Origin of the sequence: Vibrio sinaloensis, from assembly GCF_000808535.1 — a bacterium.
Classification (GTDB): Bacteria; Pseudomonadota; Gammaproteobacteria; order Enterobacterales; family Vibrionaceae; genus Vibrio; species Vibrio sinaloensis_D.
Genome location: NZ_JWLV01000034.1, coordinates 346,029 through 387,755, shown reverse-complemented (window position 1 = coordinate 387,755; position 41,727 = coordinate 346,029). Strand labels below are relative to the sequence as shown.

The 41,727-nt window shown below is 45.3% G+C and carries 46 protein-coding genes and 1 tRNA gene (1 of these 47 cut by a window edge); 34 read left to right on the top strand and 13 right to left on the bottom strand.

The genetic code is table 11. The features are described from left to right. Positions 1-45 precede the first annotated feature (45 nt). Genes RJ47_RS16390 through RJ47_RS16380 form a run of 3 tightly spaced genes read right to left on the bottom strand, consistent with a single transcriptional unit; the run spans position 46 to position 2,406 of the window. Positions 46-642: a YdcF family protein gene (locus tag RJ47_RS16390; RefSeq protein ID WP_052237968.1), complete on the bottom strand. Its 597-nt coding sequence runs from the start codon at positions 640-642 to the stop codon at positions 46-48. Between the two features lie 55 nt (positions 643-697). After that, a complete protein-coding gene (locus RJ47_RS16385; protein ID WP_039485227.1) occupies positions 698-1,519 on the bottom strand; it encodes an NAD-dependent epimerase/dehydratase family protein in 822 nt (273 codons plus the stop codon). Further along, entirely contained in the window at positions 1,516-2,406 is an 891-nt protein-coding gene (locus tag RJ47_RS16380) for a LysR family transcriptional regulator (RefSeq protein WP_039478481.1), read from the bottom strand. The genes RJ47_RS16385 and RJ47_RS16380 overlap by 4 nt, the downstream gene beginning before the upstream one ends. 91 nt (positions 2,407-2,497) lie before the next feature. Between RJ47_RS16380 and RJ47_RS16375 the strand changes: the two genes are divergently transcribed. Then, the gene (locus RJ47_RS16375) at positions 2,498-2,917 is read left to right on the top strand and encodes a PACE efflux transporter (RefSeq protein ID WP_038138838.1); all 420 of its coding nucleotides are present in this window, start codon (positions 2,498-2,500) and stop codon (positions 2,915-2,917) included. Between the two features lie 57 nt (positions 2,918-2,974). Continuing rightward, the gene (locus tag RJ47_RS16370) at positions 2,975-3,715 is read left to right on the top strand and encodes a substrate-binding periplasmic protein (protein ID WP_038189560.1); all 741 of its coding nucleotides are present in this window, start codon (positions 2,975-2,977) and stop codon (positions 3,713-3,715) included. A 4-nt stretch (positions 3,716-3,719) separates the two neighbouring features. Here the strand turns inward: RJ47_RS16370 and RJ47_RS16365 are convergent, their stop codons facing one another. Continuing rightward, on the bottom strand, positions 3,720-3,956 hold the full coding sequence (locus RJ47_RS16365) for a TIGR02647 family protein (protein WP_005470448.1): 237 nt from the start codon (positions 3,954-3,956) through the stop codon (positions 3,720-3,722). Positions 3,957-4,452: 496 nt separating this feature from the next. Here RJ47_RS16365 and focA point away from each other — a divergent pair, with 496 nt between their 5' ends. Further along, positions 4,453-5,295: a formate transporter FocA gene (gene focA, locus RJ47_RS16360; RefSeq protein ID WP_005470547.1), complete on the top strand. Its 843-nt coding sequence runs from the start codon at positions 4,453-4,455 to the stop codon at positions 5,293-5,295. Between the two features lie 48 nt (positions 5,296-5,343). Here focA and RJ47_RS21600 read toward each other — a convergent pair whose 3' ends face one another. Together RJ47_RS21600 and RJ47_RS16355 are read right to left on the bottom strand one after the other, a co-directional pair. Next, entirely contained in the window at positions 5,344-5,469 is a 126-nt protein-coding gene (locus RJ47_RS21600) for a hypothetical protein (protein WP_005470556.1), read from the bottom strand. 215 nt (positions 5,470-5,684) lie between these two features. Beyond that, positions 5,685-6,479, bottom strand: a complete 795-nt coding sequence (locus tag RJ47_RS16355) for an ABC transporter permease (protein WP_038212990.1) — start codon at positions 6,477-6,479, stop codon at positions 5,685-5,687. Between the two features lie 471 nt (positions 6,480-6,950). Here RJ47_RS16355 and torE point away from each other — a divergent pair, with 471 nt between their 5' ends. Genes torE through torA form a run of 3 tightly spaced genes read left to right on the top strand, consistent with a single transcriptional unit; the run spans position 6,951 to position 10,852 of the window. Then, positions 6,951-7,130 carry a trimethylamine N-oxide reductase system protein TorE gene (gene torE, locus RJ47_RS16350; RefSeq protein WP_005470508.1) on the top strand — a complete coding sequence of 60 codons (180 nt, stop codon included), beginning with the start codon at positions 6,951-6,953 and terminating at the stop codon, positions 7,128-7,130. A 49-nt stretch (positions 7,131-7,179) separates the two neighbouring features. Next, complete coding sequence (gene torC / locus RJ47_RS16345; RefSeq protein WP_039478488.1) at positions 7,180-8,364, top strand: pentaheme c-type cytochrome TorC; 1,185 nt, start codon at positions 7,180-7,182, stop codon at positions 8,362-8,364. 25 nt (positions 8,365-8,389) lie between these two features. Beyond that, a complete protein-coding gene (torA, locus tag RJ47_RS16340) occupies positions 8,390-10,852 on the top strand; it encodes a trimethylamine-N-oxide reductase TorA (RefSeq protein ID WP_039485223.1) in 2,463 nt (820 codons plus the stop codon). Between the two features lie 27 nt (positions 10,853-10,879). Here the strand turns inward: torA and RJ47_RS16335 are convergent, their stop codons facing one another. Further along, positions 10,880-11,608, bottom strand: a complete 729-nt coding sequence (locus RJ47_RS16335; RefSeq protein ID WP_052132388.1) for a substrate-binding periplasmic protein — start codon at positions 11,606-11,608, stop codon at positions 10,880-10,882. 418 nt (positions 11,609-12,026) lie between these two features. Between RJ47_RS16335 and RJ47_RS16330 the strand changes: the two genes are divergently transcribed. The 21 genes from RJ47_RS16330 (at position 12,027) to RJ47_RS16230 (ending at position 31,024) form a co-directional block, all read left to right on the top strand. Then, positions 12,027-13,022, top strand: coding sequence for a porin (locus RJ47_RS16330; protein WP_038138824.1), 996 nt, complete (start codon positions 12,027-12,029; stop codon positions 13,020-13,022). Positions 13,023-13,316: 294 nt separating this feature from the next. Further along, a complete protein-coding gene (locus RJ47_RS16325; RefSeq protein ID WP_039485221.1) occupies positions 13,317-15,056 on the top strand; it encodes a glycoside hydrolase family 36 protein in 1,740 nt (579 codons plus the stop codon). Between the two features lie 53 nt (positions 15,057-15,109). Then, complete coding sequence (ruvC, locus tag RJ47_RS16320; protein ID WP_005470321.1) at positions 15,110-15,631, top strand: crossover junction endodeoxyribonuclease RuvC; 522 nt, start codon at positions 15,110-15,112, stop codon at positions 15,629-15,631. Positions 15,632-15,730: 99 nt separating this feature from the next. Then, positions 15,731-16,345, top strand: a complete 615-nt coding sequence (gene ruvA, locus RJ47_RS16315; RefSeq protein ID WP_038213016.1) for a Holliday junction branch migration protein RuvA — start codon at positions 15,731-15,733, stop codon at positions 16,343-16,345. Between the two features lie 17 nt (positions 16,346-16,362). Then, positions 16,363-17,367 (top strand): Holliday junction branch migration DNA helicase RuvB, encoded by a 1,005-nt coding sequence (gene ruvB, locus RJ47_RS16310; protein WP_005470368.1) that lies wholly within the window; start codon positions 16,363-16,365, stop codon positions 17,365-17,367. Between the two features lie 459 nt (positions 17,368-17,826). Continuing rightward, positions 17,827-19,413: a cytochrome ubiquinol oxidase subunit I gene (gene cydA / locus RJ47_RS16305; protein WP_038189546.1), complete on the top strand. Its 1,587-nt coding sequence runs from the start codon at positions 17,827-17,829 to the stop codon at positions 19,411-19,413. 19 nt (positions 19,414-19,432) lie between these two features. Continuing rightward, positions 19,433-20,569, top strand: a complete 1,137-nt coding sequence (gene cydB, locus RJ47_RS16300; protein ID WP_038138816.1) for a cytochrome d ubiquinol oxidase subunit II — start codon at positions 19,433-19,435, stop codon at positions 20,567-20,569. A 12-nt stretch (positions 20,570-20,581) separates the two neighbouring features. After that, positions 20,582-20,689: a cytochrome bd-I oxidase subunit CydX gene (gene cydX / locus RJ47_RS20905; RefSeq protein WP_000270284.1), complete on the top strand. Its 108-nt coding sequence runs from the start codon at positions 20,582-20,584 to the stop codon at positions 20,687-20,689. Then, positions 20,682-20,984 carry a cyd operon protein YbgE gene (gene ybgE / locus RJ47_RS16290; protein ID WP_039485218.1) on the top strand — a complete coding sequence of 101 codons (303 nt, stop codon included), beginning with the start codon at positions 20,682-20,684 and terminating at the stop codon, positions 20,982-20,984. The genes cydX and ybgE overlap by 8 nt, the downstream gene beginning before the upstream one ends. A gap of 165 nt (positions 20,985-21,149) precedes the next feature. Continuing rightward, positions 21,150-21,569: a tol-pal system-associated acyl-CoA thioesterase gene (gene ybgC, locus RJ47_RS16285; RefSeq protein ID WP_038138812.1), complete on the top strand. Its 420-nt coding sequence runs from the start codon at positions 21,150-21,152 to the stop codon at positions 21,567-21,569. Then, entirely contained in the window at positions 21,559-22,257 is a 699-nt protein-coding gene (gene tolQ, locus RJ47_RS16280; RefSeq protein ID WP_005470411.1) for a protein TolQ, read from the top strand. The genes ybgC and tolQ overlap by 11 nt, the downstream gene beginning before the upstream one ends. A 5-nt stretch (positions 22,258-22,262) precedes the next feature. Beyond that, the gene (locus RJ47_RS16275; RefSeq protein ID WP_005470524.1) at positions 22,263-22,706 is read left to right on the top strand and encodes an ExbD/TolR family protein; all 444 of its coding nucleotides are present in this window, start codon (positions 22,263-22,265) and stop codon (positions 22,704-22,706) included. Between the two features lie 13 nt (positions 22,707-22,719). Continuing rightward, a complete protein-coding gene (gene tolA, locus RJ47_RS16270) occupies positions 22,720-23,787 on the top strand; it encodes a cell envelope integrity protein TolA (RefSeq protein ID WP_039485216.1) in 1,068 nt (355 codons plus the stop codon). Between the two features lie 30 nt (positions 23,788-23,817). Then, positions 23,818-25,158: a Tol-Pal system beta propeller repeat protein TolB gene (gene tolB, locus RJ47_RS16265; RefSeq protein WP_419723883.1), complete on the top strand. Its 1,341-nt coding sequence runs from the start codon at positions 23,818-23,820 to the stop codon at positions 25,156-25,158. 34 nt (positions 25,159-25,192) lie between these two features. Continuing rightward, the gene (gene pal, locus RJ47_RS16260; protein WP_005470537.1) at positions 25,193-25,720 is read left to right on the top strand and encodes a peptidoglycan-associated lipoprotein Pal; all 528 of its coding nucleotides are present in this window, start codon (positions 25,193-25,195) and stop codon (positions 25,718-25,720) included. Positions 25,721-25,736: 16 nt separating this feature from the next. Then, positions 25,737-26,519 (top strand): tol-pal system protein YbgF, encoded by a 783-nt coding sequence (gene ybgF / locus RJ47_RS16255; protein ID WP_038138802.1) that lies wholly within the window; start codon positions 25,737-25,739, stop codon positions 26,517-26,519. 142 nt (positions 26,520-26,661) lie between these two features. Further along, positions 26,662-27,723 (top strand): quinolinate synthase NadA, encoded by a 1,062-nt coding sequence (gene nadA / locus RJ47_RS16250; protein WP_038138800.1) that lies wholly within the window; start codon positions 26,662-26,664, stop codon positions 27,721-27,723. Positions 27,724-27,829: 106 nt separating this feature from the next. Beyond that, positions 27,830-28,873 carry an ion channel gene (locus RJ47_RS16245; RefSeq protein ID WP_039485213.1) on the top strand — a complete coding sequence of 348 codons (1,044 nt, stop codon included), beginning with the start codon at positions 27,830-27,832 and terminating at the stop codon, positions 28,871-28,873. Continuing rightward, the gene (locus tag RJ47_RS16240; RefSeq protein WP_038138794.1) at positions 28,873-29,289 is read left to right on the top strand and encodes a DUF350 domain-containing protein; all 417 of its coding nucleotides are present in this window, start codon (positions 28,873-28,875) and stop codon (positions 29,287-29,289) included. Before RJ47_RS16245 ends, RJ47_RS16240 begins: the two co-directional genes overlap by 1 nt. Positions 29,290-29,297: 8 nt before the next feature. Beyond that, positions 29,298-29,858, top strand: coding sequence for a DUF1190 domain-containing protein (locus tag RJ47_RS16235; RefSeq protein WP_038189532.1), 561 nt, complete (start codon positions 29,298-29,300; stop codon positions 29,856-29,858). A 2-nt stretch (positions 29,859-29,860) separates the two neighbouring features. Beyond that, on the top strand, positions 29,861-31,024 hold the full coding sequence (locus tag RJ47_RS16230; RefSeq protein ID WP_038189529.1) for a glutathionylspermidine synthase family protein: 1,164 nt from the start codon (positions 29,861-29,863) through the stop codon (positions 31,022-31,024). 52 nt (positions 31,025-31,076) lie between these two features. Here the strand turns inward: RJ47_RS16230 and RJ47_RS16225 are convergent, their stop codons facing one another. The 3 genes from RJ47_RS16225 to RJ47_RS16215 form a co-directional block, all read right to left on the bottom strand. Beyond that, positions 31,077-31,541: a copper chaperone PCu(A)C gene (locus RJ47_RS16225; protein WP_038189526.1), complete on the bottom strand. Its 465-nt coding sequence runs from the start codon at positions 31,539-31,541 to the stop codon at positions 31,077-31,079. Positions 31,542-31,669: 128 nt separating this feature from the next. After that, positions 31,670-32,122, bottom strand: coding sequence for a hypothetical protein (locus tag RJ47_RS16220; protein WP_038189612.1), 453 nt, complete (start codon positions 32,120-32,122; stop codon positions 31,670-31,672). A gap of 179 nt (positions 32,123-32,301) precedes the next feature. Then, entirely contained in the window at positions 32,302-32,871 is a 570-nt protein-coding gene (locus RJ47_RS16215; protein ID WP_038189609.1) for a UPF0149 family protein, read from the bottom strand. 126 nt (positions 32,872-32,997) lie between these two features. On the opposite strand from RJ47_RS16215, the gene RJ47_RS16210 reads away from it, so the two are divergent. The 5 genes from RJ47_RS16210 to RJ47_RS16190 all read left to right on the top strand — a co-directional run bounded on the left by RJ47_RS16210 (position 32,998) and on the right by RJ47_RS16190 (position 38,164). Beyond that, positions 32,998-35,430 (top strand): hybrid sensor histidine kinase/response regulator, encoded by a 2,433-nt coding sequence (locus RJ47_RS16210; protein WP_039485210.1) that lies wholly within the window; start codon positions 32,998-33,000, stop codon positions 35,428-35,430. Between the two features lie 222 nt (positions 35,431-35,652). Then, positions 35,653-36,102 (top strand): L-alanine exporter AlaE, encoded by a 450-nt coding sequence (locus tag RJ47_RS16205; protein ID WP_039485208.1) that lies wholly within the window; start codon positions 35,653-35,655, stop codon positions 36,100-36,102. Positions 36,103-36,247: 145 nt separating this feature from the next. Continuing rightward, positions 36,248-36,335 (top strand) — tRNA-Ser (locus tag RJ47_RS16200). A gap of 312 nt (positions 36,336-36,647) precedes the next feature. After that, positions 36,648-37,880, top strand: coding sequence for a tyrosine-type recombinase/integrase (locus RJ47_RS16195; protein WP_039485206.1), 1,233 nt, complete (start codon positions 36,648-36,650; stop codon positions 37,878-37,880). A gap of 92 nt (positions 37,881-37,972) precedes the next feature. Next, the gene (locus RJ47_RS16190) at positions 37,973-38,164 is read left to right on the top strand and encodes a helix-turn-helix transcriptional regulator (protein ID WP_039485205.1); all 192 of its coding nucleotides are present in this window, start codon (positions 37,973-37,975) and stop codon (positions 38,162-38,164) included. A gap of 38 nt (positions 38,165-38,202) precedes the next feature. Here the strand turns inward: RJ47_RS16190 and RJ47_RS16185 are convergent, their stop codons facing one another. Next, complete coding sequence (locus tag RJ47_RS16185; protein ID WP_039485197.1) at positions 38,203-39,159, bottom strand: hypothetical protein; 957 nt, start codon at positions 39,157-39,159, stop codon at positions 38,203-38,205. 394 nt (positions 39,160-39,553) lie between these two features. Between RJ47_RS16185 and RJ47_RS16180 the strand changes: the two genes are divergently transcribed. Continuing rightward, complete coding sequence (locus tag RJ47_RS16180) at positions 39,554-40,192, top strand: inovirus Gp2 family protein (RefSeq protein WP_039485196.1); 639 nt, start codon at positions 39,554-39,556, stop codon at positions 40,190-40,192. A 39-nt stretch (positions 40,193-40,231) separates the two neighbouring features. Here the strand turns inward: RJ47_RS16180 and RJ47_RS16175 are convergent, their stop codons facing one another. Next, positions 40,232-40,480: a hypothetical protein gene (locus RJ47_RS16175; RefSeq protein WP_039485195.1), complete on the bottom strand. Its 249-nt coding sequence runs from the start codon at positions 40,478-40,480 to the stop codon at positions 40,232-40,234. A 29-nt stretch (positions 40,481-40,509) separates the two neighbouring features. Here RJ47_RS16175 and RJ47_RS16170 point away from each other — a divergent pair, with 29 nt between their 5' ends. After that, entirely contained in the window at positions 40,510-41,028 is a 519-nt protein-coding gene (locus RJ47_RS16170; RefSeq protein ID WP_072036332.1) for a ribonuclease HI, read from the top strand. Between the two features lie 256 nt (positions 41,029-41,284). Here RJ47_RS16170 and RJ47_RS16165 read toward each other — a convergent pair whose 3' ends face one another. Further along, positions 41,285-41,727 carry the 3' portion of a DUF2787 domain-containing protein gene (locus RJ47_RS16165; RefSeq protein ID WP_039485191.1) on the bottom strand. Its footprint extends 1 nt past the window's final position, so only the last 443 of its 444 coding nucleotides appear in the window; its start codon straddles the right edge of the window (only 2 of its three bases are visible, at positions 41,726-41,727); the stop codon is at positions 41,285-41,287.

Here is a 41,727-nt window from a genome sequence, read left to right as displayed (position 1 = left end):
TTAACTGATCGGCATTAGAGTATTTACTCTGGCTTTTTCATTTCTCTAATCATTGTCGTGAAACACGGCTCTTAAGGCTTTGAATGACATTTCAATGCTGTCAGGGATTTCTTGCTCAATTTGATAGCCCATCGCAGGGTAACGCTTGATTCGGTCGAAGTCCCCCAACATTGCTCGCACAGTGGTATCGAGGTCGATATCGTCGTTAAAGTAGTCACTAAACTCAATACGGGGTGAGGTGACACAAAAACGCTCTAAAACACCGGGCCATTGCTTTATAAATGTCGCATACGTTCTTCTTTCCATATAAGGCTTTTGGACAAGTATGAAGGAAGAAAAGCGGTGACCAAGTTGGTTTAACAACGAGGCAGTATAAAGGACATTCTCTCCGGTGTTGGTCGCTTTGTTTTCGACAATAATGGCATTGCTCGGAACGCCCATATCTTTTGCAATGTCTGCGAAGGTCTCCGCTTCAGATTTATCGAAGACGCCGTCGGTAAGCCGTCCAACACCTCCAGAGAAAATCAACGTCTTCGCCCATCCATCAAGATAAAGCTGTGCTGCGTATTCCGCGACACGCAAGTCATTGCTGCCGAGCACGAAGATACAGTCAGAGACTTGCAGTTTGTGTCCGAGCTGCATATACGACCACAGTTGTTCTATATGTTGATATAGCTTCAAAGGACGTCCTTATGGTTCAAACCAACTCAAGAGTGTGTTGATGGTGGAAGCGGTAGCCAAGTTCCAGTAGTGAATCAGCCAAAATCAGTTTATCGGCGATAGAAACGATAGGTGGTAAAGGGTCGGTTGCACCAACGTTATCTAGAGCAGCTTGATAAAACTCAGCCTTGCTCACCGTGTTAGGGGTTGTTGCGTTGACCACGACATTTTTATCTAGCGTTGAGACAAAGCTGACCGCCCCAATCGCGTCTGTTAGGTGGAGCATGTTTGCAGGAGCGAGATCGCTGACCTGCTTTAGCCTTGGAGCGAAACGAGAAGGATGTCGATCAGGGCCAACGAGACCACTGCACCGCACGATGGCAAATTTCAGTCCTGAGTCTTTGACATACTGCTCGGCGAGTAACATGATTTTGGCTTTCTCGCTGAACGAATCGTGCTGTTCACTGAGTGTTAACGATGCGTGTTCTTCAGACATAGATTCTGCCGTACTTGGATAAACCGTCGTTGAACTCACCATGACAACTTTGCCCACGTTTGCTGTTTGACAGGCATGAACAAGCTTGCGCCAATGTTCTGCATACTGCTGACCACCTCCAGCGCGAAAGCCCGGAGGGAAACAACCAATCACAATGTCGGGCGCTTGGTTTTGCAGGTGTGAGACAAAGGCGTCTTCAGCCTCATTTAGATCGCAGTGAAAAGCGTTAAGCGCTTCTTCTTGTAGCGTTTTTACACCTTCGACGGTTGTTTTGCTGACGTAAACTTTATGTCCAATCGTCTCGAGGTAGTGTGCCAGAGGTCGGCCAAGCCAGCCCCCTCCAATGACAGTAATCGTTTTCACATTTCACTCCCTGTAATTAAATCGCGTATTTCACTGCGTAGCATCTTGTGAATAGGTAAAGCGCTGCAGCTAGGGTGCTGGATAACATCGACGTTCGCATGCCAAGTCAGTCTCTCGAACTCTACGGGAACACGAACCACGTCCCCCGTATCCAATAAGGGTTTGACCATGTGAGTAGGTAGTACTCCCCAACCAAACCCTCGATTAATCAGGTCCATAAGGATGTAGTAGTTGTCAGCATACCAAACATTTGGGCTGTAAGCTTTTTGAAAACTGCTCGTTTTCGCGGTTTTAGAACGTATCAGCAGCTGACGGTGTAAGGTTAAGTTTTCAAGGTTTGGTGAGGTCGCTTTGGCCAGCTCATGTTGGCTCGAGACGTAAACATCAAACTCAATACTCCCCACCGATTCAAAATCGATACCGACGGGAAGATCCAGCTCCGAAAACAAGATCCCAGTCGTCGCTCGTTTTGATACCACTAGTTCGATCACATCAACGCTAGAGGCGGCTAAGAACTCAAAGCTCACTCCTGGATAACGATCCAGAAGGCGATGGATCGCTCCATAGAGCTGTGAAGTCGGAATGCCTTCATCAATTGCGATAGATAGATTAGTTTGCTCTTGATTGAATATCTGCTCAGCACTTTGTTTTAGCCTGTCGTGCTGCTGCAACGTTGCTCTAGCGTGAGGTAGCAACTGCTGTCCCTCGTTGGTTAACACAGGGTATCGACCCGTTCGATCAAAGAGATCGAAACCACTGTCTATTTCGAGGTTGATGATGTGTTGACTGATGGCAGACTGCACTTTGTTTAATGAGCGAGCCGCAGCGGAAAACGAGCCGCTCTCGACCGTGGCAACAAACGCTTGGAGTTGTTCAATGCTAAACATATCTTTAATACTGATAGTACCTAACTATATTCCATCATAATTACTCATGATAATAGTCGCAAATGATTGCAAACTTATTGTGAGAGATACAATGAAATCCAAAGAAAGAGTTTTTCACGCTGTGCTGTTTGAAATGGTCGCTTTAGCGATACTGGTTCCAGCGTCTGCGGTTGTTACAGGAAAGGGAGCGAGCGATCTTGCCATGGTGGGGATTGGTTTAAGCTTATTTACCGTTGTTTGGAATTACCAATACAACATCTTATTTGATCGCTGTTTTGGTGGTGATAGAGAGCAGCGATCGTTGAAGCTTCGCATCGGACATACCGCGGGATTTGAAGGTGGTTTGATATTTATCACGGTACCGAGTATTGCTTGGTTCCTCGATATCTCCATCATTGATGCTTTATTGTTAGAGGCTGGGTTTTTGGTGTTCTTTTTCATTTATGCAACAGGGTTTAATTGGTTCTACGATCGATATCAACCATACCGCTTTATCAATGTAAGTCGCTAGATTATTGACGCTCTGAGCCTATCCTTATAGTAAGGAATCGGTTTGAGGGAGAAGAGAATGAAGTGGTGGCTAGTTCTATTCTTTATGTGTAGTAGTGCTCAAGCGCAAAAAGTCTATATGACATCGCTTGATTGGCCGCCGTATTCTGGAGAGACACTTGTTGAGAATGGACTCTCAGTCGCCATCGCACGTGAAGCGTTTGCGGTGATGGGGTATGAACTCGTTGTAGAGTTTAAACCTTGGGTCAGGACGGTAACCACGGCATCAAAGAGGGAAAAGTATATTGGTTATTTTCCTGAATATGCGTTTGAAACTGAGGATTTTGTTTTCTCTGATTCTATTGGCTCTGGACCATTAGGCTTTGTGCAAAATAGGGAGAGGCCAATATTGTGGTCAGAGTTGATTGATTTATCTGATTACCGGATTGGTGTTGTCCAAGGCTATATCAACACGCAAGCCTTCGATGCCTTAGTGGAAAAAGGAGAGCTCAGTGTTGAAGCGGCAGAGAATGACATTCTCAACATTTACAAAGTTGCCAAAGGCAGAGTCGAATTAGCGGTGATCGATGCCAATGTACTGCGTTACCTCATTGAGATCGATCCTCGGAGAGAAGTGCTTCAGAGTCGAGTAGAAATGAACCGCCAACTATTAGAAGTGAAGCATCTGTATTTAGCGTTTAAAAACACCCCTGAAGGGCACAGTTGGCGTCGTATATTCAATCAAGGTTTAAGGCAAATCGACATAGAAAGCATCGAAGCTCGCCTATTGAACACAACTTCCCCTAAACGCTTGCAATGAGTTTTTATTGGCTCGAGAGTACGCGCAAAATCTTGTCAGCATGTTCAGCGACTTCGATTCCCTCGTCGGTTAGATATCCACCATCAGGTAATGTACATAGGCCTTTAGCATATAGGCGAGCGACAGCGGCTTGCATTTCCTCTGATGCATCGTGGTGAACTTTGATGCCTGTTGCCGCACTGCTTAAATCGAATTGAAGCAATAAGTTAAGTTCAGCGATATGGTCTTGTGTGTACTTCATAATTAATACCTTTACGAATCAATACGGTTACCTTAGTTCTGGTGCTATGCAGCGGCAATTCAATTAACAGAGAAGTGTTATCTACGGCATAAAAATCGATTTTATTTGAACAAATTCGCTCAGCATTTGAGCCACAACAAAGCTTAACAGGTAACCGTTGCAGTTGTTCGTTGTGGGGCGATAGGCATGAAAAATGAAATCTAATAATGCGAAAAGTGTATAAAACAAAGGTTCCATATAAGAAATTAGACTAAAGTCTATGGCAGGAAGGTGGGTAGGCGTTTTTCATTTTGTAACTTATTGAAATTTGGGTTTTTTATATCTATCGCTTTGGCCTGTTTTATCTATTTTTAGTCTAAGAACAATGTCTCAATGATTAAACTTTTTATAAGATAAATGACTATCTATCTTTTGATGAGATTTAACGCTTGAAATTGAGCACATTTCGAGTAATTATCCGCGCCCACTATTCCACATGTTTCAAGATGTTAATCTGATGAACCTTAACCAATTTGATTCACTGCTACCGCCTCAAGTAGCTGAACGTGCGGCTGAGATCGGCGTTGATAAAGCGACTAAAGATCCGATGAAGTCGTTTCTTCTTGCGATATCTGCGGGTATCCACATTGGTATCGCTTTCGTTTTTTATACCATTGTCACCACTGGCGCTGGCGATATTCCTTGGGGGATATCACGTTTACTTGGTGGGTTAGCATTTAGCTTAGGATTGATTCTGGTGGTGGTCACTGGCGGAGAGCTCTTTACTAGCTCGGTCCTAACGTTAGTGGCTCGCGCGAGCGGTAAGATCACATGGCGATGCTTGTTTAAAAACTGGGCAGTGGTCTATGGAGGCAACCTGGTTGGTGCATTGTTGCTAGTGGCGTGCATGCTTCTTACCAAGCAGTACATGTTTGACCATGGTCAAGTTGGCTTAAACGCGATGAGCATTTCTCAACATAAGTTACACCATACGTTTATCTCGGCTGTCGCGCTAGGCATTATGTGTAACGTTTTGGTGTGTATTGCCGTGTGGATGACGTTCAGCGGTCGGACTCTAACCGATAAAATAGCGGTGATGATTTTGCCTGTCGCGATGTTTGTCTCTGCGGGTTTTGAACACTGTATCGCAAACATGTTCCAAGTGCCGATGGCCATCGGGATCAAAAACTTCGCGCCTGCAGAGTTTTGGCAGATGACCGGCGCGAATATTGCTGACTACGCTGACTTGAATTTAATTGACTTTATTCTTAACAACCTGATCCCTGTGACGTTAGGTAATATCATCGGTGGTGGACTGTTTGTCGGGATGTGGTACTGGCTCATCTATCTGCGAGATTAACCCCTTCCTTTTTCCGAAGCACAGTACAGTGCTTCGGAACACTTATCATCACTCCACCAGACCAAACTCCTCGGCGTTCACTATGTGTTCAGGCTCATCCCAGAGCCAATTGTGCATTTCTTCATCACGATGACCTTGATTAAAGGTTTGATCCTTTGTGCTATCAAATTTCATGGCTGCCCCTCCTTGTTTGATTAGAAATCAATCTAAGTTGGCGGTATGACGAAATTATTACGCGTTCTGAATTAATTTATATGTGTGTGTTTGCAAAGGGTTTTATTGTTTAAGAACGCTTGAAGGGTGATAGCTACTCAGATTGAAAGAGGTATCACCACTGTTATCCACAGATTCTGTGGATAAGATCATTTGGTTCAAGATAGAAGGTGATCTTATTTGTTTGAGAGTGGCTTTATCATGACGAGGCCGTGGGGATGAATGCCTCGGCGCACAGTCAAATTTAAGCAAATCGTGATTGATACGGACATCATGACGAAAATCGCAATCATGATCATAATCTGATACTTAATGGCGACAATAGGGTTCGCCCCGCCAAGTATTTGACCTGTCATCATCCCCGGTAGTGTGACTAATCCGCTCGTCGTCATCGAGGCAAGGGTAGGGGCGAGCGATTTTCGAATCGCTTCTCTCAAAAATGGCAACGTCGCAAACCTCACGCTCGCGCCAAGTGCAATTGCCGCTTCATATTCTGACTTTCGTTCTTCAAGTGCGGAGAAAAAATTCTGTAAAGCGACGATGTTGCCCCCTAGCGAATTGCCAAGCAACATACCCGCGAGTGGAATGACGTATTGGGCATTGTACAGTGGGGTAGGTCGAACAATCGCTAGGCAAATGAGAAGCAAAACGGGCGCTAAACCAACGACTAACCCTCCTACCACAGGGAGAAAAAGTCGTTGTTTTGGAAGCCTTGCCTTATCCAGTATCGAGCTTGACCCTATCATGATCATCACAGCAAGCCACAACAAGTTGACAGTCATACTGTCGAGCTGGAACAAAAACTCTAAATAGACGCCAACTAAAGTGAGCTGTATTCCCATCCTTAACACACCGATGGCCGTGTCTTTTGCTATACCTAATTGGTAGTAGTAATTGATTGCTAATGGAACCAATAGCGTTGCACCAAACAAGATCAATAGTGGCCACGGTATGTCGACGACAGCGTTCATGATGAGCTCCATTTTCTCCGCAGTAATAGTCGCTTTGTTTACATATTACCTTGATTTGAAGAGAGGTTATACGGCGAGCATTAGAAATGCAGTGGGTGGAAAATAGAACATTTTTTTAACAAACCGCGGTGTACACAAGTAACAAAGCGGCAGAGTTTTGGTGAAAAATGCGTGCTTCATACACTGTTTAATTAAGCGGATTTTACTCAATTGTTGTAAAGTTGTTTCTATTTTAACAGAGTGTTTACTGTTAATATTTTTTCATATTTCAATGCAATCTAACACATCAAATGTTAATTAAACACATCTCTGGATGAGCTCAAAAAAGTATTGAATAACAAGGTTGAGAGACGATCTATAGATTGAACCTTACTAAGAGTATGGTCTAACATTTCTTATTAGAGATTGTAAAAAAATTAAGCTTGCTTTGAAAAGCTACCCAATAACACTAGATACAAAATAGGCAAATGTATGAGTGATGTTAATAAAATTGAGAGTGGTGAAAAACGCTCACTGGAGTGGAAATCATTCCTCTTCATCGCAGTCGTTCTCTTCCCTGTGTTGAGTGTGGCATTTGTTGGTGGTTACGGATTCCTTGTATGGGCACTACAAGTTTTCTTCTTTGGACCTCCAGGTGCACACGGCCTGTAAGCCGTGAGCTCATTTCCACATTTTTGAACAGATTTTAAGAGAGCAAACTATGAAATCATTTATCATCAAGCTGTGGCGCACCATGACACGCCCGGCAGTTCATATCAGCTTAGGTGTGCTGACTATGGGCGGCTTTATTGCTGGTGTTATTTTCTGGGGTGGCTTTAACACCGCACTGGAAGCGACCAACACAGAAGAGTTCTGTATTAGCTGTCACACCATGCGTGACAATGTATACGTGGAACTGCAAGAAACGGTTCACTGGAAAAACCACTCTGGTGTACGTGCTACGTGTCCTGACTGTCACGTTCCTCATAACTGGACAGATAAGATTGCACGTAAGATGCAGGCTTCTAAAGAAGTATTCGCTCAAGTATTTGGTAACTACGATGAACCAGGTGCGTTTGAAGAGCGCCGTATCGAACTTGCAAAACACGAATGGGATCGTTTCTCTGCAAACAAATCTCTAGAGTGTAAAAACTGTCACAACTACGAATCGATGGATTTCGAGCAAATGTCTCCTACTGCTCGCATCCAAATGAAGCAGGCAGCAGAGAAAGATCAAAGCTGTGTTGATTGTCACAAAGGTATCGCGCACAAACTTCCAGCTGGCATGGACAGCATTGGCGGTATCGTTGGTGACCTTGAAGGTCTAGCTTCGAACACTAACTACGACGTTGGTCAAACGCTAGTGAGCGTGCGTCACCTTCCTATTTACTTCGATGCTGAAGGTACTACTGAAGCTGGTCTACTAAACCCGGCATCTTCAGTGAAAGTGATTGCTGACAAAGGTGACTACGCGGAAATCGAAATTGACGGCTGGCGTAAAGCGAAAGGCTTTGGTCGTGTAATCCAAGAAGACTTTGGTAAGAACATTGCGGTCGCTTCTCTACTTAAAGAAGCATCAACAGACAGCAACGTTGTTACAACTGGCGAGCAAAAAGTGGATGAGCTAACTGGTCTTCCATGGGAAAAAGTGGCGGCGAAAGTATGGATCAAGAAAGAATCTATGCTGAACGATATTACGCCTGTATGGGAAAAATCAGCGGAAGCATACAAAACCAACTGTTCTGTATGTCACACGCAGCCTGACGAAGCGCACTTCGATGCGAACACATGGCCTGGTATGTTTGACGGTATGCTTGCATTCGTTAACCTAGATACAGACAGCGAAGCACTGATCTTGAAGTACCTACAGAAACACTCTTCAGATTATGCTGAAGGCCACCACTAATAAGCGTCGGATTGGAGTAAATTAAATGGCTATTTCACGAAGAAGTTTTCTTAAAGGTGTTGCAACAACAAGTGCAGCATCAGTAATCGGTCCAAGCTTATTGGCATCAGCATCTGCAAGTGCGGCTGAGTCTACAGGTACTTGGAAGGTTTCAGGTTCACACTGGGGCGCATTCCGCGCCCACATCTACGCGGGTAAAGTTCAAGAAATCAAACCACTTGAGCTTGATAAAAACCCAACAGAGATGTTGAACGGCATCAAGGGCATCATCTACAGCCCATCACGTGTTCGTTACCCAATGGTACGTCTAGATTGGTTGAAGAAGCACAAGTACAGCGCAGATACACGTGGTGACAACCGTTTTATCCGCGTTACTTGGGATGAAGCACTTGACCTGTTCTACCGTGAACTAGAACGTGTGCAAAAAGATTACGGCCCATGGGCTCTACACGCGGGTCAAACCGGTTGGAACCAAACTGGTGCATTCAACAACTGTACTGCGCACATGCAGCGTGCTGTTGGTATGCATGGTAACTTCATTACTAAAGTGGGTGACTACTCAACAGGTGCGGGTCAAACCATCCTGCCTTACGTTCTAGGTTCAACAGAAGTATACGCACAAGGTACTTCTTGGTCTGAAATCCTAGAAAACGCAGATAACATTGTTCTTTGGGCAAACGACCCAGTGAAGAACCTGCAAGTAGGTTGGAACTGTGAAACGCACGAATCTTTTGACTACCTAGCTCAACTGAAAGAGAAAGTAGCAAAAGGCGAGATCAACGTACTTTCTGTTGACCCAGTTAAGAACAAGACTCAGCGTTACCTAGAGAATGATCACCTGTACATCAACCCAATGACAGACGTAGCATTCATGCTGGCTGTTGCTCACGTGCTGTACAACGAAGATCTATATGACAAGAAGTTCATCGAAACTTACTGTCTAGGTTTTGACGAGTTCATCCAGTACGTTCAGGGTGAAACCAAAGACAAAGTGGTTAAGACTCCTGAGTGGGCGGCTGAGATCTGTGGCGTTAAAGCCGACAAGATCCGTGAATTTGCTCGTATGCTTGTAAGCGGTCGTACACAGATCCTGATGGGTTGGTGTATCCAGCGTCAAGAACACGGTGAGCAACCTTACTGGGCAGCAGCGGTTATTGCAGCAATGGTTGGCCAAATCGGTCTACCTGGCGGTGGTATCTCTTACGGTCACCACTACTCAAGTATTGGTGTTCCTTCTACTGGTTTTGCTGGCCCTGGTGGTTTCCCACGTAACCTTGACCAAGGTATGAAGCCTAAATGGGACAACAACGACTTTAACGGTTACAGCCGCACGATCCCGGTTGCGCGTTGGATCGACTGTCTACTAGAACCAGGTAAAGAGATCCGCTACAACGGCGGTAAAGTAAAACTGCCTGACTTCAAGATGATGGTTATCTCGGGTAACAACCCTTGGCACCACCACCAAGATCGTAACCGCATGAAGAAAGCATTCAAGAAGCTACAGACTGTGGTAACGGTTGAGTTCGCTTGGACTGCAACGTGTCGTTTCTCTGATATCGTTCTTCCAGCATGTACTCAGTGGGAACGTAACGATATTGACGTATACGGTTCATACTCAAGCAAAGGTTTGATCGCGATGCACCGCTTAGTGGATCCTCTGTTCCAATCTAAGCCTGACTTCCAGATCATGAGTGAACTGACTCAACGCTTCGGCCGTCGTGATGAATACACACGTGGCATGAGCGAAATGGAGTGGATCCAAAGCCTATACAACGATTGTCGTGCAGCGAACAAAGGTAAGTTCGAAATGCCAGAATTCAACGAGTTCTGGGAGAAGAGCGTACTAGACTTCGGTCAAGGTAAACCTTGGGTTCGTCACGCGGACTTCCGTCAAGATCCAGAAATTAACCCACTGGGTACACCTTCTGGCTTCATCGAGATCACGTCTCGTAAGATCGGTCGTTACGGTTACGAACACTGTCAAGAACACCCAATGTGGTTCGAGAAATCAGAGCGTTCACACGGTGGTCCTGGTTCTGATACACACCCATACTGGCTGCAATCTTGTCACCCAGACAAGCGTTTGCACTCTCAGATGTGTGAATCGGAAGAGTTCCGTGCAACTTACGCAGTTCAAGGTCGTGAGCCTGTTTACATCAACCCAGTTGATGCCAAAGCCAAAGGCATTAAAGATGGTGACTTAGTACGCGTATTCAACGATCGTGGTCAGCTTCTAGCGGGCGCAGTTGTGACTGATAGCTACCCACGCGGTGTTATCCGTATTGAAGAAGGTGCGTGGTACGGTCCTCTGAACGAGAAAGAAGGCGCTATCTGTACGTACGGCGATCCAAACACGCTGACTCAAGATATCGGTTCTTCTGAGCTAGCTCAGGCGACGTCTGCGAACACGTGTATCGTAGACTTCGAGAAGTTCACAGGCAAAGTACCGCCAGTAACTTCATTCGGTGGTCCAATCGAAGTGGCGTAAGCTCAATCGCATTGAACAAAAACCAGCCTACGGGCTGGTTTTTTTGTGTCTGCCGTCTCCATCTTGTTCCAATCCGTATTTAATCTTGAGCTGCTGAAGACGCTCTTGCGCATAAGTTCTGAAATAATAGTTCAGGCTGTACACAACCTGTTGAGCGTATGGATGGTCTTTCCTAACCGCGGCGTATAGGGGAGTGGTAATAAATGGAGTGGAATGAATGGTTAAGCGCTTAAGCGGCAGTCCCATCTCTTTAACAACCCACCGTGCCACATACTCATCGGTAATGATGACGTCAACACGCTGCGAAAGCAGTAAGCGGATACTGGTTTCCAGATTGGCTGACGATACCTTTTGGATTCCCTTGTGGTTAAGCAGTTCTGGAGGGTAGGCATAGTTGTCAATCAGTGCGACGCGCTGGCCATTTAAACTCTCTGGTGACTGATAGGTGAAAGCCGTGTCCTCAGAGCGCGATATTACCGATAAGTGATTGCTCATGTAGGGCTCGGTAAAATAGTAGTGTCGCATTCGTTCGTCGTTTTTCCACACAGCGACAATCACGTCATTCTTACCGTAGTAAGTCTCTTTTAACACTCTTGGCCAAGGCTTCTGCTCATAGATAAATTTGTAGCCGGAATGCGTTAATCCCTCGATAACGATGTCGTGAGCAATTCCTTTCCCAATTGGTGAATCCATAACATAGGGCGCCCATTTGCTCTGCGCGACCTTTAACGGAACTGCAAATGCTGTTGAGATCATCAGTAAGTAACTCAGGGAAACAACAAATAACCAGTGTCTCAATCCGTTAATCCTCGTTGAAAAGCTCTCTGTTCAGTCTAGTCGATGATGTGACTGAGAGTATTTACGTGATATTTCGTCTCATAGATTGAGAAAATGACTACCGAAGAACGCAAAGATACGAAAAAGTTCCCCTGACGTTGATTTTAGGTTTTGTTGAGTTTATTTGTGATAAAGGTCTCTTTTATTGGCTTGTTGAGCCTATTTATTGCTCATTTTTTATATTGATTTATGTTTTTGGCTAATTTGCGGGCTATGCAATTAGATCTCTTTTGATTGTTTTATTTGTGAATTATTGGGTGGGCGAATAATTTGCTCAACCAGAGCGAGCAGGTGGTAGATGACGCTCATAAATAAAAATTTATAGGAACAAATAAAAATGAAAAAGACAGTATTAGCAGTAGCTCTTTCTCTTGTTGCGGGTTCAGCAATCGCAGCAGACGTTAACCAAACAACGTCTGAGCGTGCACGTGAATCTCTAATCGACCTAATCCTATCTGGTGAAGAATTCTCTGTTGGCGGTCAAGTGGCTGTTGGTGGTGAATACCTAGAAGGTCGTAAAAACGAGAATGGCGAAGACCGTGAATTCCACAACTACGACGTAACTGGTTTTGACCTTTTCGTTAACTACCAAAAAGGTAACGTACTAGGCCAATTCGCAGGTGAATTCGACCTAGACAACAACTACTCTTCAATGGATGCGTCTTTCACTGTAATCGATGCATGGGTTGGTTACAAAACTGGTTTCGGTGTTGCTTCTGTTGGTTACGCAGCTGATTCAGCACTAGACGCAGTTGACGGTGCGGCAGACCTAACAGTTGAGTACGGTGCATCAGCATCTGACGCTTCAGACGTTAACCAAGTCGTTAAGTTTGAAGGCATCAAAGAAGGCTTCAAATACGGCGTATCTTACTACGGTGACCGTGAAGCAGACGCTTCTGGCCACAAAGGCTTCAACGGTTACGTTGGCTTCCAAAACGAGCAGTTCCAAGTTAACGCAGGTTACGAAAAGAACGAAGACAACGATGTTGAAGGCGATCTAGAGCAAATCATGCTTGTAAACGGTGTTGTAAATCTAGGCGATATCGCGCTAGGTGCAAACATTGCTAAGCACGAACTATTCTCTGGCGATGACTCAATGCTTTACAGCGCATCTGCTGGCTACACAATCGACAAACTATACCTAGCAGTTGGTTACGCTCAATCTGAAGCATACACTTCTGATGCAGAAGACACTAAGTGGACTAACTTCGGTGCAACTTACCAGTTCACTAACAAGCTATCTGCTCTAGTTGACTTCCGTGTTGACCTATCAGAAGAGAAAGACAGCAGCGAAGACCTAGCTGCATTCTTCAAAGTTGCTTACGACTTCTAATCAAGTTTAGGCTCAAAAATTTACGGCCTGTTCTGCAGGCCGTTTACCATCAAAGCAGGAAGCTTTTAGCGCAATAATCCACTGCCTTTTTCGCCCTCCGGAGTTGGAGGGTTTTTTCTGTTTTAGACAAGTACATCGCGCTTCTATCGATACCTCTATTGCCTGTGACTTCGCGGTGGTCACAATAAAAAGGAAAAATGTGAAGCTTGTACGGCTTTGTGTTTTTGATTAAATAGACAATAAAAATATCCAATGCTGTAATGTGCCGATACTCCTTTGTCTTAGAGCACAGTTATGGCCCTGCATGTAGAACTCGCCAATAGCCGCCTTGTTGTCATCCCCAATCACGATATAACCGCGAAAAAAAAAGATAATCAGCTGCACTTCTTGTTTCAGGGGCTGAGCAACTACAAGTTCAATGATCGCTTTTTACTGTGTCAGACGGAGTTTAATTTCGAACGCAGTGCAACGATATTGGGTGACGGGTTTCAAATGCTTGCCCAAACGACTGGCACCATCGAGCAACCAATCGATATAGGTCGTTGTCCAGATAATTCTCCCAGCTATCGCATTTACTCAAGCCAAGATCCCAAGCGCTACTACAACTATCTTATGGTTGAAGATTCTCTGGGCTACAGTCTGTTTGGCTTCACTTCGTGTCATCGCTTCGCGGGCTACTTTGAAGTACAGGAGCAAGAAGGACGTTGGTTAGTCAGCGCTTACATTGATGGCGAAGGAACCTATCCTCAAGATTGGTCTACCACGGAATTAGAGTCGATTGTGTGCCTGCAAGGCGATTCCATGTCTCAGCTTTACACAGAGTATTCCAAGCTGATTGCGAAGCATCACCCTGTCCGAGCGGGCGTTGAGGCTAAAGCTCCAATCGGATGGTGTTCATGGTACGCATACTATGCTGAAGTCAATCAAGACAACATCTATCACAATCTCGAGGTAATGTCTGCCGATGCCAAGCAGCTTGAATACGTCTTGCTCGACGATGGTTATCAAGCCTTTATGGGGGATTGGTTAACACCTTCGGACAAATTTCCATCGGGAGTTCGAGCTGTCATTGAAGCAATCAAAGCAAAAGGCAAAAAGCCAGCAATTTGGCTAGCTCCTTTTATTGCTCAGCCTGAATCTGAGTTGTTCAAACAACACCCTGATTGGTTTGTAGAATATCAAGATGGCCGCTTACTTAAAGCCGAAGAAGTCACTTACGCAGGATGGCGTTGTACGCCATGGTATGTGTTAGATACTTCAAACCCTGAGGTGCAGGAGCACTTAACTCATGTTGTTCGCGTCATGCGTGAAGAGTGGGGAATCGAGCTGTTTAAGTTGGATGCCAACTATTGGGGTACTTTGAAAGGTCAGCGTTATCAGACAGGGACAACGGGTATCGAAGCTTACCGAATGGGGATGGAAGCAATCGCCGAAGGTGCAGGAGACGCATGGATTCTAGGTTGCAACGCACCGATGTGGCCATCACTTGGTTTAGTCGATGCGATGCGCGTGTCTGACGATGTCGAACGCAATGAACATCGATTTGAACAGATCGCAAAAGAGACCTTTTATCGCAGTTGGCAGCACCGCAAACTGTGGCAGATTGACCCAGACTGCGCGACATTTGTATCGCTGCCTAATCAAGCCGCAGAGCGTCAAAGCTACGAGTTTCACCGCAATGTACTGTTGGCCAGTTCAGGTCTTCTGCTTTCGGGCGACCCGTTGCCTGAGCTCACGCCTTGGGCAAAGCAGACACTATCCAAACTGATACTGCGACACAAACACTGCCAAGAGAGTGCGCGATTTACCGCGCTAAACCTCCATCATGCCTTCTTGCCTATTACAGAGCGCAATGACCTCCATTGCCTGTTTAACTATCAGCAGCCTGCAAGGGAAGTCACATTGACTGCCGAGCAGCCCGTCTATTGGTATGACTATTGGACAGGCGAACGATTGGTTGAAGAGCCGACCCAAGTCATTGAAGTTGGTCTTGAGTCCGGTTTGTCGAGTCGAGCGATAATTACCTCGATATAGTGGCGGCTCTGCTTTACCATACGCTTTGAAGCAGTCACATTGATTAGGTATTCATGTCAATCATTCTAGGTATTGACCCCGGCTCACGCATTACTGGGTACGGGGTTATCCGACAAAACGGACGCCATTTGCACTACTTAGGTAGTGGATGCATTCGTACATCAGAAAAAGATCTTCCGGGCCGTTTGAAGCAGATCTATGCTGGAGTTTCGGAAATCATTACCCAATTCCAACCGGATGTGTTCGCCATTGAGCAAGTCTTCATGGCACGCAACGCAGATTCAGCACTCAAACTCGGTCAAGCACGAGGGAGTGCTATAGTCGCCGCCGTGAACGCGGAACTTCCAGTTCACGAATACGCGGCTCGTTTGATTAAACAGGCGGTTACTGGAACGGGTGGGGCAGACAAAGAGCAAGTGCAGCACATGGTGCAACAAATGTTGAAACTCCCTGGCAAACCCCAAGCCGATGCCGCAGATGCGTTGGGTGTGGCAATTTGTCACGCCAATACCAACAAAACCTTAATTGCAATGGCAGGTAAAGCGACCAGTGCACGCCGCGGGCGCTACCGCTAACGCTCAATCTCAAAATTCACCTTCGAGGCGACAAAGAACTGGATGTCTATCCAGTTCTTTATTATCCTGTCGCAAATTCATTTCCAAAGAGTATTTACCGTGATTGGACGTCTGCGCGGCATTCTGATTGAAAAACAACCCCCTGAACTGCTGATTGAAGTTAATGGTATTGGCTATGAAGTCCAAATGCCGATGAGCTGCTTTTATGAGCTGCCTAATGTCGGTGAAGAAGCGATTATCTATACTCACTTTGTTGTTCGCGAAGATGCTCAGCTGCTTTATGGGTTTAACACGGTAAAAGAGCGTGCTTTGTTCCGCGAAGTGATTAAAGCCAATGGTGTTGGGCCAAAATTGGGGCTTGGGATTCTTTCGGGTATGACGGCAAGCCAATTTGTGGCATCTGTCGAGCGAGAAGACATTTCGACCTTGGTGAAATTGCCTGGAGTAGGCAAGAAAACCGCTGAGCGTTTGGTGGTCGAAATGAAAGATCGCCTTAAAGGGTGGAGTGCCGGCGATCTCTTTACGCCGTTCACTGATGCCGCTCCTGTTGATTCTACACCAGCTGCAACAAACAGCGCAGAAGAAGAGGCTGTAAGCGCACTGCTCGCTTTGGGCTATAAACCGACGCAAGCCTCTAAAGTTGTCGCGCAAATTATTAAGCCAGGCATGAGCAGTGAAGAGCTGATTCGTGATGCTCTGAAATCGATGGTTTAACGGATAGGAAATAACTCATGATTGAAGCCGATCGTCTTATCGCGCCAGAAAATCCAGTGTATCGAGAAGAGGATGTTATCGATCGCGCCATCCGTCCAAAAAAGCTGGAGGATTATAAAGGCCAAGACCATGTGCGTGACCAAATGGAGATCTTCATCAAAGCGGCTCAGTTGCGTGAAGAAGCGCTCGACCACCTGCTGATTTTTGGTCCGCCAGGGTTGGGTAAGACTACGTTAGCCAACATTGTTGCCAACGAGATGGGCGTGAACATTCGCACGACGTCAGGACCTGTCCTAGAAAAGGCTGGGGATTTAGCCGCATTGCTGACGAATCTAGAAGAGAACGATGTTCTTTTCATTGATGAGATTCACCGCTTGAGTCCGATGGTTGAAGAAGTGCTTTATCCGGCAATGGAAGATTATCAGCTTGATATCATGATTGGCGAAGGACCAGCGGCGCGCTCGATTAAAATCGACTTACCTCCATTTACCTTAATCGGTGCGACAACTCGCGCTGGTTCATTGACATCGCCACTGCGCGACCGTTTTGGTATTACCCAACGCCTAGAGTATTACAAAATTCCTGACTTGCAGAACATTGTTCAACGCAGTGCAGACTGCCTAGGTTTGTCGATGGAAGCAGAAGGAGCCCTTGAGGTCGCAAGACGGGCACGGGGTACGCCACGTATCGCCAACCGACTGCTTCGTCGCGTGCGTGACTACGCAGAAGTTAAGGGTAATGGTCATATTTGCGCGGAGGTTGCCGACAAGGCGCTAAACATGCTGGATGTCGATGCTCAAGGTTTTGACTACATGGATAGGAAGTTGCTGCTCGCCATCATGGAGAAGTTCGGTGGTGGTCCTGTTGGTCTCGATAACATGGCGGCTGCCATCGGTGAAGAGAAAGACACCATTGAAGACGTGCTTGAGCCTTACTTGATCCAACAAGGCTATCTGCAAAGGACGCCAAGAGGGCGTATCGCGACTGATCGCGCTTACCTACATTTCGGAATTGAAAAATAAGTTTTCACGCCGGTCAACGAGACCGGCGTCTTACCACTTGTGACCAATGTCACGTTTGTAAAATCTCGCCTACCACTAATTAGGTAAGTAAAATGGATGAGATGTTAAGTATTTGTTTTGCATAAATACCTATTTCGCCTTGTTCATTACTCTCGGGTAACATTAAACTCGCGAAACGCTTGATATAGATCAAGTTGGTGCTTTTTTAAACAAAAATGCCAAGCAAAACTTGACTCAAATCAAAGCGGAACTCTCCTATAAACCTTTTGAAACAATCTGTTTTTAGCAGTAATATTAGCCGCAGCTATATTAGCTGATGCTTAACAATTAACTAACCGTTACGGTACATTTTTGCAACAGAGTGTTGCTATTTAATAACAATCTTTAAGATTGGATAACGACTATTTATGCTTGGCAAAAATGTAAGAAAGTGTCTTCAGCCGACACATAGGAGTAATCATGATCGATGTTGTTGATCTATCGCGGTTGCAGTTTGCACTGACTGCGATGTATCACTTCCTATTCGTACCATTGACTCTAGGTATGGCCTTCCTACTGGCTATTATGGAATCAATGTACGTAATGACGAACAAGCAAATCTATAAGGACATGACCAAGTTCTGGGGTAAGCTATTCGGTATTAACTTCGCCCTAGGGGTAGCGACTGGCCTAACCATGGAATTCCAGTTCGGTACTAACTGGTCGTACTATTCGCATTACGTAGGTGATATCTTTGGTGCACCTCTTGCGATCGAAGCCCTTGTCGCCTTCTTCCTAGAATCCACTTTTGTGGGCTTATTCTTCTTTGGTTGGGATCGCTTATCAAAACGTCAACACCTTGTTGTCACTTGGCTTGTTGCTCTAGGTTCTAACTTCTCTGCACTTTGGATCTTGGTGGCGAATGGCTGGATGCAAAACCCAGTTGGCGCAGAATTTAACTTCGAAACCATGCGTATGGAAATGGTGAGCTTTGCTGAGGTTGTCCTTAACCCAGTCGCTCAGGTTAAGTTTGTACACACTGTCGCTTCTGGTTACACGACTGGCGCAATGTTCGTTTTAGGCATCAGTTCATACTACCTTCTTAAAGGTCGTGATATTGCATTCGCTCGTCGTTCATTTGCTATTGCAGCGTCATTTGGTATGGCTGCGATCCTTTCAACCATCGTTCTAGGCGATGAGTCTGGTTACGAGTTGGGTGAAGTACAAAAAGTGAAACTCGCAGCTGTTGAAGCAGAGTGGCACACAGAGCCTGCACCAGCGGCATTCACTTTGTTTGGTCTTCCGAATCAGGAAACCATGCACACCGACTACGCGATCAAAATTCCTTACGTAATGGGTATCATCGCGACGCGTTCTCTTGATGAGCAAGTTACGGGTCTTCGCGATCTTCGTGATGATCACGTAGAGCGTATCCGTACTGGTATGTATGCATACGAGCTACTAGAGAAATTGCGAGCAGGTGATAAATCTGAAGCAAACATGGCAGCCTTCGACGAAGTGAAGGGTGACCTAGGCTACGGTCTTCTACTTAAGCGCTACACCGACAATGTTGTTGACGCAACAGAAGAGCAAATTCAAGCCGCTGCGGATGACTCTATCCCAACGGTATGGCCACTATTCTGGTCGTTCCGCATTATGGTTGCGTGTGGCTTTATCATGCTATTCGTCTTTGGTGCGGCGTTTATTCAAACTTGTCGTCAGAAGATTGAGCAGAAACAGTGGGTTCTTAAAGCAGCACTATTTAGTATTCCACTGCCGTGGATCGCTGTAGAAGCAGGTTGGTTCGTTGCCGAATACGGCCGTCAGCCTTGGGCTGTGGGTGAAATCCTACCGGTGAACGTTGCGGCATCTGCTCTGAGCGCTTCAGAAATCTGGACGTCACTATTTGCAATCATCGCGCTGTACACTGTGTTCTTAATTGCAGAAGTTTACTTGATGCTGAAGTTCGCACGTAAAGGTCCAAGTAGTCTGAAAACAGGCCGCTACCACTTTGAGCAAAACGCTGACTCTGTCGAAGACAAAGTTAGTCGCCAAGTAGAAGCGTAAGACAAGGAGAAACAAAAACATGTTTGATTACGAAATCTTACGACTGATCTGGTGGATCCTGATTGGTGTTCTGATGGTCGGATTCGCGGTCACTGATGGCTTCGATATGGGCGTTGCTTCTTTATCACCGGTTATCGGTAAAAACGATACTGAGCGCCGAATTATGCTCAACACCATTGCTCCGCACTGGGATGGCAACCAAGTTTGGCTAATCACGGCTGGTGGCGCTTTGTTTGCTGCTTGGCCATTGGTTTACGCTACTTCGTTCTCAGGTTTCTATTTAGCGATGTACGTGACGCTTGCGGCACTTTGGATGCGTCCACTGGCACTTGATTACCGTTCAAAGATCGAGAATCCAAAATGGCGTCAAGCTTGGGACTACGCGCTTTGCTTTAGTGGTACTGTGCCTCCAGTCATTTTCGGTGTCGCATTTGGTAACTTATTGCAAGGTGTGCCGTTTGAATTAAACGACCTGCTGATGTCTCAGTACAAAGGTACATTCTTCGCACTGCTAAACCCATTCGCACTGCTATGTGGTGTGCTTAGCCTAATGCTATTTGTGCTTCAAGGCGCAACTTGGCTACAAATGAAAACGACTGAGGCGATTCACCAGCGCGCAAGAAATGCCGCTCAGATCGCAGGTCTGGTTGCTGTCGCGCTGTTTGTTGCAGGTGGCTTCTGGGTTCAGTCGATTGAAGGCTTTGTAGTTACAAGCACTATCGATACGTTGGCGGATTCTAACCCGCTAAATAAAGAAGTAGTGCAGCAAGCAGGTGCTTGGATGACGAACTTCGAAACGTACCCTGCAATGTGGGCCGCGCCTGTTCTAGGTGTGTTAATGCCGCTACTTGCAGTAATTGCTTCTCGTTTTGAGCGTGGTGGTTTTGCATTCTTGTTCTCAAGCTTGGCGAATGCTGGGGTAATCTTGACGGCAGGTTTCGCGATGTTCCCATTCGTTATGCCTTCAAGCCTTGTACCAAACCACAGTCTGACTATGTGGGATTCAACGGCGAGTGAACTAACACTCGGCCTTATGACGCTTGTCGCGGCTGTGTTTGTTCCTGTGATTCTTGGTTACACAACGTGGACGTACTACAAAATGTTTGGACGTCTAGACAAGAAGCACATTGAAGACAACGACGTATCGGCTTACTAAGGAGTATTAACTATGTGGTATTTCGCATGGATTCTGGGTGTCTTGCTAGCATGTGCATTCGGTATCATTAACGCTCTTTGGCTAGAGCACTCAGAAATGATGGACAAAGACAGTGAGTAATCTCGCTGCGCAGGTAGCCAAGCTACATGCACCATTAGATAAGACCCTGTTTAGGGTCTTATCACTTGTATTAGGTTTTTATCATGTCGCGATGGTGATGTGGGATCCGGAGGCATACTCCGCTTCTATCGGCGGTTTTAATGCGCTGATTTCGCCACTACTGATTTGGGCAATCTGCTCGAGCATGGTATTTGGCTTGAGTTTCAAACCACGAAACTGGTACTGGCAGATACTATTTAGCCCGTATTTCTCGTTGGCTATCTTAAGTTATCTGACCCTGCTTAGAGTGTCCTAACAAGCCTTGATTAAAATCTATTCGCATTCTTATCAAAATAGCGCCACTAAATGATAGTTGGCGCTATTTTTTTGTTTCAATCATTGAAAACCTCCATTATCCCTTGCATAAACCCGCTTGAGTTGCGTTATAGTAATGCTCTTCAATGAGTTAAAGAGGTGAGGCGTGCAACAAGAGCAATCCACTTTCGAATGGCCGATAACGGTCTATTACGAAGACACTGATGCAGGTGGAGTGGTGTACCACTCGAATTACCTAAAGTTCTTTGAAAGAGCGAGAACAGAATTGCTTCGCAATGTAGGCGTTTCACAGCACACTCTTTTGGAACAAAACATTGGATTTGTAGTCCGACACATGGACATCGACTTTCTGCAAGGTGCTCGTCTTGACGATCAACTGACGGTAAAAACACACGTTGCAGAATTAAAGAAAGCTTCGCTGACTTTCTGTCAGGAGATCGTCAATCCTGATGGCAAATCATTGTGTAAGGCAATGGTTAAGGTAGCATGTATCGACAATGAGAAAATGAGGCCAATAGCGATCCCTCAATCAATAGTTATGGAGTTTACTCATAGTGACCGCTGATATTTCAATGCTTGACCTGTTTTTACAAGCAAGTCTGTTAGTAAAAATGGTGATGTTGACCTTGTTAGGTATGTCTGTTGTCTCTTGGGCAATGATCATCAAGCGCAGTAAAGTTCTGTCGCAGGCCTCAAAGGATGCTGACGCATTTGAAGACAAATTCTGGTCAGGCACCGATCTTTCCATTCTTTATCAAAACGCCAAAAAACGAAAAGACGAGCTTTCAGGTACCGAAGAGATTTTCTACTCAGGCTTTACTGAGTTTGCTCGATTACGCAAATCCAATAGCGACTCGCCTGATTACATTATGGAAGGCACAGGTCGATCGATGCGTGTGTCTGTTGCGCGCGAAGTCGATGAGCTTGAAACCAACCTGCCATTTCTTGCGACGGTGGGCTCAATCAGCCCATATATCGGTCTTTTCGGTACGGTGTGGGGCATTATGCATGCCTTTATCGCTCTTGGTGAAGTCAAGCAAGCAACCCTAGCTATGGTTGCTCCAGGTATTGCAGAAGCGCTTGTCGCAACGGCGATGGGCTTATTTGCTGCTATTCCAGCTGTTATGGCGTACAACCGCCTAAGTAATAAAGTCAGTAAGTTAGAACATAACTACGCAACGTTTTCTGAAGAATTCCACAGTATCTTGCATCGTCAAGCGATGGCTGGCCGCGATAACGCTCATAAGGAGTAATTAACATGGCCGGTTACCAACGTAAAAAAAGAAAGATGACAGCCGAAATCAACGTCGTACCCTATATCGACGTCATGTTGGTTTTGCTGATCATCTTTATGGTGACATCGCCATTTGTCACTCAAGGAGTTGACGTCGAACTGCCTAAGACCGCAACGGCAAAACCAGCCTCAGAGCTAGCCGGTGAGAGCGATGCCAGCTTCATTATTGTTGAGATTGATCGTGACGGTAATTTGGGATTAAGCGTCAATGATGAAGAGGTGATGCGAGGTCTTTCGCTGCAAGACATTATTGTTCGCGTCAAAGCTGAACTGTCTTTAAAACCAGATTCGCCTGTCGCTGTGGGTGGTGATGCGGCAACACCTTATGCTGAGGTGGTTTTGGTTTTGGATGAACTAGGCCGTGCAGGTATCCCTAAAGTGGGCTTGTTGACGGACATTAAGGAATAAGCGCTCTTAGTGTATGAAAGAGATTAAGCCCAAGAAGAAAAATGATTACAAAAAGCCGCTCGCGATATCGGCTTCTTTGCATGCGCTGTTGGTTGTTGCCCTAATTTGGGGAGCAGATTTTACCATGTCTAAGCCAGAGCCAACGGGACAGTTGGTTCAAGCTGTTGTGATTGATCCTGCAAGGGTGCGCGAGCAAGCTCAGCAGATTCGTAATCAACGTCAAGAAGCGGCGAAGAAAGAGCAAGATCGCCTCGATAAACTAAGACGAGAAAGCGAGCAGCTCGAGAAGAACCGCAAAGCCGAAGAGGAACGCATTCGCAAGCTGAAGGAGCAGCAAGCCAAAGAAGCTAAAGCGGCTCGTGAGGCAGAAAAGCGTCGCATTGCAAAAGAGAAAGAGCGCAAAGAGGAAGAGCTGCGCGCTAAGAAAGAGAAAGAACGCGTTGCCAAGCTAGAAGCAGAGCGCAAAGCCAAAGAGCAGGCAATTAAAAAAGCAGAGCAAGAACGCTTGGCGAAAGAAGCGGCCATAGCAAAAGCGGAGCAAGAGCGTATTGAGCGTGAAAAGGCCGCTAAGGCAGCAGAAGAGAAGGCTCGCAGAGAACGCGAAGCGGCTGAAAAAGCCGAACAAGAACGCATAGCGAAAGAGAAAGCCGCAAAAGAAGCCGCAGAAAAAGCACGCAAAGAAAAAGAGCGCTTAGAGCAGCTAGAGAGAGAGCGAAAACAGCAAGAAGCGGCGCTTAATGACATTTTTGCTGGTTTAGAAACCGAAGCGGAGCAAAACAGCTCTGCGCGAAACCAGCACATAAACTCAGAAGTGAGTCGATACGCGGCGATATATACCCAGCTTATTCAAAGTCGCATCATTAAGGATGACTACTTAGTGGGAAAGTCGTGTAGGTTGAACGTAAAGTTGGTTCCGACAGGAACGGACGGTATTGTGAGTAGTGTTTCTGTACTTAATGGTGACGCTCGTCTCTGTACCGCTGCTAAGAGTGCGGTCAGCCAAGTAGGTAACTTCCCGATGCCGAAAGATCGGGACATTATTGATAAGATTCGCGATATTAACTTAACTGTTGATTACTAAATTAAGGAATATGACGTGATTAAACGCCTTATGACTGGAGTACTTGTTATTTGTGCAAGTCTCTCCAACGTGGCTCACGCCGCACTCGAGCTTGTCATTACGGATGGCATTGATTCGGCTCGACCAATTGCGATTGTGCCTTTCAAATGGGAAGGCGCGAGCAAACTTCCTCAAGATGTATCTGCTGTGGTTGCCTCCGATCTACAGCGCAGTGGTAAGTTCAGCCCTATTGCTACCAACAGAATGCCGCAAACACCTTACAGTGAAGCTGAAGTTAATTTTGATGCTTGGACTGGGCTCGGTGTGGACTCCTTGCTTACAGGGACGATCACACAAAATGCAGAGGGTAACTATGTCATCAATTATCAATTGGTCGATGTGGTTCGCGGTCAACTGACTCAAGGTCAAAGCAAAGCGCTAAGCCCAGATGGACAATTGGTCCTATCCAAAGATCACGTGCTTTTCAACAAGCAAGCAACGGTACCAGGGGATCGTCTACGTGAATACGCCCACCGTATCTCAGACTTGGTTTATCAGGAATTGACGGGCGAACGTGGTGCGTTTTTAACTCGCATCGCTTATGTCGTCGTTAATGATAAGGATCAGAAATTCCCATACCAACTGCGTGTCTCGGATTACGATGGCTATAACGAACGCCTAGTTCTGCGCTCTAAGCAACCGCTTATGTCGCCAGCTTGGTCTCCTGATGGCAAAAAACTCGCCTATGTGAGCTTCCAAAATGGTCAAGCTGAAATCTTCATTATGAATATTTATACCGGTGAACGAGAGAAGGTAACGTCATACCCTCGTCACAATGGTGCGCCAAGATTTTCTCCTGATGGCAATAGCTTAGCGTTAGTTTTGTCTAAAACAGGTAGCCTTCAAGTCTACACTTTGGACTTGAAAACGCGCAAATTGACTCAAATTACTCGTGGCCGTTCAAATAATACTGAACCGTATTGGCATCCGGATGGTAAATCCCTTATCTTTACGTCGGACCGCGGTGGGCGTCCACAGATCTATCAAGTTGACTTGGCAGGTGGTTCTCCAAATCGTCTCACTTGGCAAGGCACTCAAAACTTGGGCGGGCAAATCACTCCAGATGGTCGGTTCCTTGTGATGGTTAACCGCAGTAATGCTGGTTTCAACTTAGCGAAGCAAGATCTCGAGACAGGTGCGGTACAAATTTTAACTCAGACTCTACTTGATGAGTCACCAAGCATTGCGCCAAATGGCGGAATGGTTATTTATAGCTCTATCTATAACAAAGCCAACGTGTTGTCGATGGTTTCAATTGATGGACGCTTTAAAGCTCGATTACCGGCAACAAATGGACGAGTTCGTGCGCCCGCATGGTCACCGTTTTTGTAGCAAGTAAGTATCAAAAAGTAAGGAAAATATATCAATGCGACTAAACAAAGTTCTTAAAGGGCTACTCATTGCGCTACCAGTTCTAGCTGTTACAGCTTGTAGTTCAAGCGACGACGCGGCTAACGCTTCTGGCTCTACAGAAACAAACCAAGCTCAAACAACTGACGGTACAGTGGTATCACCAATCGATCAGAACGGTCTACTTACCGAGCAAGAGCTTAAAGAGCAAGCACTGCGCGAAACTCAAACTATCTACTTTGCGTTTGACAATGCGACTATCGCTGGCGACTACGAAGAGATGCTTGCAGCACACGCGGCATACCTAAGCAAAAACCCAGCTCTTAAAGTAACGGTTGAAGGTCACGCGGACGAGCGTGGTACTCCAGAGTACAACATTGCACTTGGTGAGCGTCGTGCGACAGCTGTGGCTAAATACCTTCAAGCACTAGGTGTTCAAGCTGATCAAATCTCGATTGTTAGCTACGGTGAAGAGAAACCTCTTCTACTAGGCCAATCTGAAGATGTGTACGCTAAGAACCGTCGTGCTGTTCTAGTCTACTAATTCAAGGACTATCCTTATGTTCAGTAACCTTAAGCGCGTAGTTACGCTTACGTTACTGGCAAGTGCGGCGGGCTCTGTGCTCGCTGCACCAGCTCCAGTATCCGATCTCAATAGCAGTAACTCTGCCACATCAACCTCTTCAGTTCGCTCGAACGAAACCGAAGTTCAGCGTCTTGAGCGCCTATTAGAAAACCGCAATCGCGTCCAGTTACAAATGCAGCAGCAGTTGGATGAAATGGCACTCGAAATCAGCGAATTACGCGGCCAACTGGAAAAGAATAATTACGACATGCAGCAAATGTTGCAACGTCAACGTGAGCTGTTTATCGAACTAGATAAAGTTCGCGGTCAAGTCAATACGGTGCCTGCCGTTGTCGACAATCAAGAAGGCAATGAAACGCCCGCTTCCGGTGGCACGTTCAGCTCAAATGCAGATGAGCAAACCGCGTATCAAAATGCTGTTGATTTGATTCTGAAGAAACGTGACTACACAGGAGCCATCGCAGCGTTCCAGCAGTTTCAGAAAGACTACCCAGATTCATCATTTACGCCAAACTCACACTATTGGTTAGGCCAACTTTATTTTGCGAAGAAACAAGATAAAGAAGCAGTGAAGAGTTTCGCTGCCGTGATTTCTTACCAAGATTCCAATAAACGTGCGGATGCATTGGTTAAGTTAGGCGACATAGCCTCTCGCAACAACAATGCAGAGCAAGCGAACAAGTACTACCAACAAGTATTGGATGAGTATCCAAGCAGTGCGTCGGCTAAGCTTGCGAAAGAACGCATCAAAAACTAAGCATGATGTAATAACTGAAAAAGGAGTGGATGCACTCCTTTTTTGTTGCTTGCGCAATAAGTAATTCCAGGCGGTACTGGCATCTTGGATTCGGTTGAGGTTACAATACTCGGATTACTGGAAGTTGCGTAGAGCAAGAGCAATGAGCCACATTTTAGATAAAATCGATACTGTATACCCATTTCCTCCAAAACCAGTCCCTCTAACAGAAGATGAAAAACAAGCCTATATTGCGAACATTAAAAAGCTTCTGAAAGAGAAAGACGCGGTTTTAATTGCCCACTATTACACGGATCCAGAGATCCAAGCCCTTGCAGAAGAGACGGGTGGTTTCGTTGGTGACTCGTTAGAGATGGCGAAGTTTGGCAATCGACACCCTGCAAGCACACTGATCATCGGTGGGGTTCGCTTTATGGGTGAGTCTGCAAAGATCCTGACGCCAGAAAAACGCATTTTGATGCCAACACTGGAAGCAGAGTGTTCGCTCGATTTGGGTTGTCCTGCAGATAAGTTCACCGAGTTCTGTGACGCACATCCAGATCATACTGTTGTGGTTTACGCGAACACTTCAGCGGCGGTAAAAGCTCGCGCAGATTGGGTTGTGACCTCTAGCATTGCGCTTGAAATTGTTGAACATTTGGATGCAGAAGATAAGCCGATTATTTGGGGTCCTGACCGCCATCTAGGTTCTTACATCTCGAATAAAACTGGCGCAGATATGTTGCTATGGCAAGGCGAGTGTATCGTTCACGATGAGTTTTCAGCGGACGCTCTACGCAAGATGAAGTCTGTCTACCCAGACGCGGCTATTCTTGTTCACCCTGAGTCACCCGCGAGCGTTGTAGAACTTGCAGACGCAGTCGGCTCAACAAGCCAGCTGATTAAAGCGGCGAAAGAGCTGCCTCATCAACAGATGATCGTTGCGACCGACAAAGGCATCTTCTTTAAGATGCAACAATTAGTACCAGAGAAAGAACTGATTGAAGCCCCTACTGCGGGAGCAGGCGCGACATGTCGTAGTTGTGCCCATTGTCCATGGATGGCTATGAATGGCTTGAAAGCGATCGAAGCAGCACTGCGAGATGGCGGAGAAGAGCACGAAATCTTTGTTGATGAAGAACTGCGTGTTAAGTCATTGATTCCACTAAACAGAATGCTAGACTTTGCCGAGCAACTGAATATGCAAGTCAAAGGAAATGCGTAATTAGGTGATTGGCATCACATTTTAAAAACCAGCTGATTTGGCTGGTTTTTTTGTATCTGTTTTTTACTTTATATTCACTGTCGAAATTAATTGAAGTGGTGTGATTATGACCGTTTGGTTATTGGTAAAGAAATGGTTCAAGTCGCATGTCTTTCACTTGAGTAACCGAAACTTAATTATATTGAGTTTGGTGTATGTTGCTCTCTCGTGGGTAATGCTCAAACTGGCCGGTGAGCAGGCTCTCACACAAGATATTGCGACCTTCGTTTACTACCTCATGGTAACAGCCTCGACGGTGGGCTATGGTGACCTATCGCCAAGTAGTAACCTAGGTAAGTGGATTGTTGTGTTATTCGTTATCCCTGGTGGTTTAAGTCTTTTTGCTGCTTTACTGGGACGTGTAGCAAGTGGCGCGATTGAATATTGGCGTGCAGGTATTTTAGGTAAGCGGAGGGTTCGCGTGGAAAATCATATTTTATTGTTGGGTTGGAATAACGCTCGTACCATCCACCTTATTCGGATGTTGCAACACGAAGAGGAAGGGAAACGACCCATTGTGCTTTGTAGTCGCTCCGACATCGAAAACCCGCTACCTGGCGAAATCCAATTCGTTAAGGTGACCAGTTACACAGACAGCCAACAAATGGAAATGGCCCATGTGGAAGGTGCAAGTTGCATAATCGTGGATAATTTGGAAGACGATATCACCTTATCGGCCTCACTTTATTGTGCGAATATCAATCCTGATGCTCACCTGCTGGCTTACTTTAAGGATGAAGCATTGGGTCACTTGTTGAGTCAGCATTGCCCTAAAGCAGAGTGTATTCCAGCGGTTGGTGCTGAGATGCTCGCCAAAGCGGCGGTAGATCCTGGATCGAGTGCTTTGCATCAAGAGCTGCTTGCTTCAACTCGAGGTATGACTCAGTACTCGACGATATACCCGCAAGATCAGTCCACGGCTAAGGTTGAGCAAGTCTTTAGCTTCATTAAAAAACACTACCAAGCGACTTTGATCGCATTCGATGTTGGGCAGGGAATAGAGCTGAATCCTGATCTCGACCGCTCAATTCCAGCTGGTAGCAAACTCTTCTATATCGCCGATGAACGGATTGACTCGTTCAATTGGTCTTCCATGCATAAGGAAAAATAATGGAACTGTTAGCAGGCCTGTTGTCGGGCTTCCCAAACTTTGTGTTGTACTTTGGATTATCGATCGTATTCGTGATCGCGTTTAAGTTTATCTATGTTCGTCTTACTCCATACGATGAGTGGACTCTGATTAAAGAACAACAAAACACGACCGCAGCGGTCGCCTTAAGCGGTGCATTTCTTGGTTACTGTTTAGCCATTGCGGGCGCTGCTAAAAACTCGGTCAGCATTTTAGATTTTGCTGTTTGGGGATTGGTTGCCATGTTCGCTCAAATGATCGCTTTTGGTCTCGTACGCTTTGTTTTAGTGCCGAAAATTGCTGAGCGTGTCGAGAATGACGAGCTGCCAGCAGGTATTGTTTTGGCGACAGTCTCTGTATCGATTGGCGTTTTGAACGCTGCGTGTATGTCTTACTAGGAGGCATGATGAAACGCAGTTCTAATGTTCAACGTCCATCAATGGAAAAGGCGATTGGAAAAGCCTTTCCGTTTGTGATGTTCGGGACCTTTATGGTTTTTTCTCAATACGAGTCTAAGACAGAAGGAGCGATTTACCTCGATAGCAACGAGTGTAAGAACAATAACCCCGAGCAAGCAGAGGAGTGTGAGCTCGCTTATCAAGAGGCGGTGGCGGAAGCAGAGCGTACAGGGCCTAAGTACAAAACCGAGCGTGAGTGTGAATACGATTTTCGTGAAGATGATTGTTATTACAGCTCTCGCTACTTTTCGTACATCCCCCGTATGGGCGGTTACTATTATTCAACCGATCTCGACGATTTTGATGGCTACAAAAAACGTTACTACTCGCAACCTATGTACCGTTACAAAAAAGGGTATTACTCAGGCAGCGGGCAGTTTTTTGGCTCTCACAGAATCACCCCAGTTACTCTTGCCAGTACGAGTTTGAAAAAAGGGGGAGGCACAATCGGCAGCGTGATGTCACGTGGTGGGTTTGGCAAAGCCGTGTCATCCAGTCGCGGCGGTTAACCATGTTACGCCGAGAAATCAAAGAGCGACCAGACTGGAAAGCCCTCGCGCAAAGGTACGGGTTTGGCTTTCATTCGATGTACGATAAACCGTATTGGGATGAGTCTGCGTTCTATCAATTTAATTTGCAGCAGATCGAACACGATCTTGAAGCGCCGACGGAAGAAATCCATCAAATGTGCTTATCCATCGTCGACAAAGTACTTCGTGATGAGCAGTTGATGCGACGATGCGCGATCCCAGAAGCTATGTGGGATCAAGTGAGAGCCTCGTGGCTACGTAATGAACCATCGCTCTATTCTCGATTGGATTTCGCTTATAACGGTAGCGGCCCAGCCAAGCTGTATGAAAATAATGCCGATACGCCAACAAGTTTGTTCGAAACCGCGTTTTGGCAATGGGTCTGGTTGGAAGATGTGGTCAATCAAGGGGTAATGGCTCGAAACGCCGATCAGTTTAATATCCTACAAGACTATCTTATCGAACGCTTTAAAGAGATCTCGACCTTGCAACCAGGTCAGGTACTGCACTTTAGTTGCTGCAAATACACCGAAGAAGATAAGGGCACGGTTCAATACCTAGAAGATTGTGCCAAGGAGGCGGGCTTGCAAACGGCCTTTGTTTACGTCGAAGATATTGGCGTCAGCCGACAAGGCCATTTTGTTGACAGTCATGATCGCGAAATTCGTTGGATGTTCAAACTCTACCCTTGGGAGTTTATGTTTGAGGATCCGTATTCGGTTCATTTAGCGACGGCGAACGTGAACTGGCTAGAGCCAATGTGGAAGTCCATTCTATCCAACAAAGCCTTGCTGCCCTTACTGTGGCAAGAGTTTGAAGGCCATCCTAATTTGCTACCAGCCTATTTTAGTGACGATGCCAAGGCGGCAACACTTAAAGACTACGTGATTAAACCGCTGTTTTCCCGCGAGGGGGCGAACATCGAGATAGTTAGAGAGGGGCGCTCAATGGTTAAGACGGACGGGCCTTACCAATCGGACTTATCGATTGTGCAGCAATACGCACCGTTGCCAAAGTTTGGTGACAACTACACCCTAGTTGGCAGTTGGTTAGTCAATGATCGTGCGGCGGGCATTTCAATTCGAGAAGATGAGTCATTAGTCACCCAAGATATGGCGCGCTACATTCCTCACGTGATTTTGTAGTCTAGATGTAAAGTGATTAGCCCCTTAGAATCAGCGCTAAGGGGCTTTTTCGTTAATGGGAGTGTACGTGTCCGTTCGCTTCCACCGCTAGTTCGACTTCAACCTTACCTGCATGTTTAAACTGCAAAGTCATTGGGAATCGGTCACCTTGCTTGTATGACTGCTTAGGGTTAAAGATCATAAGGTGATAACCACCTGGCTCAAACATTACCGTCGTCATACTACCGATGCGTACACTATCAATTTTCTTCATTTTCATGACGCCGTCCGCCATTTCATGAGTGTGGATCTCGACGTGATCAGAGATTGGTGTCGAAGCGCTAATGAGATAATCGTCTTCGCTCGCTAGATTCTTGAACTGGAAAAAACCAGCAATGACCGTTGCATTCGGCGGCGCCTCACGGCTCCATGGGTGGTCGATTTGCATGCTGTTAGCGGTGTATTCGTGGGCGAACAGTTGAGTGCTGAATAGTGTCGCGACGAGGACGAAGAGTTGAGCGATATGTTTATTAAACATGGACTTTCCTTTGTTTTAATTTTGGGTGTCGCATCCTGATAGTTAGCGGACGCGCACGGAACGACACAGGGTTGTTGTATTAGATCTGCGTTGTTCGAAAATGGATTGATGGTTGCCTATAAGGCTGATTAAGCAAGGAAAGCTTGTGGTGGTGATTGTTTAGGTGCGAGCGAAAGGTAGAGCCTTTGTTGACAGAGCATCAGCAAAGGAGGGTTAGAGTTAGCTTTGGTACGACAGAGCCACTGAGTCAAAGCCACCAACACTAATGCGGCGATGAGAATCACCAACTGACATACGTCCAATAGCGGACAACTGAACTTGAGCGGATCATGTATCTCGTTGCTATCGAGCGTTGTACTGTTGTTATCTTCGATCAGTTCGTTGATGTCTACCCATTTAAAGCCTTCAGCGGTACAGAGTAAGACTCTCTCTCCCTGCGCTTGCGCTAGCCAGTTATTGTTGTGGACTTGTGACGGGTTAAGCGACAGTGTGGCGAGCAAATAGAGCTGAAATAGCAAAGCGGTAATGACGTATAACGCCATCACTCTACGTTTTCTCAGCGAAATCCCTGTTATTTGCATCATTACAATTAGTTAACCAAAAACGGCGCGGATACTAACAAAGAAATTAAGGGATTGTAATGATTGTTTTATAAAATGGTGATATTGGTGTCGTTTGAGGAATATAACAGCGCGTTTGTTATTCGGTCGGAATAGTTAGAGTTGAAAAAGCCGCCAACAGTGTGGCGGCTAAAAAGCGGTTAAGCTTCTTCGGTCAGCGCTGCACCACGCATGGTTAAGCCGCATAACATCATAGGAACAGAATTAAAGATCTCTTCGAACTGCTCTAAACCCTCCATTCCTTGCTCTGCGAGAGTGGCAATCGATGTCTCTGGGTCGTAGAGCATACTCAGTGAAAGCAATACGCCACCGAGCAGTGCACTGTCCTCGCTATCTTCTGGCATGACGGTTTCCCAATCATCTCGCGCTAACTGCCAACCTTGGAGAAAGCCTTCACAGAAATCACGCGTCGCTTCATTGACGATTTCTTCCTCATCTAATGCGCACTCTTGCGGCCATTGCCACTCGTTACTGAGAAGTGCAGGGCGGTATTCATTCCAAAGCGCGACAATCAATTCAACATAGGTTTCAAATTGCTCACCATCAGAAAATGGCGCTACTTCTTCGCCTCCCCATAAAAACGGGAGCCACTCTTCAGGAGGAAGAATGTTTGGCGCCGTGGCCATCGCCGTGACAAAGCCATGAGTTTTAGCTTGATTGATTAGCTTGTCTTGAAGCTCAGGAAGAGCAAGAAGGTTTTGTAAGCTCAAGGTAAATACCATAAATGTGATTGAGTAGTGATTGCGCCATGGTAACAGGCTCACTATCCGATAAAAAGGTTGAAGGGTTCAATTATTCACTATAATTTTTGGTAAACGACAAAATTTCAGTTGGTTATGGAAAGAAGTTATTCGCTCAAACGGAAAAGCATTTACGCTTTAGCATTTTATCTTGCTGTCGTGGTGACCTTAATTGGTACCATCAGCTATCGGGTGGTTGAGCCACCGACTCGAATGCAGTTGGAACGCAATCTCGATCTTAGAACCGAGCTGATTTCTGCTCAAATTCGAGAGCCAATCAACAGCTCTCTAGGGATTCTTCAGGCAGTCGTCACCATCGGCAGCAACCATGAAACGCAATCGCATCAAGCCGAGCTACTTTTCAAACTCTTTTCCCTGACGGATGGTTTGACCGTCAGCGGCGGGCTTTGGCCAGTGCCTCGTTCTATCGATAAAGACATGGCATACAAAAGCATCTTCTTCAATCGAGCTGGTGATGGCGTCGTCGATCGTGTTTATTCATGGGATAACCCTGAGTCGGGTGGTTACGACAACGAAGCGTGGTATACCTCGGTGGTCAATAAACCAGTAGGTACCACGGTCTGGTCTCAGGTCTATATTGATCCTTTTACCCAGGTGCAAATGATCACCGCATCATCGCCATACTATATTGATGGTGTGTTTGCTGGCGTCGCAACGGTCGATTTATCCCTCGAAAACTTAGTTTCGTTTGTCAGGAAGCACGCAGAAGAATATGAGTTGGGTGTAATACTAAAAGACTCCTATGGGTACGTAATTACCGAGCATAACTTCCAACTGGTGGACGATATATACATTAGCCAGCACACCTTTGGAGACTTCAACTGGAGTGTGGATGTAGTTAATGCGAAGCGTCTGGTTGCTGAACAAGTTTACGATGTAGTCAGAAAGGTCGAGCTGGGACTTGTTCCCATCATGCTGGCGTGTGTCATGCTTGGCTATCTTCTTATCAATCGCTTTCTTATCGCGCCCATCGTGTTGATTGCTAAGAAAGTCGATGACTCAAAACGCGGTGGGATCATTGATATTACTTATGACAGCAATGATGAAATCAGACACCTCATTGACAAATTTAATCAAAAAACCGTTTTTCTAGAAGCTGAGAAGGTAAAAGCGCAGGCATCGACCAAAGCCAAAAGTGCCTTTCTAGCCACGCTATCGCATGAAATTCGCACTCCTATGAACGGTGTCTTGGGTACCGCGCAAATTCTGTTAAAAACGGATTTGACCGAAGAGCAGCGCAAGCATCTCAAAACACTGTATGAATCCGGCGATCACATGATGACCTTACTCAATGAGATCTTGGATTTCTCTAAAATTGAGCAAGGGCATCTTGAGTTGGAGCACCAGCCATTCCCACTTGAATCGATCATAGGCAGTATCAACAGCGTTTATTTCACGTTGTGTTCTGAAAAAGGTCTGCAATTTAAAGTGATCTCTGAGGTGCCTCAAGGTCGTTGGTATCGTTCGGATAAAGCTCGTCTACGACAAATCTTGTTCAACTTGCTGACCAACGCGGTCAAGTTTACTTCAAGAGGATATGTTGAAGTTTACTTCACCGAAAAGCGTGCAAATGGTGTCGACTATCTACATATCCGAGTGAGAGATACTGGGATTGGCATAGCCAAAGAGTCGCAAGAAAAAATCTTTAAGCCGTTTGAGCAAGCAGAGTCATCCACAACGCGGAGATTCGGGGGGACAGGGCTTGGTCTTGCTATCGTTAAACAATTGTGTGAACTGATGGATGGCGATATTCACCTTACCAGCGAGGTCGGCATCGGCTCTTGCTTTGAAGTTCAACTCAAAATGGAGTCTTGTGAGCCAGCGTTAACCACAGTGACTGAACATAAAAAACTGAGCTACAACGGGTTGAGAGCATTGATTGTTGAGGATAACCGAACCAACGCCATCATTCTGACCACCTTTATGTCCAGCAAAGGTTTTGTTTGTGATTGTGTGGAAAATGGTGAGCTGGCGGTGCATGCGGTGGCAACAGGGGAATATGATCTCGTCTTAATGGACAATCATATGCCCGTTATGGACGGTGTTGAATCCACAACGGCTATCCGAGGTCTACACGACAGCAAAGCCAACATCTTAATCTTCGGTTGTACAGCGGATGTCTTTAAAGAGACCAGAGAACGTATGTTGGGTGTAGGCGTTGACTACATTGTCTCTAAGCCTGTCGATGAAACGGATCTCGATGACGCTCTGTTCGCATACGCAGATAAGCTGTACCAGTACAAACCAAGCTTGCTTAAGTCGCAAAACGAGGCTGAAGGTGAGGGCGTAGAAGGGGTATTGCTCAAGTGTTTCATGGCAATAGAGAATAAGGAATTCAGCGCTGCGTTGATGGAGTTTAATCAGATCAAACAGATCATCGGCGAGTCAGATGATGCATTTTTGCGTGCTTGTTTGATGCGTATTGAAGAAAGCCTTGTGAGGGAAGAAAGCCCTTCTCAAGAAGATTTGGACATACTGACAGTGCAAATTACTGATTTTTGTAACTAACTTTCATAGATTGACTTGGTTTTGAGCGTTTCTAATAGTTTTAGTGATTCAAACCAAGTTTATTACCAAATCTGGTTATTTATTTACCTAAATTAATTAAATTCAAAACCAAAAACTACAAAAATGGTGTTCTAATAGCGCTATTAACTACCTATATATTCATTTGGTGGTTGATTGTTTTAATTATTGTCGTTTTTGTTGGTTTTTTATTTGGGTAGGTAGATGAAGTCAAGAGGTCCTTTCTGTATTCGCAATGCTGCTGCAGATACTTTCGCTATGGTCGTGTTCTGTTTTGTTTCTGGCATGTTGATTGAGATTTTGATCTCTGGCATGACATTTGAGCAGTCACTGGCATCACGAACTTTGTCGATCCCCGTCAATATTGCTATCGCTTGGCCTTATGGTTTGTTTAGAGATTACATTCTTCGACAAGGCGCAAGGTTCTCTGACACGGGTGTAATGAAGAATGTCTCTGATCTAGTGGCGTACGTTTTGTTCCAATCACCAGTGTACGCAGTGATTCTGTTTACCGTTGGCGCTTCTACCGATCAAATCATCACAGCGGTTACCTCTAATGCGGTTGTTTCTTGTGGTATGGGTGTCCTATATGGCTACTTCTTGGATATGTGCCGCAAGTGGTTCCGAGTGCCTGGCTACTATCAAGAAGCCTGATGTGTTCGAATCATCAACGATTTAGACAGTTAGTGACCAAACAATCACGTTAAGGCGCTTTTTTTCCTCTTTAGGCTTGACCTAACCCAATAGAATCATTAAATTAGCGCCTCGTTAGCCAATGATGCTAACCACAATTTGATTCGGTGAGTTGTCCGAGTGGCTGAAGGAGCACGCCTGGAAAGTGTGTATACGGCAACGTATCGAGAGTTCGAATCTCTCACTCACCGCCACATTCAAGTTTAAAGACGTCTCAGGGCGTCTTTTTTCTTATCTAAAGATTATTAAAATCAATGAGTTACGGTTTCGTAGCGTTCCATAAAGTGTCGTAAAAGCGCTTGTCTAGAGTAATACCTAAAGTAATACCCAGTATTCCTACTTGATGCTAGTATTACTTTTGAGCACTAAATCAGGTATTACTTTATTGTCATTTTCTCTATCAGTTCGATCTTTAACTTGATGTAAGTTAAGCAGTTATCGACCAAAAGTAATACCTAGATTTTTCGAAAATTGAGCTTTGTTCAGGTATTACTTGAGGGATCAAAATGGCGAATAATCTCACGGCTAGGCAAGTCCAAACGGCAAAGCCCAAAGATAAGCTCTACCGCTTATCTGATGGCGGCAATCTCTACTTCTGTGTGCGTACAAGCAATTCACGTTCTTGGCAGTTTCGTTATAAACGACCTGGCCAGGACAAAATCACTTATCTTTCCTTTGGTACCTATCCAGACATGTCTTTGGCAGAAGCGCGAGAGAAAGCTCTCGAAGCAAGGAAGTTGCTTGCTGATGGCATCGATCCTCAGCTGGCGAAAGCAGAACAGAAAGCCAAAGCGATCACTGAGCAAAATGCGACGTTCAAGTTTGTTGCTGAGCAGTGGAAGGCTACGAAAGAAGGGCAAATAAAAGAGAAGACTCTCAATGGGAACTGGCGCAAGCTCGAACTCTACGCTTTTCCAAAGCTTGGCACTATTCCAGTAAGTAAGATCACGGCGCCAATTGCTATCGCTGCTTTACGACCAACTGAGTCACAGGGTCTACTTGAAACGGTTAAACGTACTGCGCAATTAATGAATGAGATCATGAATTATGCTGTAAACAGCGGAGTGATTCATTCTAACCCATTATCTGGTATCCGTGATGTGTTCAAGAAGCACAAAGTAGTGCACATGAAAGCGCTGCAGCCTCATGAGATACATGAGCTTATTCGTACGGTAGCAACAGCCAATATTCAGCACGTGACGCGCTTTTTGATTGAATGGCAGCTTCATACCATGGTTCGCCCTAATGAAGCGTCAGGCGCTCGCTGGGAAGAAATAGATATGGCAAACCAGCTATGGATTATCCCGAAAGAGCGCATGAAAATGAACCGTGAACATGTAGTTCCACTTACGACGCAAACACTGGCAATTCTTGAAGCTATCAAGCCAATTAGCGGACATCGAGAGTTTATATTTCCATCGAGTCGTAATCCTAAGGTCCCAACTGATTCTGAAACAGCCAACAAAGCACTAGGGCGGATGGGGTTTAAAGATAGGACGACAGCTCACGGCCTTCGAGCTTTGGCCAGTACAACTCTTAATGAACAGGGTTTTGAGCCTGATGTCATTGAGGCTGCGCTTGCTCATACAGATAAGAATCAAATACGTAAAGCATACAACCGTACAGATTACTTAGATTCACGACGTAGGTTAATGAGCTGGTGGAGTGAGCATATCGACAAATCGAGTTATGGAAGTTACAGCGTTACAGGTTCACGTCATTTAAGCCAGGTTATCTGATTTATGGCCGTAATATACGGCCACTTGCTATCGTTCAAAATTTTTACAGGCATATGTTATCTATGTGGTATTCACAAGCAGAAGAGGTATGTATGCCTAAATCAACTATCCGTTTGATCCGTCTAAATGAAGTGCTTGGCATGACTGGCTTATCACGTTCTTGTATGTACCGCTTTATCGAAGCAAACCAGTTTCCCGCGCAAGTTCCGCTTGGTGGACGTGCTGTTGCTTGGGTAGAGAGTGAGGTGCAAGAGTGGGTCCGCCAGAGAGTGCTAAACAGGTAAAATTAAATATTGGAGAGCTTTATAGCTCTCCAAGCATGCTATAGAAGCTTAGAGAATTGTGTGGCTTTGTTTTTTTTATCTTCTTCAATGCTTCTCAGTAATTCTTCAGATTTACTAGCAAACTGATTGGTCATCAGAGTGATTACCTGGTTGATGGGCATGTCAAATTGTTTGGAAAGCTGATGAAGCTGAATTGATACCGTTTCGTCAACAACGATATTCAAGGTTTTCTTGTTTTCCCTTGTGGTTTTTTCTCTATATTTCTTCTGCGACCATGCTCTTTTGAAGTTCATCATGATCAGTTTTTTTTCAGCGTCGCTAATACCTAGTGAATGAAAAATAGCTGGAACGACTTTAGTGTGACTTTCATTGATGTTCATTACGTTTGGCAATTGAGCAACGATGCTCTTTACTGCGGATATTTTGGGAAAATAGTCAATTACCCACGCCACCTGGTCATCATTTTTATCGTCTAGCCAGTTAAATTTAAACACTTCTGATGAGCTGTAGTACTCGTCAATTATACTATTGATTAACTCTCTTTTTTTCTCGACTTGTATTTGTGATGAGATGAAAGCATTGATGAGGTAATTCAGCATCGAATTAATGTCGGTGACCGTGCTTGGTGGTGTTTCTGGTAAATGTTGAATGAGGTTATTTGTCACAATTTTTGTAAATATGTAGATTATAAGTCGAGTGTCTTTTGTGGTTGAAAACCGCATATCGCTCAATGAAAGTACATCATAGGCAATTGTTCTGACTTTTGACTCTGGTGTATTGTGTAACCCGCCTAGCATGTCCGATGCATTCTTGAAGTACCCGACTATTTCTGATTTATACCTTTCCGACGTTAATTTTGGGCTTGATTGAAAATTAAAGTCAGCGCTTTGCTTGTGATTTAGATGTTGGGAAATTCCCGCAAGTTGATATTCGTCATATTGCTCAAGGAACTCAAAGCACATTACTTTTTCTAGCGGTCTATCAAATCTTGGCATAGTGATTACTTAGTAGTATTTTTGTGTAATTGTTGGATGATTTATAAGCTGTTTTCTGATTGTTTTACAGTGTTTTTTGATTGTATATAGAGCTAGTTCAAAGTGTTTTATTTACGACTATACCTAGGTTTATGGCACGACCTCGCCTGTTGAGGGGGAGTTAGATAACTTCAGAGTTATCAGTTTTGAACTGATTGGCCGGTAGCTTACACAACTACGCTCATCTGAAGTGTTTTGCCAGGTCCAGTTTCGAGGTTGATAAGGAACAAGTCTTTCCTTATTCAAAGTTGAGATTGGGAGTTGCGGTTATGGTTAATATACCTCCATGGTGGGGTGAAATTATTTTTAACAACCATCCACCTTTCTATACCTAACTAACCAAAAGGTATAGAAAATGAAAACACTAAAAAAGAAAATCACGCACAATGATGAGTTCAATGGCCTACCTGTTTTGAAACAGAAAGAAGGACTGCTCGTTGATTATCTGCAAAGGATTTATGACACGCTGGATTTAGCTTTGGATGATCATCCTAGAACGATGGCGGTCAGAGTCGATTTGCGATTACCGCTTTTAATGGTGATGGAAGAATCAAATTTGATGAAAAACTTCATTGCTTCGCTGGATGCGCAAATACAGGCTGATTTAAGAAGGAAAGAAAGAGCAGGGAAACCGAAACGGAAATGTCGATTAAGATATGTATGGGTGAAGGAAAAAGATAAAGCGTTACATCATCACTATCACCTTGTTCTGCTGTTTAACAAGGATGTATATAACAGCCTGGGGTCATTCTCTAACCGAAACAACCTATCCCACAAAATTAAAACGGCATGGTGTCGAGCATTAGATACTGATCTTGATGATGGCGGTCGTTTAGTGCACTTTCCTGACAATTGTGTATACCACATCGATGTAAACAGCCTTAGGTTTTCTTCTGTTCTTGACGAGCTATTTCGTCGTCTCAGTTACTTTGCCAAAGTACGCACCAAACAATTTGGTACTGGAAACAGAAATTTTGGTTGCTCAATTAAGTAAAAGTAGGGCAGGAGACTGCCCTATTATTTAAAGCCATTGTTAATCATTCCGCACATCTCGAATATCACTCAGATAATATCCGCGCTGCATGAGCTCAAAGCTTGCCAATAGGCAACGTAAATGCAGCGCGGGGTGATGCTTTGTTTCTTCAAATAAATCGTGGTCACTGAGTTCTGTCATTTCAGCTTTGACCTTTTGAAAGTGGGCACTGAGATGGTGATAGCCTGCGAGGGCGGCTTTCAGTAGGGCCTTTAATATCTTCTCGCGTAGCGGAGAAAAGGTGGTCATAACGTGTCCTTATGGTTCAGGGCACAGTGATGCGAGCGTACTTCATTTTTCACATCACATCCTTATCTGATGAGAGACAAGCACGTTGCGTTGTCAAAATAGAAAAGGAACAAACAATGAAAAATGAATCATGCGCTTTGTATATTGCAGTCACGGCGTCCAGTGTCGATGGTGGAATTGGTTTGGTGGTGTACGACAAAGCTGGTGAGTTAATGGACCAGCAATGTTTACCGATGCAGGGATACACCAGTAATACTGAGCTAGAGCTAATTGCGCTGGTGGAGTGCATGCAATATGCGCGTGATGGCGATGTCATCTATACCAGCAGTGATTTTTGTGTTCGTGGGTTTAACGAATGGATTGATACCTGGAAGAAAAAAGGTTGGCGTAAGTCAGACAAAAAACCAGTGGCAAATCGCGACCTATGGCAACAGGTAGATGCGATAAGAGCCGAGAAATACGTCGAGGTAATCAGAGCAACCCCAAGTACGCATCAAGCGTTGAACGAAGCGTATAACATGGCAAAACAAGCGCTTAGCAAGTTGTAAGTCCAGTTTGCCTGTGCTCGGTCCTTAGATGGTGCTCAGCCCTTGTGGTACAAGGGTTTGTCGCTCTCTCAAAAGCGAGCGTTTGTAATAAAATATGCCGATATAGAGCCTCAAATGGCACACTATATCGGCATTTTATTTTGTCTTTTTATCACGGCCAAACACTGGGTTTTACCTTCAATCTAACGTGTTCAGTGAGCACATCAATCCACGGTGTTAATGCGTTGTTGCTATTGGCAAAGTAACTCAGGGAAGTTCATTGCGGTGTAACAGAAACCTGGTCATACACCTCCATATCGGCGTAAGTAAGAAAGTTACTTTCCCATAACTGATAAAGCTCGATGGCTGAGATATTTCCTTTCATTGGCGCCCACCCACTGTACTGAGCATAAAACGACTGATCTCGAAAGTCGAAGTCGAGACAACGTTCCAGCTCAGGATAAGCACTACCCACGTACGCAAAATCTGTCGCGTACTCAATATTCCATCGCCCATCACTTGATTGAGCAATAGCAATTTCAACAGGATGAAAACCGCCCGCTTCAGCACTGTAGGAACTATCACGAAAGTTAAATACGAGATAAGTGCTGGTGGCAATATGCTCCTCTTCAGCGAGATTCTCGATAAGACTTTTACTCAGAAGGGAATGGAGTGATTTTGAAACAGGCAAGCTTGAAGCATTAAACAAAATATCAGACA

Excerpts from the sequence above, each read along its gene's own strand:
- torC (WP_039478488.1), top strand. The coding sequence starts at position 7,180 with ATGAAATCATTTATCATCAAGCTGTGGCGCACCATGACACGCCCGGCA.
- RJ47_RS16240 (WP_038138794.1), top strand. The coding sequence starts at position 28,873 with ATGGAACTGTTAGCAGGCCTGTTGTCGGGCTTCCCAAACTTTGTGTTG.
- pal (WP_005470537.1), top strand. The coding sequence starts at position 25,193 with ATGCGACTAAACAAAGTTCTTAAAGGGCTACTCATTGCGCTACCAGTT.
- torE (WP_005470508.1), top strand. The coding sequence starts at position 6,951 with ATGAGTGATGTTAATAAAATTGAGAGTGGTGAAAAACGCTCACTGGAG.
- focA (WP_005470547.1), top strand. The coding sequence starts at position 4,453 with ATGAACCTTAACCAATTTGATTCACTGCTACCGCCTCAAGTAGCTGAA.
- tolB (WP_419723883.1), top strand. The coding sequence starts at position 23,818 with ATGACTGGAGTACTTGTTATTTGTGCAAGTCTCTCCAACGTGGCTCAC.
- RJ47_RS16275 (WP_005470524.1), top strand. The coding sequence starts at position 22,263 with ATGGCCGGTTACCAACGTAAAAAAAGAAAGATGACAGCCGAAATCAAC.
- nadA (WP_038138800.1), top strand. The coding sequence starts at position 26,662 with ATGAGCCACATTTTAGATAAAATCGATACTGTATACCCATTTCCTCCA.
- RJ47_RS16235 (WP_038189532.1), top strand. The coding sequence starts at position 29,298 with ATGAAACGCAGTTCTAATGTTCAACGTCCATCAATGGAAAAGGCGATT.
- RJ47_RS16190 (WP_039485205.1), top strand. The coding sequence starts at position 37,973 with ATGCCTAAATCAACTATCCGTTTGATCCGTCTAAATGAAGTGCTTGGC.
- RJ47_RS16390 (WP_052237968.1), bottom strand. The coding sequence starts at position 642 with ATGCAGCTCGGACACAAACTGCAAGTCTCTGACTGTATCTTCGTGCTC.
- RJ47_RS21600 (WP_005470556.1), bottom strand. The coding sequence starts at position 5,469 with ATGAAATTTGATAGCACAAAGGATCAAACCTTTAATCAAGGTCATCGT.
- torA (WP_039485223.1), top strand. The coding sequence starts at position 8,390 with ATGGCTATTTCACGAAGAAGTTTTCTTAAAGGTGTTGCAACAACAAGT.
- RJ47_RS16370 (WP_038189560.1), top strand. The coding sequence starts at position 2,975 with ATGAAGTGGTGGCTAGTTCTATTCTTTATGTGTAGTAGTGCTCAAGCG.
- RJ47_RS16325 (WP_039485221.1), top strand. The coding sequence starts at position 13,317 with ATGGCCCTGCATGTAGAACTCGCCAATAGCCGCCTTGTTGTCATCCCC.
- RJ47_RS16245 (WP_039485213.1), top strand. The coding sequence starts at position 27,830 with ATGACCGTTTGGTTATTGGTAAAGAAATGGTTCAAGTCGCATGTCTTT.
- tolA (WP_039485216.1), top strand. The coding sequence starts at position 22,720 with ATGAAAGAGATTAAGCCCAAGAAGAAAAATGATTACAAAAAGCCGCTC.
- RJ47_RS16210 (WP_039485210.1), top strand. The coding sequence starts at position 32,998 with ATGGAAAGAAGTTATTCGCTCAAACGGAAAAGCATTTACGCTTTAGCA.
- RJ47_RS16220 (WP_038189612.1), bottom strand. The coding sequence starts at position 32,122 with ATGCAAATAACAGGGATTTCGCTGAGAAAACGTAGAGTGATGGCGTTA.
- RJ47_RS16170 (WP_072036332.1), top strand. The coding sequence starts at position 40,510 with ATGCGAGCGTACTTCATTTTTCACATCACATCCTTATCTGATGAGAGA.
- cydX (WP_000270284.1), top strand. The coding sequence starts at position 20,582 with ATGTGGTATTTCGCATGGATTCTGGGTGTCTTGCTAGCATGTGCATTC.
- RJ47_RS16185 (WP_039485197.1), bottom strand. The coding sequence starts at position 39,159 with ATGCCAAGATTTGATAGACCGCTAGAAAAAGTAATGTGCTTTGAGTTC.
- cydB (WP_038138816.1), top strand. The coding sequence starts at position 19,433 with ATGTTTGATTACGAAATCTTACGACTGATCTGGTGGATCCTGATTGGT.
- ruvB (WP_005470368.1), top strand. The coding sequence starts at position 16,363 with ATGATTGAAGCCGATCGTCTTATCGCGCCAGAAAATCCAGTGTATCGA.
- cydA (WP_038189546.1), top strand. The coding sequence starts at position 17,827 with ATGATCGATGTTGTTGATCTATCGCGGTTGCAGTTTGCACTGACTGCG.
- RJ47_RS16355 (WP_038212990.1), bottom strand. The coding sequence starts at position 6,479 with ATGAACGCTGTCGTCGACATACCGTGGCCACTATTGATCTTGTTTGGT.
- RJ47_RS16330 (WP_038138824.1), top strand. The coding sequence starts at position 12,027 with ATGAAAAAGACAGTATTAGCAGTAGCTCTTTCTCTTGTTGCGGGTTCA.
- RJ47_RS16225 (WP_038189526.1), bottom strand. The coding sequence starts at position 31,541 with ATGTTTAATAAACATATCGCTCAACTCTTCGTCCTCGTCGCGACACTA.
- RJ47_RS16380 (WP_039478481.1), bottom strand. The coding sequence starts at position 2,406 with ATGTTTAGCATTGAACAACTCCAAGCGTTTGTTGCCACGGTCGAGAGC.
- RJ47_RS16175 (WP_039485195.1), bottom strand. The coding sequence starts at position 40,480 with ATGACCACCTTTTCTCCGCTACGCGAGAAGATATTAAAGGCCCTACTG.
- RJ47_RS16365 (WP_005470448.1), bottom strand. The coding sequence starts at position 3,956 with ATGAAGTACACACAAGACCATATCGCTGAACTTAACTTATTGCTTCAA.
- RJ47_RS16195 (WP_039485206.1), top strand. The coding sequence starts at position 36,648 with ATGGCGAATAATCTCACGGCTAGGCAAGTCCAAACGGCAAAGCCCAAA.
- RJ47_RS16180 (WP_039485196.1), top strand. The coding sequence starts at position 39,554 with ATGAAAACACTAAAAAAGAAAATCACGCACAATGATGAGTTCAATGGC.
- RJ47_RS16375 (WP_038138838.1), top strand. The coding sequence starts at position 2,498 with ATGAAATCCAAAGAAAGAGTTTTTCACGCTGTGCTGTTTGAAATGGTC.
- RJ47_RS16335 (WP_052132388.1), bottom strand. The coding sequence starts at position 11,608 with ATGATCTCAACAGCATTTGCAGTTCCGTTAAAGGTCGCGCAGAGCAAA.
- ybgF (WP_038138802.1), top strand. The coding sequence starts at position 25,737 with ATGTTCAGTAACCTTAAGCGCGTAGTTACGCTTACGTTACTGGCAAGT.
- RJ47_RS16230 (WP_038189529.1), top strand. The coding sequence starts at position 29,861 with ATGTTACGCCGAGAAATCAAAGAGCGACCAGACTGGAAAGCCCTCGCG.
- ruvC (WP_005470321.1), top strand. The coding sequence starts at position 15,110 with ATGTCAATCATTCTAGGTATTGACCCCGGCTCACGCATTACTGGGTAC.
- RJ47_RS16205 (WP_039485208.1), top strand. The coding sequence starts at position 35,653 with ATGAAGTCAAGAGGTCCTTTCTGTATTCGCAATGCTGCTGCAGATACT.